The sequence below is a fragment of the Flavobacterium aerium genome (assembly GCF_030766725.1).
Lineage (GTDB): Bacteria > Bacteroidota > Bacteroidia > Flavobacteriales > Flavobacteriaceae > Flavobacterium > Flavobacterium aerium.
This window is the reverse complement of the sequence record NZ_JARQWR010000001.1, coordinates 288,358-346,028: the sequence shown is the minus strand read 5'-3', so window position 1 is coordinate 346,028 and position 57,671 is coordinate 288,358. Positions and strand designations below refer to the sequence as shown.

55 protein-coding genes (2 of these 55 only partly in view) are annotated in these 57,671 nt (G+C 33.4%); 30 read left to right on the top strand and 25 right to left on the bottom strand.

Translation table 11 applies throughout. From position 1 onward, the window contains the following. From P6733_RS01650 to P6733_RS01625, 6 genes are all read left to right on the top strand, one after another. Window positions 1-424 carry the 3' portion of a 30S ribosomal protein S16 gene (locus P6733_RS01650; RefSeq protein ID WP_306349839.1) on the top strand. It extends 110 nt beyond the left edge of the window, so 424 of the gene's 534 nt are visible here — the last part of the coding sequence; its start codon lies off the left edge, out of view; the stop codon is at window positions 422-424. A gap of 15 nt (window positions 425-439) precedes the next feature. Further along, window positions 440-964, top strand: coding sequence for a ribosome maturation factor RimM (rimM, locus tag P6733_RS01645; RefSeq protein ID WP_306349838.1), 525 nt, complete (start codon window positions 440-442; stop codon window positions 962-964). A 63-nt stretch (window positions 965-1,027) separates the two neighbouring features. Continuing rightward, window positions 1,028-1,738 carry a tRNA1(Val) (adenine(37)-N6)-methyltransferase gene (locus tag P6733_RS01640; RefSeq protein WP_306349837.1) on the top strand — a complete coding sequence of 237 codons (711 nt, stop codon included), beginning with the start codon at window positions 1,028-1,030 and terminating at the stop codon, window positions 1,736-1,738. Window positions 1,739-1,899: 161 nt separating this feature from the next. Next, window positions 1,900-2,664, top strand: coding sequence for a hypothetical protein (locus P6733_RS01635; RefSeq protein WP_306349836.1), 765 nt, complete (start codon window positions 1,900-1,902; stop codon window positions 2,662-2,664). 103 nt (window positions 2,665-2,767) lie between these two features. Beyond that, on the top strand, window positions 2,768-3,946 hold the full coding sequence (locus tag P6733_RS01630; RefSeq protein ID WP_306349835.1) for an acyl-CoA dehydrogenase family protein: 1,179 nt from the start codon (window positions 2,768-2,770) through the stop codon (window positions 3,944-3,946). A gap of 94 nt (window positions 3,947-4,040) precedes the next feature. Next, a complete protein-coding gene (locus P6733_RS01625; RefSeq protein WP_306349833.1) occupies window positions 4,041-4,823 on the top strand; it encodes a DUF3050 domain-containing protein in 783 nt (260 codons plus the stop codon). 36 nt (window positions 4,824-4,859) lie between these two features. On the opposite strand, the gene P6733_RS01620 is transcribed toward P6733_RS01625, so the two are convergent. The 9 genes from P6733_RS01620 to trmB form a co-directional block, all read right to left on the bottom strand. After that, entirely contained in the window at window positions 4,860-6,590 is a 1,731-nt protein-coding gene (locus P6733_RS01620) for a patatin-like phospholipase family protein (protein ID WP_306349832.1), read from the bottom strand. Continuing rightward, window positions 6,583-7,395: a hypothetical protein gene (locus P6733_RS01615; RefSeq protein ID WP_306349831.1), complete on the bottom strand. Its 813-nt coding sequence runs from the start codon at window positions 7,393-7,395 to the stop codon at window positions 6,583-6,585. The genes P6733_RS01620 and P6733_RS01615 overlap by 8 nt, the downstream gene beginning before the upstream one ends. Before the next feature lie 166 nt (window positions 7,396-7,561). After that, on the bottom strand, window positions 7,562-7,888 hold the full coding sequence (locus P6733_RS01610) for a 2Fe-2S iron-sulfur cluster-binding protein (RefSeq protein ID WP_306349830.1): 327 nt from the start codon (window positions 7,886-7,888) through the stop codon (window positions 7,562-7,564). Between the two features lie 2 nt (window positions 7,889-7,890). Beyond that, window positions 7,891-8,943, bottom strand: a complete 1,053-nt coding sequence (locus P6733_RS01605) for an NAD(P)/FAD-dependent oxidoreductase (protein WP_306349829.1) — start codon at window positions 8,941-8,943, stop codon at window positions 7,891-7,893. A 219-nt stretch (window positions 8,944-9,162) separates the two neighbouring features. Next, on the bottom strand, window positions 9,163-9,402 hold the full coding sequence (locus P6733_RS01600; protein WP_306349828.1) for a NifU family protein: 240 nt from the start codon (window positions 9,400-9,402) through the stop codon (window positions 9,163-9,165). Window positions 9,403-9,404: 2 nt separating this feature from the next. Then, window positions 9,405-10,535, bottom strand: coding sequence for an Mrp/NBP35 family ATP-binding protein (locus tag P6733_RS01595; protein WP_306349827.1), 1,131 nt, complete (start codon window positions 10,533-10,535; stop codon window positions 9,405-9,407). A gap of 152 nt (window positions 10,536-10,687) precedes the next feature. Next, a complete protein-coding gene (locus P6733_RS01590) occupies window positions 10,688-11,029 on the bottom strand; it encodes an MGMT family protein (protein ID WP_306349826.1) in 342 nt (113 codons plus the stop codon). A 9-nt stretch (window positions 11,030-11,038) separates the two neighbouring features. Next, the gene (locus tag P6733_RS01585; protein WP_306349825.1) at window positions 11,039-11,674 is read right to left on the bottom strand and encodes a LysE family transporter; all 636 of its coding nucleotides are present in this window, start codon (window positions 11,672-11,674) and stop codon (window positions 11,039-11,041) included. Next, complete coding sequence (gene trmB, locus P6733_RS01580) at window positions 11,675-12,349, bottom strand: tRNA (guanosine(46)-N7)-methyltransferase TrmB (protein WP_306349824.1); 675 nt, start codon at window positions 12,347-12,349, stop codon at window positions 11,675-11,677. Between the two features lie 108 nt (window positions 12,350-12,457). On the opposite strand from trmB, the gene P6733_RS01575 reads away from it, so the two are divergent. After that, on the top strand, window positions 12,458-13,504 hold the full coding sequence (locus P6733_RS01575) for a glycosyltransferase (RefSeq protein WP_306350031.1): 1,047 nt from the start codon (window positions 12,458-12,460) through the stop codon (window positions 13,502-13,504). Here the strand turns inward: P6733_RS01575 and P6733_RS01570 are convergent. Together P6733_RS01570 and P6733_RS01565 are read right to left on the bottom strand one after the other, a co-directional pair. Beyond that, a complete protein-coding gene (locus P6733_RS01570; RefSeq protein WP_306349823.1) occupies window positions 13,487-14,530 on the bottom strand; it encodes a sensor histidine kinase in 1,044 nt (347 codons plus the stop codon). The two genes, P6733_RS01575 and P6733_RS01570, sit on opposite strands and share 18 nt — an antisense overlap. Window positions 14,531-14,532: 2 nt before the next feature. Next, the gene (locus tag P6733_RS01565) at window positions 14,533-15,216 is read right to left on the bottom strand and encodes a response regulator transcription factor (protein ID WP_306349822.1); all 684 of its coding nucleotides are present in this window, start codon (window positions 15,214-15,216) and stop codon (window positions 14,533-14,535) included. A 189-nt stretch (window positions 15,217-15,405) separates the two neighbouring features. On the opposite strand from P6733_RS01565, the gene P6733_RS01560 reads away from it, so the two are divergent. The 5 genes from P6733_RS01560 (at window position 15,406) to P6733_RS01540 (ending at window position 22,109) form a co-directional block, all read left to right on the top strand. After that, window positions 15,406-18,162 (top strand): TonB-dependent receptor, encoded by a 2,757-nt coding sequence (locus tag P6733_RS01560; protein ID WP_306349821.1) that lies wholly within the window; start codon window positions 15,406-15,408, stop codon window positions 18,160-18,162. Between the two features lie 201 nt (window positions 18,163-18,363). Beyond that, window positions 18,364-19,497: a hypothetical protein gene (locus P6733_RS01555; RefSeq protein WP_306349820.1), complete on the top strand. Its 1,134-nt coding sequence runs from the start codon at window positions 18,364-18,366 to the stop codon at window positions 19,495-19,497. Window positions 19,498-19,611: 114 nt separating this feature from the next. Further along, window positions 19,612-19,944: a T9SS type A sorting domain-containing protein gene (locus tag P6733_RS01550; protein ID WP_306349819.1), complete on the top strand. Its 333-nt coding sequence runs from the start codon at window positions 19,612-19,614 to the stop codon at window positions 19,942-19,944. Between the two features lie 103 nt (window positions 19,945-20,047). Beyond that, complete coding sequence (locus P6733_RS01545) at window positions 20,048-21,043, top strand: T9SS type A sorting domain-containing protein (RefSeq protein ID WP_306349818.1); 996 nt, start codon at window positions 20,048-20,050, stop codon at window positions 21,041-21,043. Between the two features lie 43 nt (window positions 21,044-21,086). Continuing rightward, window positions 21,087-22,109 (top strand): LuxE/PaaK family acyltransferase, encoded by a 1,023-nt coding sequence (locus tag P6733_RS01540; RefSeq protein ID WP_306349817.1) that lies wholly within the window; start codon window positions 21,087-21,089, stop codon window positions 22,107-22,109. Window positions 22,110-22,155: 46 nt separating this feature from the next. Here the strand turns inward: P6733_RS01540 and sph are convergent, their stop codons facing one another. Then, entirely contained in the window at window positions 22,156-23,739 is a 1,584-nt protein-coding gene (sph, locus tag P6733_RS01535; RefSeq protein ID WP_306349816.1) for a sphingomyelin phosphodiesterase, read from the bottom strand. A gap of 260 nt (window positions 23,740-23,999) precedes the next feature. Continuing rightward, window positions 24,000-25,298: a tyrosine--tRNA ligase gene (gene tyrS, locus P6733_RS01530; RefSeq protein ID WP_306349815.1), complete on the bottom strand. Its 1,299-nt coding sequence runs from the start codon at window positions 25,296-25,298 to the stop codon at window positions 24,000-24,002. Between the two features lie 180 nt (window positions 25,299-25,478). Between tyrS and P6733_RS01525 the strand changes: the two genes are divergently transcribed. Beyond that, window positions 25,479-26,480 (top strand): NAD-dependent epimerase/dehydratase family protein, encoded by a 1,002-nt coding sequence (locus P6733_RS01525; protein WP_306349814.1) that lies wholly within the window; start codon window positions 25,479-25,481, stop codon window positions 26,478-26,480. Between the two features lie 10 nt (window positions 26,481-26,490). On the opposite strand, the gene P6733_RS01520 is transcribed toward P6733_RS01525, so the two are convergent. The 3 genes from P6733_RS01520 to P6733_RS01510 are packed head-to-tail and all read right to left on the bottom strand — an operon-like array spanning window position 26,491 to window position 28,947. Beyond that, the gene (locus P6733_RS01520) at window positions 26,491-26,856 is read right to left on the bottom strand and encodes a DUF4296 domain-containing protein (RefSeq protein ID WP_306349813.1); all 366 of its coding nucleotides are present in this window, start codon (window positions 26,854-26,856) and stop codon (window positions 26,491-26,493) included. Between the two features lie 12 nt (window positions 26,857-26,868). Beyond that, window positions 26,869-28,209: a dihydroorotase gene (locus tag P6733_RS01515; protein ID WP_306349812.1), complete on the bottom strand. Its 1,341-nt coding sequence runs from the start codon at window positions 28,207-28,209 to the stop codon at window positions 26,869-26,871. 12 nt (window positions 28,210-28,221) lie between these two features. Next, entirely contained in the window at window positions 28,222-28,947 is a 726-nt protein-coding gene (locus tag P6733_RS01510; RefSeq protein WP_306349811.1) for a polyprenol monophosphomannose synthase, read from the bottom strand. A gap of 104 nt (window positions 28,948-29,051) precedes the next feature. On the opposite strand from P6733_RS01510, the gene P6733_RS01505 reads away from it, so the two are divergent. Then, window positions 29,052-29,717: a DUF4271 domain-containing protein gene (locus tag P6733_RS01505; protein ID WP_306349810.1), complete on the top strand. Its 666-nt coding sequence runs from the start codon at window positions 29,052-29,054 to the stop codon at window positions 29,715-29,717. 20 nt (window positions 29,718-29,737) lie between these two features. Continuing rightward, window positions 29,738-30,487 (top strand): uroporphyrinogen-III synthase, encoded by a 750-nt coding sequence (locus P6733_RS01500; protein ID WP_306349809.1) that lies wholly within the window; start codon window positions 29,738-29,740, stop codon window positions 30,485-30,487. 154 nt (window positions 30,488-30,641) lie between these two features. Here the strand turns inward: P6733_RS01500 and pckA are convergent, their stop codons facing one another. Together pckA and P6733_RS01490 are read right to left on the bottom strand one after the other, a co-directional pair. Then, the gene (gene pckA / locus P6733_RS01495) at window positions 30,642-32,273 is read right to left on the bottom strand and encodes a phosphoenolpyruvate carboxykinase (ATP) (protein ID WP_306349808.1); all 1,632 of its coding nucleotides are present in this window, start codon (window positions 32,271-32,273) and stop codon (window positions 30,642-30,644) included. Window positions 32,274-32,351: 78 nt separating this feature from the next. Continuing rightward, window positions 32,352-32,738 (bottom strand): DUF423 domain-containing protein, encoded by a 387-nt coding sequence (locus P6733_RS01490; RefSeq protein ID WP_306349807.1) that lies wholly within the window; start codon window positions 32,736-32,738, stop codon window positions 32,352-32,354. Window positions 32,739-32,857: 119 nt separating this feature from the next. Here P6733_RS01490 and P6733_RS01485 point away from each other — a divergent pair, with 119 nt between their 5' ends. The 3 genes from P6733_RS01485 to P6733_RS01475 all read left to right on the top strand — a co-directional run bounded on the left by P6733_RS01485 (window position 32,858) and on the right by P6733_RS01475 (window position 35,588). Then, window positions 32,858-34,228: a saccharopine dehydrogenase family protein gene (locus P6733_RS01485; RefSeq protein ID WP_306349806.1), complete on the top strand. Its 1,371-nt coding sequence runs from the start codon at window positions 32,858-32,860 to the stop codon at window positions 34,226-34,228. 166 nt (window positions 34,229-34,394) lie between these two features. Continuing rightward, window positions 34,395-34,865 (top strand): Lrp/AsnC ligand binding domain-containing protein, encoded by a 471-nt coding sequence (locus P6733_RS01480; protein ID WP_306349805.1) that lies wholly within the window; start codon window positions 34,395-34,397, stop codon window positions 34,863-34,865. Window positions 34,866-35,033: 168 nt separating this feature from the next. Further along, complete coding sequence (locus P6733_RS01475) at window positions 35,034-35,588, top strand: hypothetical protein (RefSeq protein ID WP_306349804.1); 555 nt, start codon at window positions 35,034-35,036, stop codon at window positions 35,586-35,588. A 104-nt stretch (window positions 35,589-35,692) separates the two neighbouring features. Here P6733_RS01475 and P6733_RS01470 read toward each other — a convergent pair whose 3' ends face one another. Next, complete coding sequence (locus P6733_RS01470; RefSeq protein ID WP_306349803.1) at window positions 35,693-36,385, bottom strand: zinc metallopeptidase; 693 nt, start codon at window positions 36,383-36,385, stop codon at window positions 35,693-35,695. Window positions 36,386-36,554: 169 nt separating this feature from the next. Next, entirely contained in the window at window positions 36,555-39,371 is a 2,817-nt protein-coding gene (leuS, locus tag P6733_RS01465; RefSeq protein WP_306349802.1) for a leucine--tRNA ligase, read from the bottom strand. A gap of 183 nt (window positions 39,372-39,554) precedes the next feature. Here leuS and P6733_RS01460 point away from each other — a divergent pair, with 183 nt between their 5' ends. The 5 genes from P6733_RS01460 to P6733_RS01440 are packed head-to-tail and all read left to right on the top strand — an operon-like array spanning window position 39,555 to window position 42,855. After that, complete coding sequence (locus tag P6733_RS01460; RefSeq protein WP_306349801.1) at window positions 39,555-40,430, top strand: cell division protein FtsX; 876 nt, start codon at window positions 39,555-39,557, stop codon at window positions 40,428-40,430. Window positions 40,431-40,484: 54 nt separating this feature from the next. Further along, complete coding sequence (locus tag P6733_RS01455; RefSeq protein ID WP_306349800.1) at window positions 40,485-40,724, top strand: DUF3098 domain-containing protein; 240 nt, start codon at window positions 40,485-40,487, stop codon at window positions 40,722-40,724. A gap of 3 nt (window positions 40,725-40,727) precedes the next feature. Next, a complete protein-coding gene (locus tag P6733_RS01450) occupies window positions 40,728-41,513 on the top strand; it encodes an undecaprenyl-diphosphate phosphatase (RefSeq protein ID WP_306349799.1) in 786 nt (261 codons plus the stop codon). After that, window positions 41,513-42,202: a tRNA pseudouridine(55) synthase TruB gene (truB, locus tag P6733_RS01445; protein WP_306349798.1), complete on the top strand. Its 690-nt coding sequence runs from the start codon at window positions 41,513-41,515 to the stop codon at window positions 42,200-42,202. The genes P6733_RS01450 and truB overlap by 1 nt, the downstream gene beginning before the upstream one ends. An 11-nt stretch (window positions 42,203-42,213) precedes the next feature. Next, window positions 42,214-42,855: a YiiX/YebB-like N1pC/P60 family cysteine hydrolase gene (locus P6733_RS01440; protein ID WP_306349797.1), complete on the top strand. Its 642-nt coding sequence runs from the start codon at window positions 42,214-42,216 to the stop codon at window positions 42,853-42,855. A gap of 17 nt (window positions 42,856-42,872) precedes the next feature. Here the strand turns inward: P6733_RS01440 and P6733_RS01435 are convergent, their stop codons facing one another. Further along, window positions 42,873-43,472, bottom strand: a complete 600-nt coding sequence (locus tag P6733_RS01435) for a thioredoxin family protein (protein ID WP_306349796.1) — start codon at window positions 43,470-43,472, stop codon at window positions 42,873-42,875. Between the two features lie 156 nt (window positions 43,473-43,628). Here P6733_RS01435 and P6733_RS01430 point away from each other — a divergent pair, with 156 nt between their 5' ends. The 4 genes from P6733_RS01430 to P6733_RS01415 all read left to right on the top strand — a co-directional run bounded on the left by P6733_RS01430 (window position 43,629) and on the right by P6733_RS01415 (window position 48,496). Then, window positions 43,629-44,411 carry a patatin-like phospholipase family protein gene (locus P6733_RS01430; RefSeq protein WP_306349795.1) on the top strand — a complete coding sequence of 261 codons (783 nt, stop codon included), beginning with the start codon at window positions 43,629-43,631 and terminating at the stop codon, window positions 44,409-44,411. Between the two features lie 98 nt (window positions 44,412-44,509). After that, the gene (gene pyrH / locus P6733_RS01425) at window positions 44,510-45,217 is read left to right on the top strand and encodes a UMP kinase (RefSeq protein ID WP_306349794.1); all 708 of its coding nucleotides are present in this window, start codon (window positions 44,510-44,512) and stop codon (window positions 45,215-45,217) included. 100 nt (window positions 45,218-45,317) lie between these two features. Next, window positions 45,318-45,881, top strand: a complete 564-nt coding sequence (frr, locus tag P6733_RS01420; protein WP_306349793.1) for a ribosome recycling factor — start codon at window positions 45,318-45,320, stop codon at window positions 45,879-45,881. Window positions 45,882-45,997: 116 nt separating this feature from the next. Next, window positions 45,998-48,496 (top strand): DUF5686 family protein, encoded by a 2,499-nt coding sequence (locus tag P6733_RS01415; RefSeq protein WP_306349792.1) that lies wholly within the window; start codon window positions 45,998-46,000, stop codon window positions 48,494-48,496. Between the two features lie 2 nt (window positions 48,497-48,498). Here P6733_RS01415 and P6733_RS01410 read toward each other — a convergent pair whose 3' ends face one another. Continuing rightward, entirely contained in the window at window positions 48,499-49,980 is a 1,482-nt protein-coding gene (locus P6733_RS01410) for a helix-turn-helix domain-containing protein (protein ID WP_306350030.1), read from the bottom strand. Between the two features lie 120 nt (window positions 49,981-50,100). Here P6733_RS01410 and aceB point away from each other — a divergent pair, with 120 nt between their 5' ends. Together aceB and aceA are read left to right on the top strand one after the other, a co-directional pair. Beyond that, window positions 50,101-51,702, top strand: a complete 1,602-nt coding sequence (aceB, locus tag P6733_RS01405) for a malate synthase A (protein WP_306349791.1) — start codon at window positions 50,101-50,103, stop codon at window positions 51,700-51,702. A 34-nt stretch (window positions 51,703-51,736) separates the two neighbouring features. Beyond that, window positions 51,737-53,014 (top strand): isocitrate lyase, encoded by a 1,278-nt coding sequence (gene aceA, locus P6733_RS01400; protein WP_306349790.1) that lies wholly within the window; start codon window positions 51,737-51,739, stop codon window positions 53,012-53,014. A gap of 143 nt (window positions 53,015-53,157) precedes the next feature. Here the strand turns inward: aceA and P6733_RS01395 are convergent, their stop codons facing one another. From P6733_RS01395 to P6733_RS01385, 3 genes are all read right to left on the bottom strand, one after another. Further along, entirely contained in the window at window positions 53,158-55,428 is a 2,271-nt protein-coding gene (locus P6733_RS01395; RefSeq protein WP_306349789.1) for a cation:proton antiporter, read from the bottom strand. A 120-nt stretch (window positions 55,429-55,548) separates the two neighbouring features. Continuing rightward, the gene (locus P6733_RS01390; RefSeq protein ID WP_306349788.1) at window positions 55,549-56,268 is read right to left on the bottom strand and encodes a LytR/AlgR family response regulator transcription factor; all 720 of its coding nucleotides are present in this window, start codon (window positions 56,266-56,268) and stop codon (window positions 55,549-55,551) included. Then, entirely contained in the window at window positions 56,234-57,004 is a 771-nt protein-coding gene (locus tag P6733_RS01385; RefSeq protein WP_306349787.1) for a sensor histidine kinase, read from the bottom strand. Before P6733_RS01385 ends, P6733_RS01390 begins: the two co-directional genes overlap by 35 nt. 336 nt (window positions 57,005-57,340) lie before the next feature. Here P6733_RS01385 and asnS point away from each other — a divergent pair, with 336 nt between their 5' ends. Beyond that, window positions 57,341-57,671, top strand: the start of a protein-coding gene (gene asnS / locus P6733_RS01380) for an asparagine--tRNA ligase (RefSeq protein ID WP_306349786.1). 1,103 nt of this gene lie beyond the right edge of the window; 331 of the gene's 1,434 nt are visible here — the first part of the coding sequence; its start codon is at window positions 57,341-57,343; the stop codon falls past the right edge of the window.

Sequence of the window (57,671 nt, the reverse complement as noted above, 5' to 3'; positions counted from 1 at the left end):
CGGAACTTACAATCCAAACACTAACCCTGCAACTATTGATTTAAACTTGGACAATGCTGTTCAATGGTTACACAATGGAGCTCAACCAACTGATACTGCTAGAGCAATTCTTTCTTACAAAGGTGCTTTATTGAAACATCACTTGGATGGTGGAGTTAGAAAAGGCGCTTTAACTCAAGAGCAAGCTGATGCTAAATTGGCTACTTGGTTAGACGAAAAAACGGGTAAAGTTGATTCTAAAAAAGATGGTTTAACAAAAGCGCAAGCTGATGCTAGAGCAAAAGCACTTGCTGCTGAAAAAGAAGTAAACGAAAAACGTATCGCTGCTGCTAAACAAGCGGAAGTTGAAGCTACTCAAGAAGAAGCTCCAGCTGCTGAAGAAGTTGAAACAACAGAAGAAAACAACGAGGAAACTCAAGCTTAATTATTGAGGTGATTTATGCGTAAAGAAGATTGTTTCTACCTAGGCAAGATCGCCAAAAAATTTAGTTTTAAAGGAGAAGTTCTGGCTTATTTAGACACGGACGAACCTGAATTGTATCAAAATTTGGAATCAGTATTTGTTGAATTCAACAATAACCTGGTTCCATTTTTTATTGAAAGTAGTTCTATCCATAAAAACGACTTCCTTCGAATTCGTTTTGAAGATACTAATACTGAAGAGGACGCAGACAAGCTACTTGGTTGTGGCATTTACCTTCCTCTAAAAATGTTACCAAAACTTACCGGTAACAAATTTTACTTTCACGAAGTAATTGGTTTTGAAATTGAAGATCAAAGATTAGGTGTATTCGGGAAAATTGTTTCAATAAATGACTCTACTGCTCAACCTCTTTTTGAAGTTGAAAATGGTGAAGTCGAAATCCTTGTTCCGATGATTGATCATTTCTTAGTTAAAATTGATCGTGAAAATAAAAAGGTAATCATGAACTTACCTGAAGGTTTAGTCGAGATGTACTTATAGTATTCCCTTTCTCCTTCAAGCATTCCATAGATTACAAACAATAATCCAATTTCCGTTTCATTCATGAAATTCCAATTCAAGCAATTTTCTGTAGAACAAGATCGATGTGCCATGAAAATTGGAACTGACGGTGTGCTATTAGGTGCTTGGTCTCCACTAGATCATAATCCATCTACCGTATTAGATATTGGTGCAGGAACAGGGATCATTGCTTTAATGATTGCACAGCGTTGTGCTGCCGATCAAATTGACGCTTTGGAAATTGACGAAGAAGCCTATGAACAGGCTGTAGATAATTTTGAAAATAGTCCTTGGAGTGATCGATTATTTTGCTTTCATGCAGAATTAGACGAATTCATGGAAGAACCAGAAGATGAATATGATTTAATCGTGTCCAATCCTCCTTTCTATACTGAAGATTACACCTCGAAGGATGAACAACGAAATTTAGCTCGTTTTACCGACTCACTACCTTTTGAAGATTTAATCGAAGCGGCTTCCTTTTTACTTTCTGAACAAGGTGTATTCACCGTTATCATCCCACACAAAGAAGAGGAACAATTTATTCTTTGGGCGAATGAATGTGAATTATATCCGTTTAAGATCACTAGAGTAAAAGGAAATCTAACTTCTAAAATCAAGAGAAGTCTTATTGCATTCTGCAGAACAAAAACTAATAATCTTATTATTGACGAGTTGATTATTGAAATTGGACGTCATGAATACACTCCAGAATACATTAATCTTACAAAGGATTTTTATTTAAAAATGTAGTACTTGTTCGTTTACTCATTAAATTCCTTTTCAATTACACTCAACCACTACCCTACACCTCACGAATAAACCTACTATTATAGTTAAAATTAAAATAATTTAACTTCTAAAAAAGCCATTTTGATATACATTTGACAATAAAATAAGAGATCATTTTACACTTGGCAAAAACATTACTCCTCATACCATTAATACTTTTTTATTGTTTTAACCTGGTCGCAAATGCTCAGGAAAGAAAACCAATACATGTTTCAGTCCAATCTGATAACGAGCTAATCAACTCTGTTCAAATCATTAACATTACATCCCGAGAAGAGGCTACAAAAAATAATGTTGAATTTTCCACGATTGCTGTAAAACTGAAAGACACCTTATATATCTCTGCTCCAAAATTTATTGCCCAACGTATTATCATCAATAAAGAGCAACTAGATTCAGAATCTCTTCAAATCACCTTGAACCCGAGTTTCATCCAACTCGATGAAGTCAACATCAACAAAAACACACAGATTAATGCCGTTAACCTCGGCATCATCAAATCAAATAGAAAAACCCCTACTCCTGCAGAAAGAGCTCTCCAAACTGCTGGAGAATTCAAACCCATCCATTTACTCGGACTAATAGGCGGAAGTGTAAAAATAGATCCTATCATCAATGCTATATCGGGTCGCACAGATAAATTAAGAAAATTAGTTTTATTAGAGAAAAAAGAATTGAATTTAATTTTCCTAGAAGATTACTTGGAAAACTACATCACCAACACCATCAAATATCCGAAAGAAAATATAAAACAACTTTTCTATCTTGCTGTAGAAGACCCGGCTCTTCAAAAATTAATCGATACAAACAATATTGAAGAAATCAAATTTTTACTCTGTGACCTTATTGTAAAACAACAAAAAGAAAATAAAAAATCAAATGAATAAGATTTTATCATAAAATACTTTTCATTAAATAAAAATATAACTTTTTTGAATTGTTTTGTTAGATTTCATTATTTACATTTGTTACCTATTTAAAACATAAAAAATGAGACCAGATCTTTTCCAAGCACCAGATTACTACTTAGTTGACGATTTATTGTCAGACGAACATAAAATGGTACGTGACGCTGCCCGCGAATGGGTTAAACGTGAAGTATCCCCAATTATTGAAGACTACGCACAAAAAGCTGAATTTCCTAAACAAATCATTAATGGTTTAGCAGAAATCGGAGCTTTTGGTCCATACATTCCAGTAGAATATGGTGGAGCTGGATTAGACCAAATTTCTTATGGTTTAATCATGCAGGAAATTGAAAGAGGAGATTCTGGTGTTCGTTCTACGGCTTCAGTTCAATCTTCTTTAGTAATGTATCCAATATGGAAATACGGAAATGAAGAACAAAGAAAAAAATACCTTCCTAAATTAGCTTCTGGTGAATTCATTGGATGTTTTGGCTTAACTGAGCCAGATCACGGATCTAATCCAAGTGGAATGGTAACGAACTTTAAAGATAAAGGAGATCATTATTTATTGAATGGTGCCAAAATGTGGATTTCTAATGCTCCTTTTGCAGATATTGCTGTAGTTTGGGCAAAAGATGAATCTGGAAGAATTCACGGTCTTATTGTAGAAAGAGGAATGGAAGGATTCACAACTCCAGAAACACACAACAAATGGTCACTAAGAGCTTCTGCTACTGGTGAGTTAATATTTGACAATGTAAAAGTTCCTAAAGAAAATTTATTACCAAACAAAAGCGGATTGGGTGCTCCACTAGGATGTCTTGATTCTGCTCGTTATGGTATTGCTTGGGGTGCTATTGGTGCTGCAATGGATTGTTACGACACTGCTTTGCGTTATGCAAAAGAAAGAATTCAATTTGACAAACCTATTGCTGGAACACAATTGCAACAAAAAAAATTGGCTGAAATGATTACTGAAATCACAAAAGCACAATTACTAACTTGGCGTTTGGGTGTTCTACGTAATGAGAACAAAGCAACTTCTGCTCAAATTTCTATGGCCAAAAGAAACAATGTAGATATGGCAATCAATATTGCTCGTGAAGCTAGACAAATACTAGGTGGAATGGGGATTACAGGAGAATATTCAATCATGAGACACATGATGAACTTAGAATCTGTAATTACTTATGAAGGAACACATGATATCCATTTACTAATTACTGGATTGGATATTACTGGAATTCCAGCCTTCAAATAATAAAGAAAATAGTTAAATCTATTCTATTATATATAAAATCAATAAAAAAAGCTTCATGGTAACGTGAAGCTTTTTTACATTTGCAAAAAAAATTATGACAATTGAAACTATTAACAACAGTATTCAACCGCTCAAAAAAAGGCTACTAGAACATTCCCTGTATAAAAAAGTACAGAACATTGACGATTTGCATCGCTTTCTTGAGAGTCATGTATTTGCTGTTTGGGATTTCATGTCACTTTTAAAAGCGCTACAGTCTAAACTTACTTGTACTGTTACACCTTGGTTACCTACTGGAAATCCAGAAATTCGTTATTTAATTAATGAAATTGTACTGGCTGAAGAGACTGATCTTACACTGGATGGCAAAAGGCAGAGTCATTATGAAATGTATCTTGATGCCATGGTTTCTTGTGGTGCTGATACTCAAACTATAGAAAATTTTATTACTGAAGTGGTTTCACTACAAAACATATTTGTAGCGATTAAACAAAGTGATCTTCATATTAATATTAAAACGTTCCTTGATTTTACTTTCAGAGTAATTGAAGAAGGTAAACCTCATGAAATTGCTGCTGCCTTTACTTTTGGAAGGGAGGATTTAATTCCATCTATGTTTACCGAAATCTTAAAAAACTTTCAGGAAAATTTTCCAGAAAAGGATTTAAGCAAATTAATTTATTACTTTGAAAGACACATTGAACTTGATGCTGATGAGCATGGTCCAATGGCGTTACAGATGGTTTCTGAATTATGTGGTGAAGATGCTCATAAATGGAAGGAAGTGGAAGAAGTTTCTACACAAGCTCTTGAAGTTCGAATAGGATTATGGAATGCTATCGAAGAAAAAATAGTGGATCAAGCCACTATGGCTTAATCACAAAAAAACCGGTTTTTACAAACCGGTTTTTTTTTATTTCAATAAGTCTGCATCGTTAAGTTCTGATTGGATCACTTCTTGAATCGACTCATAGGCTTTTCTTCTAATAATTAATCGATTCACAATTCCAAACCAAAAATTATTCACTAATCGGTTTGTTATTACCTCAGCTCTTCGTTTGATTTTTGTTTTATAATTTTTCTCAAAAACTTTCATGTCAAAACTTGGATATTCAGGGTATTCTAATTTTGCATCTGTTCCATGACCTTCAGTGTCGACTATATTCTCAAAGGCATTAAGCATTCTCACATCCGGAATAATAGGGAAAAACATTGCTCCACCTACCGTTTTTTTAGGTTCAGAAAAACTAAATCGTTCTTTCGCTTTTGAGTGCGGAATACTATTTAATCGATCGGCAATAGTTTCGTCTGTAACTGCAAAATAATAGCGTAAAAAGGATTGACAATTCTGCCTTCCTAAATGATAATCATGGTGTCGGAAGGATTTATCTAAAAACCCTGCAAATCCACTTAATGGCGCAGAGGCTAAATCACTTTTTGCTCGAACATATTCTCCTCCAAACATTATTTTACGCACTGGAGCTACTAGAAACTTTGTACGATCACTTAATTCTAAGGCATCTAAAACACCGTCTTGACTAAAAAGAACTTGATTTCGCAAAGCTTTAAACATTCCTTTTCCAATTGAAAAGATATCGCGTCCAGGATTTTTTTTATCGGTCGAATGATCCTGATTTGGAAATGGATCAATCATGATGACCGCATATCGATCCGCCTTAACATCTGTTTTGTTCTTTTCTTTCAGAATCTTCACACCAATACCAAAAGGCTCATTATTAATTAACCCTCCATCAATTGAGTTGAATAAATAGTTTGCATCTTCTTCAATAATCGCTGTAATCCCTTTTTTCTTACCAAAAAGATATTTGGGATAGCGTCTAACATATTCTTGTGAAATTGAGATTTCTCTTGATTTTAATCCGATCGGAAATGCAGCTGTACTTAAAGTAGCATCTTTAAGATATTTTACATCTCTGGGATTATATAAATCCAACACAAAATACAATGAATCTTCTCCAACAGGAATTCCCGGCACATATTCATCGTTCGTTAGTTTATATCTGAAAAAACCGCCATGATGTGTAATAATTGTACTGGAATTATCATTTCCATGAAAATCGATTTTAAAGTTGATTCCGCGCAAATTTGTAGTGGTAAGTACTAAGTCTAGACTTTTCGATATATAGGGCGGATAGGGCTTCATATCCTTAATTTGCATTACTTTATCTGCTATCAGATCTATTGCTCGTGTATTGAGTAATGATTCGGGCTTTTTATCGGGTTCGATATCTCCCGTTTCCAATAGTTTATCTAATGTACCACCTTCTTCATCATCTGCCATTTCGACCCAACTTTGATAAAACCGATTGTTTTTCCCAAAATGATTATCACGATTTACAAAAGTATGTTCTTTATCTACTGCATTTAGCAATACTAAAGAACCTGTAATACCACCTGCAGAAGATCCACTGATTACATCAATTTCGACTTCATGCATTGGTATTGAAAAATCATAATCAGGGTGTTCAGTTCCTAATTTTTTATTTTTTTCTTTAGCTTCTTGCCAAAGGTGCAAAGTTTCTAGCATGTAGTCCATTACACCCGCAGTATATGCTCCGGCTGAAACGGCTCCCGCCATTGTTAAACAGATTTTGAATACTTCTTTATTTTCGTTATCAGACATTTAAATAGGATTCTGCTTGGTTTTTATGTTCTCTCGTTGGCTTCAAATTTTGGTCTAAAATTCCCATTTTAGCATAAAACATTTTTATGATATCAATATCGTATCTTCCTTTAGCTTCAATGATTGCTTCTCCAATTGTTTTTCGATCACGCAATTGATTGGCTGCAAAAATTACAGCTTGTGAGTCTTTCAATACATCGGATTCCAATTCATCAGAAATAAAAACCTGAAAAGGTTCTGCCCGAAGCTGTCCTGGATTTTTGGCCATGTACTTACGGATTTCATCCGCTGCATTTAATATTTTAGTATAGTTATCAAAATTGAATTGTCCTGGCCCAGGCAATACTTCCAAAATAGCAGGATTATTTATACCAATACCATTGATTTCATATTCCACATTTGCTAAACCTAATTCAGAAGCCGCAGCTATCATTCCAAAATTAAAACTAGCATTGGCTTGTACATCACTAATTTTCAAAATCACTCTTAAACCAGCCCCCCATCGTGTTCCGTAGATTTTCCCTCCTATGGGCTGTGTGGAAATTTTTTCTGTAAAAAGCATGGCTTCATAACTCAGGAAAAAAGATTTATACGCTCCTTTTCCTGATCCTAAAGCAACTCCTAAACTGGCTGCTGTTTGTAAATTTATGCTGCTTTGTAATACTCTGAATTGAGCAAACGGATTATCATTTCCTGTTAAAGCGACAGGCTTTAACTCTTCGGCATTATCATCAAATGACAAAGCGTAAAATGACCCATCCTCTTTTAATAGCGGATTAATTGGATACCATTGTAAATTGGCCATACAAAAAAGATTATGAAAGGTTAGACTTGAGGCATTCTATTATATGATATAAACTTAGCCTTTTATTTCCTTGAATGAAAATAAAATTTAAAATTAATCCTATTCTTAGTACTCGCTTAACTTCAATTTAATCCATAAAAAAAGCGAGAATAAATCTCGCTTTTCATTAATATTCTGGGGCTAATTCTAGCTCTAATCCATCCATATCTTCGGTTATTGGAAGTTGACATCCTAACCTACTATTTTCTTTAACATAAAAGGCTTCGGAAAGCATCGCTTCTTCTTCATCTCCCATTTCAGGTAGAATAATATCGGTTGACAGTACATAACATTGACATGATGCACACATTGCCATACCTCCGCAAGTTCCTTCTACAGGTAAATCATATGCTTTACATAACTCCATTAGATTCATCGCCATATCTGTAGGCGCTAGGAGTTCATGAATAATTCCTTCTCGATCTTTTATTTTTATGGTAACATCTGTAGCCATAGTTATTCAATCGATTTTACAACTTGTTTTTCTGCTTCTTTTCTAGTTCCATCAAAACCATCTACTCCACTAACGGTTGTATATTTCAAGACATATTTTTTACCTGGGTTGATGCGTTGATATACACTTTGACACATTAAAGTTGCCTCATGGAATCCGCATAAAATTAATTTTAATTTCCCTGGATAAGTATTCACATCTCCAATAGCGTATATTCCTGGTATATTCGTTTGATAATCTAATGAATTATCTACTTTAATAGCATTTTTTTCAATCTCCAATCCCCAGTTCGCTATTGCACCTAATTTTGGAGATAGTCCGAATAATGGAATGAAGAAGTCTGTTTTAATTGTTCGGTGTGCGCCATTTTCTTCGATATCAATTGCTTCTAAATGCTCCGCTCCTTGTAGACCTACTACTTCTGCAGGTGTAATAAGATGGATTTTACCTTCCTTCTTAAGCTCTTGTACTTTTTCTACAGAATCTAAAGCTCCTCTAAATTCATTTCTTCTGTGAATCAATGTTACATGGGAAGCAATATTTGATAAGAAAATACTCCAATCTAATGCAGAATCTCCTCCTCCAGCAATAACAATTCTTTTATCGCGGAATTGTTCTGGATTTTTCACAAAGTACTCTACTCCTTTTTCTTCGTAGAATTCAATATCTTCAATCAACGGTTTACGAGGCTCAAAGCTCCCTAATCCTCCTGCAATTGCAATTGCTTTTGCATGATGTTGTGTTCCTTTATGTGTAGTAACGATGAATGTTCCGTCTTCTAATTTTTCAATAGTTTCAGCACGTTCTCCCAGTGTAAATCCTGGTTGAAACTGCTTAATTTGTTCCATTAAATTATCAACTAAATCTCCTGCTAAAACTTCTGGATAACCTGGAATATCGTAAATTGGTTTTTTAGGATATAATTCAGATAATTGCCCTCCTGGTTGTGGCAAAGCGTCAATTAAATGGCATTTTAATTTTAGTAATCCTGCTTCAAAAACAGCGAATAGCCCTGTGGGACCTGCGCCAATAATAAGTATATCTGTTTCAATCATTGTATATATATTTAATTTTTGCTCAAAGTTATTTATACTTTTTCGCCTTAACTATGATATATGTCAGCTACTATTTGTTTTCTATCCATACAATAAAATAGTTTTTCTTCACTGACAAATTTTAACTTTCTTATAAGGTATGCAATAGCTATTACTTTCATTTTTCAACGAAAATAATAGCTGCATTTTTTGATCTAAAAAGATCTTTTCTTTTAAAGATTAAGCTACGTTTACTACAGTCTCGATTTGAGGAGCAAACTTTTTAATCGTAGTTTCTACTCCGGCCTTTAAGGTCATTTGATTCACACTACATCCTACACACGCACCTTCAAGGCGTACCTTTACATGCTTGTCTTCTACGATTTCAACCAAAGTAATATCACCTCCATCTGAATTCAAAAATGGACGAATTTCTTCTAATGCTTTCTCTACGCTAACGATTAATTCTTCTGATGTCATAACTATTTTTTCTTTACGGCTGAACAACCAGCCATGGTAGTAATTTTAACGGCTTCTGAAGGCGGTAAGCTTTCATTACGACTTACTACTTCTTGAACTACTGAACGCGCCAGTTCTTCAAATGAAGCTTCTAATGTAGTCGCAGTTTGTAAAGCCGCTGGTCGTCCATAGTCTCCTGCTTCGCGGATACTTTGAACTAATGGTATTTCGCCTAAAAACGGAACACCTAAATCTTCTGCTAAATTTCTTGCACCTTCTTTTCCAAAGATATAATATTTATTTTCTGGAAGCTCTTCTGGTGTGAAGTAAGCCATATTTTCTATAATTCCCAATACTGGAACATTGATACTTTCCTGCATGAACATTGCTACTCCTTTTTTAGCATCTGCTAACGCAACATTTTGCGGAGTACTCACTACTACTGCTCCAGTAATAGGCAATGATTGCATGATTGATAAGTGAATATCTCCTGTTCCCGGAGGTAAATCGATTAACATAAAATCTAATTCTCCCCAATCTGCATCAAAAATCATTTGATTTAATGCTTTTGAAGCCATTGGACCTCTCCAAATAATTGCTTGATCTGGTTGTGTAAAGAAACCGATAGACAGCATTTTAACGCCATAATTTTCAATTGGTTTCATTTTAGATTTTCCGTCTAATGTAATTGAGATTGGTTTTTCTCTTTCTACATCAAACATGATTGGCATAGATGGTCCATAAATATCAGCATCTAAAACCCCAACATTGAATCCCATTTTTGCTAATGTAACCGCTAAGTTTGCTGTAACGGTAGATTTACCGACTCCTCCTTTTCCAGAGGCAACAGCAATAATATTTTTGATTCCAGGAATAGCCTTACCTTTAATTTCAGGTTTCTCTGGAGCTTCTACTTTTATATTTACTTTTACTTTCGCTTTTTCGTAAACCAAATCATGAATCGTCTTCATAATATCCACTTCTGCACGCTTACGAATGTGTAATGCAGGATTAGTCAAAACCAAATCAACCATTACTTCATCAGCAAAAGTCATTACGTTTTGTACTGCTCCACTTTCAACCATATTTTTACCTTCACCAGCTATAGATATAGTTTCTAGCGCTTTGAGGATTTCTTTTCTATCTAATTTCATATGCTTATATCTTCTTTTCCAATGCCTTAACTAAGAATTATTCTAAATTACAAAGATAGTATGAAAACTTCATAAACTAAAGTTAATGAATTGAATTTATTGATGAAATAATAAAAAAGAGTTATAGTCTTTACAAGAAGCTGTAATTACTTTTATGAATCGCTATTAGTATTAGTGGGTTTCCACAAATGCTTTTCAAAATCAATAATTTGATTATCCACTACAACTAATCCTTCACTTTCTAGTAATTGTTGCATGAGATTGGTTCCTTCAAAGTGGTGTTTCCCACTGAGCATCCCAAATCGGTTTACTACGCGATGTGCTGGAACATCTTCTCTGCCATGGCATGCATTCATCGCCCAACCAACCATTCTTGCAGATCGGGCAGTTCCTAAATGTTTTGCAATCACTCCATAGGAAGTAACTTTGCCGTATGGTATTTGTCTAACAACAGCGTAAACTCTTTCGAAAAAATTATCGTTATTGTCAGACATAGAAATTCTTTATTGGATATAGTTATTAATTAACTTAATAATAGTAATCACTGAAATAAGTCCTGTGACAGATCCAATCATATAGTTCATATTGGACATAAAAAAGGAGGACTTGGCTTGTATTTTTTTGAAGAAAATAATATATAAATAAAACACTGTGAAGGAGCCTAAAACTACTCCTAAAACAAATGTTATTATAAATGATTTTTCAAAATAAAAGTAATTATAAGTAGATAGTGTTATGCTTATAAAAACATAATAGGGAATTGGAAAGAAATTCAGTGCCGAGAGCAACATTCCTAAAAAGAATCGTCCCATTTTACTTCTTTCCTTCAAATCCTGTTCCTTTACCTTTGTTTCTTTTGCAATGAAAAAAAAATAAATCGTTAGGATTAAAAATATGGTTAACCCGACTTCTTGTAATAGGTTTACAATATCGGGTCTTTTATTGATGAATCGAGCAAAAAGTATAGCAATATACGTTTGTATAAAAACAACTATTATTGCACCCAAAGCAAATGTAATTGCTCTAGACCGACCGTCATTAAGACTAACTTTGGCCGCAGTCATATTAATCAACCCTGGCGGAGTGACCCCCACTGAAGCTGTAATAAAACCTAAAACTAACGGTAAAGCGTAACCCATTTATTTAATTTTGAATTTGATATAGGTAATTGATTTCTTTAGCTCTAAATATTGTTTTTCATAGAAAGTCTGAATATTTGTTACTTCCTCAGGACTTCCTTCATTATGATAAACGTTATGGTTTGCATATAAAACTTCATGTCCTTCACCATGCAATAATCCTAAAGTATATCCATGCATAAATTCGCTATCCGTTTTTAAATTCACCACACCGTCTTTATTCAATATTTTTTTATACAATTGAAGAAACTCAGTATTCGTTAAACGATGTTTTGTACGTTTATACTTAATTTGAGGATCTGGAAAAGTAATCCAAATTTCATCTACTTCACCTTGATCAAAAAGACAATCAATCAATTCAATTTGTGTTCGAATAAAAGCGACATTATTCAAATTATCTTCGTGAGCAGTCTTAGCACCTCTCCAAAAACGAGCTCCTTTGATATCAATACCGATAAAGTTTTTATTCGGATATCGTTCTGCTAATCCAACAGAATACTCTCCTTTTCCACAGCCTAATTCAAGTACTAATGGATTATCATTTTTGAAAAAGTCTTTATTCCATTTTCCTTTTAAAGGAAATGATAAACTTACTACTTCTTCTCTTGTTGGCTGAAAGACATTAGAAAAGGTTTCGTTCTCTCTAAATCTCTTTAATTTATTTTTGCTTCCCACGATTAAAATTAAATTTTTGGTAAAATTAAGGAAATATATAAGAACTCTAATCATTTTATATTGCAGTAACCAAATTGATCTACCTTTAAAAGAAAGCTTTTGAAAAATATTCCTAAAAAAATATTAGTCGCTCCACTAAATTGGGGCCTAGGACATGCTACACGCTGTATTCCAATTATCAACGCATTAGAAGAACATGGTTATATTCCGATTCTGGCTTCAGACGGAGTGGCTTTGCAAATGTTAAAAAAAGAATTTCCGCATTTGCAACACTTAACATTACCTTCTTATGAGATTGTTTATGCCAAAAATGAACATTTTTTTAAATGGAAAATTATTTGGAACAGTCCAAAAATGATTAAGGCTATTATTCGTGAACGAAAAATCATCAATAATTGGATTGAAGAATATCATATTGACGGTGTCATTTCCGACAACCGACTGGGTGTTTTCAGTAAAAAGATTCCTTGTGCCTTTATTACACATCAATTGAATGTACTTACAGGAAATACTACTTGGATTACAAGTAAAATGCATCAGTTTTTTATTAAAAAATTCAATGAGTGCTGGATTCCGGACTTGGAAGGGAAACCTAATTTAACAGGGAAACTAGGCCATTTAAGCAATCCTTTCATGCATTTAAAATACATTGGCCCACTTAGTCGTCTTCATAAAAAAGCAATCGATAAAAAATATAAGCTTATGGTTATTCTTTCTGGTCCAGAGCCACAAAGAGGAATGCTTGAAGACATATTAAGCGAAGAATTAAAGTCTTATGATAATCCTGTAGTTTTCATCAAAGGCAAAGTTGAGGCAGAACAGAGTATGTTGCAATCTGGCAATATTACGTATTACAACTTCATGAATACTAGTGAGCTAGAAACTACATTTAATCAAAGTGAAATAGTATTATGCCGTTCTGGATACACCACAATCATGGATTTAGCACAATTGGGCAAAAAGGCTTTTTTCATCCCAACACCAGGTCAGTATGAACAGGAATATCTAGCTAAAAAATTAAAAAAAGAAGGGTTATTTCCGTATGCAAAACAGGCTAATTTCAAGGTAAGTGATTTATTGGAGCTTGACTCTTACAAATGCTTGAAGAGTTTCAATACTGAAATTACATGGACCGAATTATTTCGACTTTTCTAAGGTAAAAGAAAATTCGGAACCTACTCCAAACTGACTTTCTACATAGATTTTCTCGTCGTGGGCTTCCATAATATGTTTCACTATCGCCAAGCCTAAGCCTGAACCTCCTTCGGTTCGGGCACCGCTTTTATCAATACGATAAAAACGTTCGAAAAGACGTGGGATATTTTGTTTTTCAATCCCTTCTCCATTGTCTGTTACACGGATGATGACTTTATTATTCACTAAATCTTCTATACCAACTTCGGTTGTTCCATCTTGCTTACCGTACTTAATCGAATTCACAATTAAATTGGTAATCACTTGTTGGATTTTTTCTTGGTCACCATATACCATGATTGGTTTTATATAGCGTACATCAAACGTCAATGTAATATTCATTTTTGATGCTTTCATTTCTAAAAGATCAAATACTCCTTGAATTACTTCTATAATATTGAATTCGCTATATACTAAATTTAAATCGCCTACCTCAAGTTTGGTAATCATATCTAAATCTTTTACGATAAAAATGAGTCGTTCCACTCCTTTTTCCGCTCTTTGAAGGTATTTTTTTCTGATGTTTTTATCATCCATTGCTCCATCGAGTAATGTCAATAAATAACCCTGAACAGTAAACAAAGGAGTTTTTAGTTCGTGTGATACATTCCCTAAAAATTCTCTTCGGTATTCTTCTCTAATTTTAAGTGTTTCAATCTCTATCTTTTTGTCTCTAGCAAACTTTTGCACTTCTCTGGTAAGCGTAGCCATATCGGTCATGATTGGCTGTTTTCTAAAGCTACTAGATTCTAATAATGATACATCATCGTAGATTTTTTTTACTCTTTTGTAAATGAATTTTTCAACTCTATATTGGAGTACAAAAAAAGAAAAGATGAATACTGAAACTGTAAAGATTAAACAGAATATGAGTGAAAACTCAAAAAATGCCGTAATAAGTCCCGCTACAAATAAGCTTGAAAAAAGCGTTATATATAGCGAAGACTTTATGGCAAAACGGTACGTTTTTTTAAAACTAGCCGACATTCTTATATTTCAAATTTGTAACCTACTCCTTTGATGGTTTTGAACAATTCTTCTCCAATTTTTTCTCTTAATTTTCGAATATGTACATCAATAGTACGGCCACCTACGATTACTTCATTACCCCAAACCTTATCTAAAATTTCTTCTCTTTTGAATACTTTTCCTGGTTTTGAAGCTAATAAATAAAATAACTCAAACTCTTTTCTTGGTAGAACAATCTCTTGATCACTCATGATAATCTTATATTCTTCTCTATTGATCTCGATTCCACCAACATTTAGAATATCTGCATTTTGTTCGTCTTCCTTAAGTCTTCTTAACAATGCCTTTACTTTACTAACTAATACTTTTGGCTTAATTGGCTTCGTAATATAGTCATCCGCACCAGCATCGAAACCTGCAACTTGAGAATAATCTTCACTTCTTGCTGTCAAAAAGGTAATAATTACATTACTCAACTCTGGAATTTTACGGATATTTTCACAAGCTTCCATCCCATCCATTTCTGGCATCATCACATCCATGATAATTAGGTTAGGCACTTCTTTTTTAGCCTTTTGTACCGCTTCTTTACCATTACTTGCAGTGACAATTTGATAACCTTCTTGCGAAAGATTATAACCTACAATCTCTAAGATATCCGGTTCATCATCTACTAATAAAATCTTAATTTCTTTTTTTTTCATAATCGGGAAAATTGCTTCTAATGCGGTTGTAAATGTAAATATAAAACAAAACGATTATATGTGTTAACTGTAATTTAATATGTTAACGATTTGGTAATAATCTCAATACTTAAAAGTAACAGGCGAATAACACGAACTTTACAATATGACTGTTTCTTTGCCCAAAATTAACAACACAACACACACAAAATGAAATTCAAATTATTATTTATCACCCTATTTATCTTTACGATAGGTTTTGCGCAGGACAAAGGTACAATTTCAGGAATCGTAACAGATAAAGAAATGAACAATGAAAGCTTACCTTTTGCAAATATCCAAGTTAAAGGTAGTAAAATATCTACTAATACAGATATTGATGGAAAATATGCTATTCAAGTTACTCCTGGAAACCACATTCTTGTATTTAGCTTCTTAGGCTATGAAAACGTAGAAGTTTCTTTTTCAGTTAAAGCAGGAGAAAAGAAAACAATTAATCAAGCGCTAGGAGCTGACAGTGTAAAACTAGAGGATGTAGTTATTAAAGCTACCGTTAATAGAGAAAAAGAATCGGCTTTATTATTAGAACAACAAAAAGCAGTTACAATAACACAAAGTATCGGAGCACAAGAATTATCTAGAAAAGGTGTAGGTGATGCTGCTGCTGCTGTTACGAAAGTTACTGGTATTTCAAAACAAGAAGGAAATAGCGGAATTTTTGTTCGTGGATTAGGAGATCGTTATAATAGTACTACTTTAAACGGATTGCCTCTTCCTTCAAATGAACCTGAAAACAAAAACGTTGCTTTGGATATTTTCTCTACAGATGTAATCCAATCTATTGGCGTAAACAAAACATACAGTACTCAGCAATTTGGAGATGTAGGTGGTGCAAACATCAACATTATCTCTAAAGAACAATCTGGAAAAGGAAAACTTCGAATTGAAATTGGAAGTGGCTTAAACAATAATGCATTTGGAACAGATTTCAAAGTAGCAGATGGTGTTAAAACAACTGGTTTTTACAACACAAAAGCACCAAAAACGGTTGATGATTATAGATTCAAAACACGTTGGTCTCCAAATAGCGAAGGAAAACCAGTAAACAACAATTTTGGAATTTCTGGTGGTACTAGTTTTGATGTTGGAGAAAATGGGAAAATTAGTGCATTTGCTACCGCATCTTATGAAAATGGATATAAGTATAAAAATGGATTCCAAAGAATCGTTGGAACAACAAATAATAATATTCCAGTAGATTATTACAATGTAGACAAATATGAATTTTCTACAAAAACTACTTTATTAGCCAACGTTGCTTATAAAATCAATTCAAATAACACTATTAAAGTAAATAGCATATTTGTAAATACATCAAAAAGTACTGTCGGTGAGTATGACAGATTCCTTGGGAATGGTGATGATCGTTACGAATACACAAGACAAACACTTACTGAACAAAACAAATTATTTGTAAATCAGTTATTAGGTGATCACAACATCAGCGAAAGATTAAACTTCAATTGGGGTACTTCATTCGGAATTGTAAAAGCTGACTTACCAGACCGTATTACCAATAATTTATTATTAAATAATGGTTCTTATTTCTTTGATACTCAATCACCATCTTCTAACAATCGTTATTTCCAATTTATAGATGAAAATGAATTTTCTGCAAAAGCACTTTTCACTTATAAAATACTAAAGAATGCTAATGATGAGTATACGGGTAAATTAAGTTTTGGATACAACGGAAGAATTAAATCTAGAGATTTTAAAGCAACACAATTCAATTTCAGATTTGGAAGTAGTTCAATTCCAACAACACCAGGAACAATTGATGATTTCTTAAATCCAGATAATTTAGCTTCTGCACCAAATATCGCTAATACTTATTATATGACTACAGGTCGTGTAAGAAGCTTAACGCCTTTTACCTATAATGGTGATTTAAGCATCCATGCAGGGAATGTAAATTTCGAACAAAATATTTCAGAAAAACTGACTTATACGATTGGTGTTAGAGCAGAAAAAGTTTTACAAGAATTAAAATGGGATACAAATATCTCTCTTCCAAATGTTACATTCAGTAATGCAAAAATCGATAAGACTTTCATCTTACCTACTGCTTCCTTAAAATACAGTTTGAATGACACTCAAAACTTAAGAGCAGCTTTAAGCAAAACATATACATTACCAGAATTTAAAGAAAAAGCACCTTTCAGATATGAAGGAATTGGAGAAAACTCTGTGGGTAACCCATTCTTAAAACCATCTGACAATTACAATCTTGATTTAAAATGGGAAATGTTCCCTAGCCAAGATGAATTAATTTCGATTACAGGTTTTGGTAAATACATTAAAAATCCAATCAGTAAAGTATTATTAAACTCTGCATTAAACGACAATACTTTTGTTAATGCTGGTGACTATGCTTACGTTGTTGGAGCTGAATTTGAAGTGAGAAAAGATCTTTGGAAATTAGATGAAACTAATAACAAACAAGCTTTATCAGGTGGTGTGAATCTTACTTACATGTATTCTGAACAAAAATTAGATTCACAAAAAGTAGCCGACGATACAAACAATACTTTGAGTGTAAATTTCAATGACACCAAAGATGGTTTACAAGGAGCATCTCCATTATTAGTAAATGCGGATCTTACGTATAGAATTGAAAGCGGAACTTTCAGACCAACAATTTCTATTGTAGGTAATTATTTCCACGATCGCATCTACTCTTTAGGATCTTTCAATAGAGGTAACATTGTAGAAAAAGGTATTGCAACATTAAACTTTATCTCAAGTGCTAAAATTGGAGAACGTTTAAGCATGAGTTTTAATGTTAAAAATCTTTTGAACAGTAAAATCAGAAGAGTTCAAGAAAATCAAGAAGGTGATATTGACACCTACAACTTCAAGGCTGGACTAGACTTCAGCGTTGGAATAAAATACGACATATTCTAAGTTAGTTATAATGAATATTTTATTTAAAAGAGCAGCCTTAAAAAGCTGCTCTTTTTAGTTATACAACACTGAAAAACAGCTTAATAATTACTTAACAATAGCGCTACCTTATAACGATAAGATAATACGCTGTTAACTCTATAAAAAAGAACATCGATCATATTTGCACTATAAACATAACAACAAAAATTACATTAAAAAATGAAAAAATTATTATTGATTTTAGCTATTACAGGTTCAGTTTTAACAAGTTGTTCAAGCAGTGACGATAGCGATAATGGAGGAAATACAACCCCAGTTGCTGGAGAAATCAGAGGAACAATTACACAAAACCTAACACTTGATGCTAATACAGTGTATACATTAAAAGGAGAAGTTTTCGTTAACAGTGGTGTTACGTTAACTATTCCTGCAGGAACACTTATTAAAGCTGAAGCAGACGGAAGTAAAGTTGCTTTCTTAGCAGTTAAACAAGGCGGAAAAATAAACGCACAAGGTACTGCAGCAAAACCAATCCGTTTTACATCTAACAAAACTACACCAGCTCCTGGAGACTGGGGAGGAATTGTTATCTGTGGAAATGCAGTAACTAACTTAGGGACAAATGTTCAAGCTGAAGTTACAGGTTTAACGTATGGAGGAACTAATCCAGCAGATAATTCTGGAGTTTACTCTTACATCATTGCTGAGTACACAGGAGCATTAATCAATCCTGATGCTGAATTCAATGGTTTCACATTCTACGCTGTAGGTTCTGGAACAGTTGTAAACAATTTATTAGTAAAACAAGGTTCTGATGATGGTTTCGAGTGGTTCGGTGGATCAGTAGGTGGTACAAACTTAGCTGCGATCGGATGTCAAGATGATTCATTTGACTGGACAGAAGGATGGAATGGAACAGTAAGTAACTTATACTCTGACCAAGCTCCTGCTACAACATATTCTGCTGACAGTAGAGGTATGGAAGCTGACAACAATACAGCTAACCCATTATTAGCTCCAATTTCTAACCCAACAATTTCTAACGTTACACTTTTAGGTAGAAATAATGCTGCTGTAACAAGTGAAGCTGGAATCATGTTGAGAAGAGGAACAAAAGGAACTATTAAAAATGTTTACATTGCTAACTTTAAAGGATCAACTGGAAGTTACGGAATCAACTTCAATGGTGCTGAATCTCAAGCTGCTTTTACAGCTAACAAAGTATTAAATGTAAAAATATTAAATGTAACTGCTGATTCTAATTTAGCAGCAGGTTTTACAGCTGATGCAAATGCTACAGGTGCTGGAAACGGTGCTTTAAAACCAACTTGGATGGATTGGATGGGGCAATAATCTCAGAAAATTTTATATCATAAAGCCTCCCTATAATAATTATTATAGGGAGGCTTATTTTTTGGTATAATATTTGACAATTATTCTATACCTTTACATATCAAATAGATTCGGATGGCAAAAAAATACTTTTATATTATTACTTTCATTTTGTGTTTTATAAGTTTGAGCGGATATGCTCAGGAAAACAGACCTAATCCAACACAAGAAAACATCATAGAAGGACTGAACTTCTATCCAAATCCTGTGAGTAATGGTAAAATTTATATTACTTCAAAATCCGCTGCCAATAAAGAAATTCAAATCTTTGATGTCCTTGGAAAAAAGATTCTCCAAACGACTATAAACAACAAAGAATTAAATATATCTAATATTTCTCCCGGAGTTTACATTATCAAAATAAAAGAAGGAGAAGCTACTGCAACAAGAAAACTGATAGTCAAATAGTTGACCAATTCTGTCATATTTACGATTTAATGATTTTTTTACATTGATTATTACAAACAATTCATTTTGTTATTATCTTTGTACCAAATATAAACTCAAAAATATGAAAAAACTTTACACATTATCATTACTAATGGTTGGTGCTTTGTCTTTTGGACAAGTATCGGATTCATTTACTGGAACTGGAGCTTTAAACGCTAATGGTTGGGGTTCTCATAGTGGTACAGCTGGTCAATTAATGATTGTATCTGGATCATTAACGTATACTGGAATGCCATCTACAGGAAACAAAATTGCACTTGTACAAGGTAACTCTGAAGATTTAAACAAACCTTCAGCTGCTCCTATTACTGGTAATGCATATTATTCTGCAATCGTTAATGTACCTAATATAACTGGACTAACTGCAAATAACACTACTGGTGATTATTTCTTAACTATGGCTGCTACTGCAGGAACTACACCAAACTCTGTTACTGCATTTTCTGGAAGACTTTATGTAAAGTTAGGAAGCGCTGCTAATACAGTTAATTTTGGTGTTTTAAACAATAGTGGTGGTACAGCTACTCCTTCTTTTGTTGCAACAGATTACCCAATCAATACTCCTGTATTTATCGTTGTAAAATATAACTTAACTACAAATTCTGCAAGTTTATTCGTTAACCCTGCATTAGCTACTGAAGGAACTGCTAACGCAACTAACGCTACAGGTACTACAGCTGCTCCAACTCAAATTGCTTCAATCGCTGTAAGACAATCTGGAACTGCTACTATTGCTGGTACTGGAAACATCGAAATTGATGAAGTTAAATTAGGTGGAACTTGGGCTTACGTTACTACTAGTACATTAGCAGTAAAAGAAAATGCAATCACTGGATTAAAAGTTTATCCAAACCCAGTTTCTAACGGAACTTTATACATCACTTCTGACAACAATGAATCTAAAGAAGTATCTATTTTTGATATCTTAGGAAAACAAGTTGTTAAAACTACAGTTTCAAATGATGCAGTAAATGTATCTAACTTGAAAGGTGGAGTTTACATCGTGAAAATCACTGAAGACGGAAAAACAGCTACAAGAAAATTAGTAGTTAAGTAATCTTTCTTTAAAATTATATCTAAAAGCATCTTGACCTTTCAAGATGCTTTTTTTATTTTATGTATTTTTGCTAAAATTTATTCCCTTGAATTTAGCTACAGAAATATTCAATATAAAAAACCAAAAGGAGTTTGAGAAAATAGCACTTAAAGTGTTTCGTTTTCAACATGCAAACAACAAGGTATATCGTGCTTTTTGTGATCATCTAAATGTTGATTCTACAAGTATCAAATCGATTTATCAAATTCCTTTCCTACCCATACAATTTTTTAAAAGCCACGATGTATTATCTTCAGATAATGCTATTGAGGAAACTTTTACCAGCAGCGGAACAACTGGAATGATTACCAGTAGACATCTTATTACCGACCGCACCTTATACGAAGACAGCTATAGAAAAGCTTTTACTCAATTCTACGGAAACATTGAGGATTATACTATCCTTGCTTTACTTCCTTCTTATTTAGAAAGACAAGGATCTTCTTTAATCTATATGGTTGAAGATTTAATCCATCTTACGAATAATTCTGACAGCGGATTTTATCTTTTTAATCATGATGAGTTAATCGATAAACTAAAGATATTAGAAGAATCTGGACAGAGTACTATATTAATTGGAGTTACTTATGCTTTATTAGATTTAATTGAAAAACAAAAATTCAATTTAAATCATACTTTCATCATGGAAACTGGTGGAATGAAAGGCAAAAGAAAAGAAATGATTCGAGAAGAATTACATGATATCTTATGCGAAGGATTTGGCGTTAATGCTATTCATTCAGAATATGGAATGACCGAATTGTTATCTCAAGCGTATTCTCTAGGCAATGGGATTTTTGAATGTCCTGCTTGGATGCAAGTTTTAATTCGGGATACGGAAGACGCTTTAACTTATGTGGATGAAGGCAAAACTGGTGGAATAAATGTAATCGATTTAGCGAATATCAATTCCTGCTCTTTTATTGCCACACAAGATTTAGGCAAAAAATACCCCAATAATTCTTTTGAAGTTTTAGGTCGTTTTGACAATTCAGACATTCGAGGCTGTAATCTAATGGTTTTGTAAAATCATAAAAAAGCTCCAATTACATTGGAGCTTTTTCTTTATTAGTTTAATACAATGGTTGTCCTCTCTCCCAATTTTTAGGAACATTATTCAAATGAACTTCAAATTGCACCGCTGGATCTGTAAGTTGACCATTAAGATAAATATAGTCTACCCCGCTGTAGTTGACTACTTTCAAATAATATGCTTTAGAAGCATAATCCTTAAAAGCAATTATATCTCCATCCTCTACTTGCTCACTTGTACTATTATTATTTTTCTTTACAATGACTAACTCTAATCTATCTAATGATTTTCCAAAATTAGAATAATACCAATATGGGTTTGCACTGACAAGATTCCAATACCAAAAATTGTTTATTCGTTCACTACTTTCAACTCTGATTTTACCACTTTTCAGTTTATAATAATCCGTTTGATCAATATTTATTACATTAAACATTGTAGAAAGATTACTATTATCATTCGTAACTTTCAGCCAATCTGTAGGATTTGACAAATCTGTACTGATATATTTTTTCGTTAATACTGATTTAAAAGACATGTAATCATATTTTCTATATTTCATACTGCTTTTTGGAGTGGTTGTATTAGCTTGTACAAACCCCGCAACTGGATAATGGTCTGAATAGTCTACCCAATAGTATTTTGTGTTTACCATATTCGCATTACTCTGCAACTCCGAACTTACAGGATCTAGTACCATATTTTGCCATAATGATGGCTTTAAATGATCATTTGAAACAAATATATAATCAAGATATTCTCTTGCATTTGCAGGATAAGGATAATGGTAATTGGCCATTGTATTAGCTTTTGTATCCCAAGTATAGGATGCACCAGAATAATGAGGTTCTGATACATGCAGCAAATCAAACATTTCGTTGTATTCTGACGTACCTTTTATTACATTAAAATCACCACCGTATACTACCATTTCATCAGATGGAATATCTAAGTCATCAATATATTGCTTAATCAAATTTAGTTGATTTTTACGAATATTAACTTCATTTCCATTACAACCAGGTTGAGTCGATTGCAGGTGCGTTGATACAAAATGAAATCGTTTACCATTTTTAAGAATTCTTGCATAAGCAAAACCTTTTAACGAAAGTGCATCGAAATCGCATCCCGTTGGAAAAATATACTGACTCATATATTCAATAGGATATTTGCTAGCAATCATCACCCCTCCGTCTTCAATTCCTCCAGAGGTAACTTCTCTCCAATTTCCATCTGTTTTGTCCCATGTTGACTTAGAACGACCAATTACCGGGGTTTGATAAGGAAACGTTGTGCTTAGTTTTTCTTTCAATGCATTGCTTGCATTATTATCAAAGCATTCCTGCAATAACAATACATCATAATCTTTTAAATAATTAGCATTCCCAATCAAATTTGCTCTATCAAATTGTGACCATTGTGTAGTCGAAGCCAATAAATTTTCTGTCAATAAAAATACGTTATGAGACAACACTCTTATATTCGTGTTTTCCTTTGGGCTTAGACTTGATGTATTGCCTTGAACTTCATTCAAAAAGGAATCATCAGCACAAGAATTTAAACTGATAGCGCATGCCATTAAAGCAATTAGTAAAGCACTTCGTTTTAAGTAATTTTTTTTCATATTTGTAACTATATTTTGGTTAAAAACCTCAAAATAAGTGATACAAATATGAAATCACAATAAATACCAAAAGACTTAACTCAATCTTAATCTTTAAATAATAAGCTATTTTACAGCATTATAAGCTGTATTATTGATATAAAAAGCGCTGAGCACCCTAGAACACTCATAACCTATAGAATTCAAAAAAGTGACAAATAGTAAACTATATATTAATATCTGATCAAAAAAAAAGCCCCGATAAAATATCGGGGCTTTTTTTAAACTATTCTCAGAACAAAGTAATTCTTTTTACCTCTCTGCAGCAAAACAAATTGGTTATTGATTAAATCTTTTGTAGACAATATCGTTTCCTCTGTTACTTTTTCTCTATTTACCGAGATCGAGTTTTCTGCCAAAGCTCTTCTTGCTTCACCATTCGATTTTAAAAATCCAGATTTCTCATTTAACACCGTCACAATATCCAAACCAGCTTCCATATCACTCATCGCAATTTCAGCTTGTGGTACCCCTTCAAATACATCTAAAAAGGTTGCTTCATCCAATTCCTTTAAATCTTCAGCAGTTGCTGTATTTCCAAAAAGTATTGCCGATGCTTTTACAGCTGTTTCAAAAGCTTCTTGTCCATGTACAAACACTGTGATTTCTTCTGCTAATTTTTTCTGCAAAATTCTCAAATGTGGCGCTTCCAAATGTTGTTTCGTCAAATCTTCAATCACATCTTTATCCAAAAAGGTGAAAATCTTAATATATTTTTCTGCATCAACATCTGTTGTATTCAACCAAAATTGGTAGAATTTATATACTGATGTTTTATCTGCATCTAACCAAATATTACCTCCTTCAGATTTCCCAAATTTAGATCCATCTGCTTTCGTAATTAAAGGTGTTGTCATTGCATAAGCCTTTGCACCTTCCTCGCCCATTCTACGAACTAATTCTGTCCCTGTAGTAATATTACCCCATTGATCAGAACCACCCATTTGCAATAAGCAATTCTCTGTTTTATATAAATGATAGAAATCATACCCTTGTATCAATTGATAGGTAAACTCTGTAAATGACATTCCTGGTCCATCACCAGAAAAACGTTTTTTCACAGAATCTTTCGCCATCATATAATTCACCGTGATTCTTTTTCCTACTTCACGAGCAAAATCAATAAACGAAAATTCTTTCATCCAATCATAGTTATTTACCATGATAGGAGCATTTTCTTCTTTCGAATTAAAATCTAAGAAACGAGATAAAACACTTTTAATTCCGGCTACATTTTTAGCCAATGTCTCTTCATTCAAAAGATTTCTCTCATCAGATTTACCTGATGGATCACCAATCATCCCTGTAGCACCACCCACTAATGCGACTGGCCTGTGTCCAAAATTTTTCAAGTGAACCAAAAGAATAATCTGCACCATACTTCCGATATGGAGTGAATCCGCAGTTGGGTCAAAACCAATATAAGCACTTGTTGACTCTTTAAGCAGCTGCTCTTCTGTGCCCGGCATACTATCATGGTACAAACCTCTCCAACGTAATTCTTCTACTAAATTCTTCATTTTTTTACTAAAATAATTTTGCGCAAAGATAACAATTCAATACAAATATTCCTGAACGAAAAGACAGTCATTTGTATTCTACTTTAATTTAAACTACCTTACTTATGCTATTTTGCAAACTTTGGGTAATTCTCAAAATCAAACCTTCTTAAAATTCAGTAATCTGATTATATTTGTCTTATGGTTTTAGTCACAGGAGCAACAGGATTAGCAGGTTCGCATTTAATTATTCATTTATTAGAAAATGGGGAAAGCGTACGTGCTATTTACCGAAATTCAGAGAAACAGAAAAAGGTTGAGTCTTTGTTTCAACTTTACGGAAAGAATCATCTTTTTCAGAAAATTGAATGGTTTAAAGCTGATATCACCGATATTCCTTCCCTAGAAGACGCTTTTCACACTATTGATTATGTATACCATTGTGCTGCTTTAATATCATTTGATCCTAAAGATGAAGATGCTTTACGAAAAACTAATATTGAGGGTACAGCAAATGTGGTTAATCTTGCAATTGATTTTAAAATAAAGAAATTCTGTTTTGTTAGTTCAATTGCTGCATTAGGTGATTTATTAGACAATGAAAAGATAATTACCGAAAAAACAGAATGGTATCCAGACAAACCTCATGGGGATTATGCGATTACAAAGCATGGAGCCGAAATAGAAGTTTGGAGAGCACAGCAGGAAGGATTAGACTGTGTTATTATAAACCCTGGTGTTATTTTAGGCCCTGGTTTTTGGGAACAAGGCAGTGGTGAAATTTTCTCAACAGTAGCCAAAGGTCTTTCATTTTACACCTTAGGCAGCACAGGATTTATCACTGTTAATGATGTTGTAAAAATCATGTATCTTCTAATGAAGAGCGATCTTAAAAATGAAAAATATACTCTTATTGCAGAAAATATTATTTTTAAAGAGTTTATTGAAACAGTAGCTACCGCAATGCATTTGAAAAAACCAACTATTTATGCTAAACCATGGATGACTGGAATTGCTTGGCGTGCGGATTGGTTAATTTCTAAATTATTATTCAGAAAGAGAAAGATGTCAAAGTCTACTTCTAAATCTTCTCACACAAAAGATCTTTTTTCCAATGAGAAGATAAAAAATACACTATCCTACGAATTCCAAAATGTAAAAAATTACATTCACGAAATCGCTGCCTATTATCCGAAAAAATAGTTTTGGGAATTTATTTTGGTGGCTCTGGGGACTTTTTATTGAGTGAGTCTAGTTTTGCTTTTTGTTCTAATAAACGCTCATTCACCTTTTGATACATCTTTTGATATAATTCAACTTGCACAGCATAATATTTATTATTCTGTGCAAACTGCAAACTATCAATTTTATATTTTTTATAAATATAATTTGTCGGTTCGATCTTCTTATCTGTTAGTGATTGAGGATTCACATTTTTAATCGCCTGTAGTAAAGACAAATCATAAATGATATTTTCCATTGTCTTTTCATCGATTACTTTTGCTGGCTTTTCCACTTCCGTTCTGCCGCTACAGGAAAGAAACAAAACCATCATTATAAAAATTGATAATCCTTTCATACACTTCACAAATTAACGATCGAATACTAATCTTTCTCCACAGTGAATTTCTTTCACTTTAAAGTTTTGATATACTAACTGTCCATTTACAAAGGTATGCGTGATTCTTGATTTAAAATTCACTCCTTCGAAAGGTGACCAACCCGATTTATATAAAATATTTTCTTTTTTCACATTCCATGGTAAACCTGCATTTACCAATACTAAATCCGCATAATATCCTTCTCTAATAAATCCTCTTTTGTGAATCTTGAATATTTTAGCAGGATTATGTGCCATTTTTTCTACAATTTTCTCAATTGAGATTTTACCTTGATGGTATGCTTCAAACATTGCTACCACTGCGTGTTGTACTAAAGGCCCTCCAGATGGTGCTTTTGTGTAAACACCTTTCTTTTCTTCTAATGTATGAGGCGCATGATCTGTAGCAATAACATCAATACGATCATCTAATAGTGCTTCCCACAATGCTTTTCTATCATCGGCAGTCTTCACAGCAGGATTCCATTTGATTAAAGATCCTTTTTTCGCATAATCTTCATCAGAAAACCAAAGGTGATGAATACAAACCTCGGCTGTGATTTGTTTCTTCTCCAAAGGAATTTTGTTCGTGAACAAGTTTGTTTCTTTTCCTGTAGAAATATGAAACACGTGTAATCTTGCTCCCGTTTTCTTTGCTAATTCTATCGCTCTTGAAGATGAAACATAACATGCTTCTTCGCTTCGAATTAATGGATGATATTTGATCGGTATATCCTCACCAAATTCTTCCATGTATTTTGCCAAATTGTTTTTTATAGTAGTTTCATCCTCACAGTGCACTGCAATTAACATGGGTGTACTTGAAAAAATCTTTTCCAAAACCTCTTCATTGTCTACCAACATATTTCCTGTAGAAGAACCTAAAAACAATTTTATTCCAGCAACCGTTTTAGGATCCGTTTTTAAAATTTCATCCAAGTTATCATTCGTTCCACCTAACATAAATGAATAATTTGCATACGAAGTTTCTGCAGCAATCTGAAACTTTGCTTCTAGTAATTCTTGCGTAACTGCTTGTGGACTTGTATTAGGCATCTCAATAAAGGATGTAATCCCTCCTGCTACTGCAGCTTTGGATTCAGTACTAATATTCCCTTTGTGTGTTAAGCCTGGTTCTCTAAAATGCACCTGATCATCTATCGCCCCCGGAATCAAATAACTTCCTTCTGCATCAATGATTTTACAATCTGATGATTTTGGACTAATGCTCGAAGCAATTTCAACAATGTATTCATTTTCAATCAATACATCTCCTTCGAAAATCACTCCTTCGTTAACAATCTTTGCGTCTTTAATTAAAACCCTATTCATTTATCGTTTCCTTTATAACTTGTTTAGCAATTTTTTTATTCGCAATGCAATTACACCAAAAATCGCTTCTTTTATAATTGCGTTACTCATTTTTGATTGGCCTTTTGTTCTATCTGTAAAGATAATTGGCACTTCAATAATTTTAAAATTCTTTGCAAAAGCACGGTATTTCATTTCAATCTGAAAAGCATATCCTATAAAATGGATTTTCTCCAAATTTATAGTTTCAAGTACTTCTCTTTTATAACAAATGAAACCTGCTGTTGCATCATGGATTTGCATTCCGGTAATCATTCTCACGTAAACTGACGCAAAATAGGACATCAACACTCTATTCAGAGGCCAATTGACCACATTTACACCCGTTACATATCGTGAACCTATTGCAACATATCCTCCATCTGTATGGCATGCATTATATAATTTCTCTAAATCCATTGGGTTATGAGAAAAATCGGCATCCATTTCAAATATATATTCGTAGTTCTGTGCTAATGCCCATTTAAAACCATGAACATAAGCAGTACCTAAACCTGATTTTTTTTCTCTATTTTCAATAAATAATCGCCCCTCAAATTCTTTTTGAAGTTCCATTACTTTATCAGCCGTTTTATCGGGCGAATTATCGTCTACAACCAACACATGAAACGGTTTTGGCAAAGAAAATACCGCTCTTACTATGCTTTCAATATTTTCAATTTCGTTATAGGTAGGAATTATAACTATACCGTCACTCATGTTTATCAAATTTCAGCACAAAAGTAAACTTTTTATCACTGTTGTTTCATAATAAATTTATAATAAAATGAACACATTGATAAAATTAGTAATTTTGCCGCGTTATGGAAACATTAGAATTAAAACAAAGAATAATTGAAAACAAGGATTGGGCTACCATTCTCTTTGTCGTTGCCCTGGTATTGGTTGCTTTGACAAGATCATTATTTGAAAATAGATTCAATGAATTTATCAAATTAATGGTTACGAATAAGTATCTGAAAATATACCGTGATGGCGGGAATACACAAAGCTGGTTTACCATTGCTCTTTTTACTGTTCAGATAATTTCTTTTGCTTTTTTCATACAATTGCTCTTTAGTTATTTTGGCTACACCACAAAAACCAATGGGATTTCTTATATCCAAATCATAACCCTTCTGGGTTCGTTTGTCCTTTCAAAGTATCTTGTAGAAAAGATTATTGCAACCTCATTTAACATTGAAGAGTTTAACGAACAATTAAATCTTCAAAAAGTTAGTTACCGAACTTATATCGGATTATTACTCTTACCCGTCAATATTGTATTATTTTATAACGACAAACCACCAATAGTTGTAATATATGTGTTAATATTTATTGTTATCGCAACAAATATGTTAACATACATAGTTTCATTAAAGAATTATCAAAATTTAATAAAAAGCAAGTTCTTCTATTTTATTTTGTATCTTTGCGCACTTGAAATAGCCCCGTATTATTTCATGTATTATTGGTTTACGAAAAGATAGAGCATTACAAAATTTCAAATATGAAAGTGAAAACAATTTTGGTATCGCAACCAGAGCCTAAAGTAGAAAATTCACCATACTTTGAGCTGCAACAAAAGCATAAAGTTAAAGTTGATTTCAGATCTTTTATACATGTTGAAGGCGTTAGCGCCAAAGACATCAGACAGCAAAAAATTGACCTTAACAACTACACTGCAATCATTTTAACGAGTAAAAATTCTGTGGATCACTTTTTTAGAGTAGCAGAAGAAATGCGTTACAAAGTTCCCGAAACTTTAAAATATTTTTGTCAATCTGAAGCTATTGCTTTTTATCTTCAAAAATATGTAGTGTACAGAAAAAGAAAGATTTATGTTGGACAAAAAGAGTTCGCTGATTTATCTCCTTTAATCAAGAAGTATAAAGACGAGAAATTCTTACTTCCCGCATCTGATCAATTGAATGCTGATGCTCCTCAAACATTAAACAGCTTAAAAGTTTCTTGGTCACAAGCTACTTTCTATAAAACGGTAATGAGTGATCTTTCCGATTTAAAAGATGTTTACTATGATGTATTGGCTTTCTTTAGCCCAACAGGAATTAAGTCTCTATTTATGAACTTCCCTGACTTCGAACAAAACAACACTAGAATTGCTGTTTTTGGAAGTACAACGCAAAAAGAAGCTCTTGAAGCAGGTTTAAGAATCGATATTCTTGCACCAACACCTGAGACTCCATCCATGACGATGGCCTTAGAAAAGTACATTGCTGAAGCAAATAAGAATAAATAAGATATTCTCAACAAAATATAAAAAGCCGCAAACAAGAAATTGTTTTGCGGCTTTTCTTTTTATATACACTTCTTACACAAGGCACTTCACATTACACCATAAAAAAAGAGCTGCAAATTGATTTGCAGCTCTTTTAGATATTATAGACTTGATCTTAGTTTTCCAATTGTGGACCAGCTTTAACCAAGTTTTTACCTTCTTCATTATCAGTATACTGAACAAAATTCTTAACAAATAAAGCTCCTAAATCATTTGCTTTATTATACCATTCTTTTGCATCAGAATAAGTATTTCTTGGATCAAGAATTCCTGTATGAACGCCTTCTAAAGCTGTAGGAACATTCAAATTAAAGATTGGCACAACCGTAGTTTCTGCTTTCTCAATCGATCCATCTAAAATTCTATCGATAATCGCTCTTGTATCTTTAATTGAAATACGTTTTCCTGTTCCATTCCAACCTGTATTCACCATATAAGCAGTTGCTTCATGCTGTTCCATTTTCTTCACTAATTCCTCACCGTATTTTGTTGGGTGAAGTGATAAAAATGCTTTACCAAAACAAGCTGAGAACGTTGGTTCTGGTTTTGTAACTCCGCGTTCTGTTCCTGCTAATTTTGCAGTAAAACCTGAAAGGAAGAAATATTTAGTTTGTTCTGGTGTTAATTTAGAAACTGGAGGCATAACTCCAAATGCATCAGCTGTAAGGAAAATAACTTTTGTCGCATGACCTGCTTTAGATACTGGCTTAACAATATTTACAATATGGTCAATTGGGTAAGAAACACGTGTATTTTGCGTAACAGAACCATCTTTAAAATCGATTTTTCCATTTGCATCAACTGTTACATTTTCTAATAATGCATTCTTTTTGATTGCCCCAAAGATATCTGGCTCATTTTCTTGACTTAAATCGATTGTTTTAGCATAACATCCACCTTCAAAATTGAAAACTCCGTCATTATCCCAACCGTGCTCATCATCTCCAATAAGTTCTCTTTTCGGATCTGTAGATAAAGTTGTTTTTCCTGTTCCTGATAATCCGAAGAAAACAGCAACATCTCCATCTTTTCCTTTATTTGCAGAACAATGCATAGAGGCAATTCCTTTTAATGGAAGATAGTAGTTCATCATTGAGAACAAACCTTTTTTCATCTCTCCACCGTACCATGTTCCACCAATTAACTGAATTTTTTCTGTTAAGTTGAATGCAACGTATACTTCCGAATTTAATCCGTGTTTTGCGTAATCTTTAAACTCCGTTTTTGAACCGTTCATTACAACGAAATCCGGTTCACCGTAGTTCTCTAGTTCTTCTTCTGTAGGACGAATAAACATATTTTTTACAAAATGTGCCTGCCATGCCACTTCCATTATAAAACGCACTTTTAATCTTGTGTCTTCGTTAGCACCACAAAATGCATCTACTACGTATAATTTTTTCCCAGATAATTGCTTTACTGTAGTTTCTTTTAAAGCATTCCATGTGTCTGGAGAAATTGGCTTATTGTCATTTACTGCTTTGTCTGAAGTCCACCAGATTGTATCTTTTGTAACATCGTCTTTTACAATATATTTATCCTTAGGAGAACGACCAGTAAAATCTCCAGTCATTACGTTTACAGCGCCAAGCTCTGTCAAAAACCCCTTCTCATAACCTTGAAGATTTGGGTTAAGCTCGTCATTGTATAATAAATCAAATGAAGGGTTATAAATGATTTCCTTCACATCATTAATACCGTACTTTTCTAGCGAAATCGTTTTCGTAAATAGGCTATTATTATCCATAACTTAATGTTGAGTTGTGTTATTAATTGCCTGCAAAAGTAAAAATTAAATTTTAGATAAATTTTATTTAAAAAAATATTATGATTTTTTCTTCAAAATAGACACGAATAAAACCAACCAAGCTAGTATTAACAGTAGCCCACCGATAGGTGTAATTGGTCCAATAATAGAAAAATCGAATTGTGTTAGGCTATTTATTGCCAATAAATAGATAGAACCAGAGAAGAAAAACACTCCAACAATCACTAAATAAAAAATTATTTTTTTAGTTTTCTCAATCAATAAAGGAGTCATTCCAACAAATAATAAAAATAATGCATGATACATTTGATATTTTACTCCTGTTTCAAAAGTACTTAGTGCTTCAAAATTTAATACGTTCTTTAATCCATGCGCTCCAAAAGCTCCTAAGATTATCGCTACCATCCCTAGTATTGCTGCTGTTGATATGATTTTTCTATCCATAATTTATTTTTTATACAAAGCTATATCTAAAATTTTAACTGATTTGTTTCAGATTAAATTTTTTATAAATATAACAAATTACTACTTTCGTGTTATATATCTAAAAAAAAATAGATTTCATGAGACATATTTTAATCATTGGTGCTGGACGTTCTGCTTCCTCATTAATCCAATATCTACTCAATAAATCCGAACAAGAGCAGCTTCATCTTACCATTGGTGATCTTTCTCTTGAGTTGGCTCAAAAGAAAACATACAATCATCCGAATGCAACTGCTATTAAGCTTGATATATTCGACACCAACCAAAGGAATGAGGTAATTAAGAATGCTGATATTGTTATTTCAATGTTGCCTGCTTTCTTACACATTGAAGTCGCAAAAGATTGTATTACCCATAAAAAACATTTGGTAACTGCATCTTACATTAGTGATGCAATGCAGGAACTGGATGAACAAGTGAAAGAAAATAATTTAATTTTCATGAATGAAATTGGTCTTGATCCTGGTATCGACCACATGAGTGCCATGAAAGTTATTGATGAGATTCGTGAAAAAGGAGGAAAAGTCATTTTATTTGAATCTTTCTGTGGTGGCCTTGTTGCCCCAGAATCGGATACTAATCTTTGGAATTACAAATTCACATGGAATCCTCGTAATGTTGTATTAGCGGGACAAGGTGGCGCAGCAAAGTTTATTCAAGAGGGAACTTACAAATATATTCCGTATCAAAAATTATTCAGAAGAACAGAATTTTTGGAAGTAGAGGGTTATGGTAAATTTGAAGCGTATGCAAATCGTGATTCTTTAAAATACAAAACTATTTACGGATTGAATCATGCTTTAACTTTGTATAGAGGAACCATCCGTAGGGTAGGCTATTCTAAAGCCTGGAATATGTTTGTTCAATTGGGAATGACTGATGATAGTTATCCAATGGAAAATTCTGAAAACATGAGCTATCGTGAATTTACAAATTCATTCTTACCTTATCACCCTACTGATTCTGTTGAATTAAAATTACGTCATAATTTAAAAATTGATCAGGATGACATCATGTGGGATAAATTGGTTGAATTAGACCTTTTCAATCCAAACAAGATAGTTGGTATACAACATGCTACACCTGCACAAATTCTTGAAAAAATACTAAACGATAGCTGGACATTAGAAGAGCATGACAAAGACATGATTGTGATGTACCATAAGTTTGGTTATGAAATCGATGGTCACAAAAAGCAAATCGATTCTAAAATGGTTGTTTTAGGAGACGATCAAACCTATACCGCTATGGCAAAAACAGTGGGCTTACCCGTTGCTATAGCTACCTTACAAATCCTGAACGGAAACATTAAAACTCCTGGTGTTCAACTACCACTTAATAAAGAAGTATACCTTCCTATTCTAACCGAATTAGAACAATATGGCGTTATTTTTAATGAAAAGGAAGTTCCATATATGGGATACAATCCTAATAATGTCATTAGTTAAGTTACAACTCTTTAGCATAATACTATAAAAAAGAGTCTAATATCTATATTAGGCTCTTTTAAACAATACCACACTAGAAAACATCTTTTTAAAACCCAGAAAAGATATTTTCATAACATTTATTAAACTAATCATTAAATTTGGTTACAATTCGTAACTTAGTAACATGAAGATAAATTCACAAGTCATCGAAATTGACGGTATTGATAAAGAAATTCTAAGGGATCTAATGGAAGATGCCCGAAAGCCTATCCTTCAAATAGCAAATAAAATTGGTATTTCTGGAGCAGCTATTCATCAACGTTTAAAGAAACTGGAACAATCTGGGGTTATTGCAGGATCTAAATTCGTAATCAACAATAAAGTTTTAGGTTACAATACGCTTTCTTTCGTAGGGATTTATCTCGATAAGGCTTCTCGTAATCCAGAAGCTGTTAAGGCTTTAAAAAAAATACCCGAAGTTTTGGAATGTCATTATACAACAGGAAACTGGTCGATATTGATTAAAATTATTTGCCGAGATAACGAACATTTAATGCAATTACTCAATACTAAAATTCAAGCTATTGAAGGTGTATCCAGAACTGAAACATTTATTTCTCTGGATCAACAGATAGAACGCCAGATTCAATTGTAATGAAAGTACTGTAAACAAAAACAAATATTCATCAATACATAATTTACTTAATAAAAATCACGGTTAAACCGTAATTCGCTGTTTAAAAGCACATTACACTAAAAAATCCATCGGATTTCAAATGTTTTTATTTATATTGTATTAATAAAACTATTAAAATTTGAAATCATGGGAAATTTGAAATTATTTACATGCCTATCAGTTTTATTCTTTTTTATGAGCATATTGTTCATTGCTTGTGATTCTAACGAAGTTCAAGCTGATGAAAAATCAGATGGTTTAAATTTATCCGAACTAAAAGTTTTCTATAATAAGGAAATAAAAGACTCCAAAGAGGAATTAGACAATTTTCGTGAACAAAAGTTATCTGATTTATTTTCATTAATAAACTCTAAATTATCAGAACTTGAATCTATTAATAAATATGAAGGATATTTTTTACTTGAGGAAGACAAAATAAATAAGGTATTCTCAATTAAAAAAATGGACTTAATACCTATTCAAAATGAAAGCACTGATAATGAACGAAGATTTCAGATAGATTGTGAAGGTGGAACTCATAGTGGTCAGTCTATTTATTGCGAAGGATTAAAATGTGCTGCTTTTACAATCAAATGTTTGGATGGTAGCGGTTGTACTACAACTTGTAATGCTCGAATTAAAATTAAAAACACCAAAAAATCTACTGATGATTTTAATTGGTTAAATGAAGTCTTCAAATAAAAATATTGAAGATGAAAATCAATAATAATAAACTGTAATCTTATTTTTCTACATAAAAAAATCCGCTATAAAAGCGGATTTTTTATTTATCATACAACCTATAATTAATTTCTTGAACTTCCTAGTATTCGCATTGCGAAATATAGTAGTGTTGCCAATGATCCGACAGCTGCAACGACATAAGTTCTAGCTGCCCATTTCAATGAATCTTCCGCTCCAGCATATTCTTCTGGAGTCAACATGTTTTTATTTTTCAACCAAGCTAAAGCACGATTACTTGCATCGTATTCTACAGGTAATGTTACAAAACTAAATACAGTTCCTACAGCAAAAAGAATCAATCCAACTATCGCCACTGTTTGTCCAATAGCAGTACTAGCCATTAGGATTAAACCTCCTAGGATAACCCACTGCGATAAACTAGAAGCAACATTTACAATCGGCACCATTTTGGAACGCATTTGCAACCATTCATATCCTTTAGCATGTTGTACAGCATGTCCACATTCGTGAGCTGCTACAGCTGCTGCCGCTGCATTACGTTGATTATACACTCCTTCACTTAAGTTTACCGTTTTATTCGCTGGATTATAGTGATCGGATAGCATTCCTGGTGTTGAGACAACTTTTACATCATAGATACCATTGTCTGCTAGCATTTTTTCTGCAATTTCTGCACCACTCATTCCATTACGCAAGTGAACTTTTGAGTAATACTCAAACTTATTTTTCAGTTGCGAACTCACTAACCAGCTTACTAAAGCTATTGCTCCAATAATAATATAATACCCTATCATCTTTCTTTTTTGTTTTTAAATATATAGCTCTAATATACAAAAATCTGGCCAATTACTGGGTATTGAAATTTTGTCAGTTTATGTACATGCTACATTGATGATGTACTGCAATAAAAAACGCCAACAAAGTTAAATCCTTGTTGGCGTGTATTTTAATGGTAGATTACGTTTATCCTACTAAGTTGATAATTTTACCCGGTACTATAATCACTTTATTTGGTGTTTTTCCTGCTAATTGTTGAATTGTTCTTTCATCTGCCATAATGATTTTTTCTATTTCAGCAGCTGTCAAATCAACAGGTAATTCTATTTTGAAACGCATTTTTCCATTAAAGGAAACTGGATATTCTTTACTGCTTTCCACTAAATGTTGTGCATCGAATTTTGGAAATGGAGCTATCGAAACTGATGTTGTATTTCCTAATTGATTCCATAATTCTTCCGCAATATGTGGTGCATAAGGAGCAACCAAAATAGACAATGGTTCTAAGATTGCTCTTTCATGGCAGTTTTGCGCTGTCAATTCATTCACTGCAATCATAAATGAACTCACTGAAGTATTGAATGAAAAATTCTCAATATCTTCTTGGGTTTTCTTAATCGTTTTATGTAATGTTTTTAGCGCTTCTTTCGTTGGCTCATTATCCGTCACAATTAATCCATTATCTCCAAAGTATAATTTCCATAGTTTTTTCAAGAATCCAGAAACTCCTGTAATTCCTGCTGTATTCCATGGTTTTGCTTGCTCTAAGGGACCTAAGAACATTTCATACAAACGTAATGTATCTGCTCCGTGTTGATCACAAATATCATCTGGTGTAACTACATTGTATTTAGACTTAGACATTTTCTCTACTTCGCGTCCTACAAAATATTTTCCTTGATCGTCCAAAATAAATTCGGCAGTTCTGTATTCTTCTCTCCAATTTTTGAAAGCTTCAATGTCTAATTCATCTGATGCATTTACAAAAGATACATCAGCGTGAATAGGTTGAACGCTTTGTCCATTTATTTTATTTTTAGAAATAAAAGTATTCGTTCCTTCTAATCGGTATACGAAAGCACTTGTTCCTAAAATCATTCCTTGATTAATCAATTTCTTAAATGGCTCATCTTCGATTACAAATCCTACATCTTTCAAGAATTTATTCCAAAAACGACTGTACAACAGGTGTCCCGTTGCATGCTCACTTCCTCCGATATATAAATCTACATTTTTCCAATAATTCTGCGCTGTAGACGAAACAAATTCTGAAGTATTATGTACATCCATATAACGCAACCAATACCATGAGCTTCCTGCCCATCCTGGCATAGTGTTTAATTCTAATGGAAAAATAGTTACATCATCAATTAGCGTATTGCTTACTACAGCATTTTTAGCCGTATCCCATGCCCATACTGTTGCATTTCCTAGAGGTGGTTGCCCATCTTCTGTTGGCAAATACTTCTCTACTTCTGGCAAACGTATTGGTAAGTGAATGGTGTCAATCATTTGTGGCAGTCCATTCACGTAATATACAGGAAATGGTTCTCCCCAATATCTTTGACGACTGAATACTGCATCACGCAAACGGTAATTTGTTTTACCTTTTCCTTGTCCTAATTTCTCTAAGGCTTCAATTGCTTTGTGCGTCGCTTCTTTATAAGTCAAACCGTTTAGGAAATCAGAATTTGCGATTTTCACATTATCTTTTTCTCCGTAAGCTGCCTCAGTGATATCTACATTATCAAATATATTTTTAATCTCTATATCAAAATGCTTTGCAAAATCATAATCACGTTGATCTCCACAAGGCACTGCCATCACAGCTCCTGTACCATATCCTGCTAACACATAATCACCAATCCATACTGGAATCGATTCTTTTGTAAAAGGATGTTCTGCATACGCTCCTGTGAATACACCTGAAATATTTTTAACATCGGCCATGCGTTCACGTTCACTTCGTTTTGCTGTAGCTTCAATATAGGCATCAACTGCAGATTTTTGCGCAGCAGTTGTAATTTGTGCTACTAACTCATGTTCTGGCGCTAGCGTCATAAACGTTACTCCGTAAATTGTATCAGGTCTTGTTGTAAAAACTGAAATGTCAGCAGCTGAGTTTTTTACTTTGAACTGTACTTCTGCCCCAACTGATTTTCCAATCCAATTACGTTGGCTTTCTTTCAATGATTCTGTCCAATCAATCGTATCTAAACCTTGCAATAAGCGTTCTGCATAAGCAGAAATACGCATACTCCATTGGGTCATTTTTTTACGAATTACAGGATGACCTCCACGCTCAGAAACTCCATTGATAATTTCATCATTTGCCAAAACTGTACCTAATGCTGGGCACCAGTTAACTTCAGTCTCTGCCAAGAAAGTCATACGATATTGTAGCAATATTCTTTGTTGTTGCTCATTTGAAAAAGCATGCCATTCTGCTGCCGTGAAAGGAACAATCGCATCATCACACACTGCATTTACTGCCGTATTTCCTTCTGCTTTGAATTTCTCAATCAAGGTGCTAATTTCTTCTGCTTTGTCTGTATCCAAATTGTACCATGAATTGAACAATTGAATATAAATCCATTGTGTCCATTTGTAATATTCTGGTTCTGATGTGCGTACTTCTCTACTCCAATCGAATGAAAAACCTATTTTATCCAATTGTTCTCTGTAGCGCGCAATATTGGCTTCAGTTGTAACTGCCGGATGTTGTCCTGTTTGAATTGCATATTGTTCTGCTGGCAATCCAAAGCTATCGTATCCTTGTGGGTGTAATACATTGAATCCCGTATGACGTTTGTAACGTGCATAAATATCACTAGCAATATATCCGAGCGGATGCCCAACGTGTAGTCCTGCTCCTGATGGATAGGGAAACATGTCTAACACATAATATTTCGGTTTTTCAGAATGGTTTTCAGCTTTAAAAGTCTGATTTTCTGCCCAATATTTTTGCCATTTGGCTTCGATTTCGTTCGGATTGTATTTCATTGTTGAACTTGAATGTTTTTAAAAATTGAAAAAATGAGGAAAAATTTTCGTATTCTTACTCGTTTTTCATTATTAATGAAGTAGCAAATTTACGTTTATTGTACGAAAGTCAAAACTTTACACGTTATAAACTATGTATAAAGAATTTCTTTATTATTTTTACCAAATAATTACAGCCATAATATGAGTTCTTCTTTTGAAAAATACCAAAAGCGCCGATTAATTTCGTCCTATTTCTCCGTAGTATTGAGTATCTTTTTAGTACTATTTTTACTAGGAATATTAGGTTTATTTGTAATCAATTCTAAAAAATTATCTGATGATTTTAAAGAAGAAATTGCGATGTCAGTCTATTTTAAAGACGAGGCAAGTGATAGTCTTATAAAATCATTTGGTGCTAATCTGGACAAAGCTGCTTTTGTAAATCAGAGTAAATTTGTTTCAAAAGAGAGTGCTGCTAAGCAACATAAAGATATTATTGGCGAAGACTTTATGTCTTTCTTAGGTTTCAATCCGCTTCAAAACTCTTACGATATTTATTTAAAAGCTGATTATGTTGTTGCCGACAGCATCCGCCATATTGAAAAAGAATTCCGAAAAAATACTGCTATTTCTGATATTGTTTACGATAAACAATTGGTGAATTTAGTTAATGACAATATTCAAAAAATTAGTTTCTGGATTTTAATCGCCAGTGGCTTCCTAGCTTTTATTGCTGTTTTACTGATTAATAGCTCGATGAGATTATCTATTTACTCTAACCGTTTTATTATCAAAACCATGCAAATGGTGGGAGCTACTAAATCTTTTATTAGAAAACCATTCATTTGGAGAAGTATAAAATTAGGAATCATCGGTTCACTATTAGCCATCATCGCTTTAGTGGCTGTATTGTATTACGTAAATGATAAGTTCCCTAATCTGGGAATTCTAAATGATAAGCTTTTAGTGGGTGTTATTTTACTAGGTGTACTTTTAGTGGGTATATTAATTACTTGGATTAGTACATTCTTTGCCACACAACGATTCTTGAATTTAAGAACAGACGATCTTTATTAATCAATATACTCACAGTACTATTGAATTACTATAAAACCTTATAATTTTTAAAAAATGAAAGATAACCAACCGAAACCAGACTTTTTATTTGAAAAAGTAAACTATAAAATTCTATTGATTGGAATTGCTGTAATTGCATTAGGTTTTATTTTAATGGCTGGTGGTAGTGCAAATGACCCTGCCGTTTTCAGCGAAGACATTTTCAATTTTAGAAGAATCAGACTTGCTCCAACAACGGTATTAATCGGTTTTGGAATTACTATCTATTCTATTTTAAAGAACCCGAAAAAATAAAGAATGACACTTATTGAAGCCGTTATCCTTGCAATCATTGAAGGATTAACCGAATACCTACCTGTATCTTCTACAGGCCACATGATTATTGCCTCTTCCTTTTTTGGAATTGCTCATGATGATTTCACAAAACTTTTTACAATCGTAATTCAACTGGGTGCTATTCTATCGGTACTAGTCCTTTATTTTAAGCGATTTTTTCAATCTATTGATTTTTACTTAAAACTATTGGTTGCTTTTATTCCAGCTGTTGTATTAGGTTTATTACTTAGTGATTTTATTGATAGTTTATTAGAAAGTCCATTAACTGTTGCTATTTCATTGGTTATTGGTGGTGTTATATTACTAAAAGTTGATGATTGGTTTAAAGGATCTCAGGAAACTAAAATCACTTATTTAACTGCTCTAAAAATTGGTTTCTTTCAGTGTATCGCTATGATACCGGGAGTTTCTCGAAGTGGTGCTAGTATTGTAGGAGGTATGTCACAAAAATTATCACGAACTTCTGCTGCAGAATTCTCCTTTTTCTTAGCTGTACCAACAATGTTTGGTGCAACTGCAAAAAAAGGATATGATTATTATAAAGCAGGATTGGAATTATCATCCGATCAAATTAACTTATTAGTTATTGGAAACATCGTGGCTTTCATTGTCGCTTTATTAGCCATCAAAACTTTCATAGGATATCTAAGCAAGTATGGTTTTAAAGTATTTGGATACTATAGAATCATTGCTGGTCTAGCTCTTATAATCATCCATTATTTCATTCACCCATTGACAATTATATAATGACTGCGGAATCATTTCAAAACGGGAAAGTTTTATTAATAGACAAACCTTTGCATTGGTCTTCTTTTCAAGCAGTCAATAAAATAAAATGGAGTTTAAAAAAACACTTAGGTCTTAAAAAAATCAAAGTAGGTCATGCTGGAACTTTAGATCCATTGGCTACAGGATTACTTATTGTGTGCACTGGTAAATTCACCAAAAACATTCAGGAATTACAAGGTATGGTTAAAGAGTACACGGGAACATTTCACCTTGGCGCTACTACTCCGTCCTATGATTTGGAAACAGAAGTTGATCACCATTATCCAATAGATCATATTAATGATGAATTAATCAATCAGACGACCTTTCAATTTATTGGTGAAATTGATCAAAGACCGCCTATTTTCTCTGCCATAAAAAAAGATGGTGTTCGCTTATACGAACATGCTCGCAAGGGAGAAGAAATTGCTATTCCAACACGTAAAGTAGAAATTCACGAATTTGAAATTACGCGTATTGCCTTACCGGAGGTTGATTTTAGAGTGGTATGTAGCAAAGGAACTTACATTCGTTCGCTAGCTTACGACTTTGGTCAAGCCTTAAATTCAGGAGCGCACTTAACAGCTTTACGACGCACAAAAATTGGTGAATACTCTGTTGAAGACGCGATTAGCGCAACAGAATTTGAGGATACTGTTACCCCATAATTTACCATACCATGATTACAAAAATTTTCCTTCCGCTTTGTCTACTAATTTCATTTGCCTTTCAGGCGCAAACTAAAAAGGCAAGTGACTTAAAAACGGGTGATTTAATTTTCATCGACATGGAGTGTGGTCCATTATGTGATGCAATCAATGCTGTAACAGAAGGGTACAAAGGAAATGATTTCAATCATATGGGATTGGTTTACATCCAAAAGGATACTACTTATATCATTGAAGCCGCAGGAAAAGCCGTTCGTCTTTCTACCTTACAAGCTTTTTCAAAAAACACAGTAAAACCGATTTACATTGGTAGACTAAAGAAAGAATACACTCCATTAATTCAACCCGCCATAACCTTTTCATTATCCCAATTAGGCGTACCTTATGATGATGAATATGTGTACGACAATGGAAAATACTATTGTTCTGAATTAATTTATGATGCTTTTAAAGCGGCAAATCACAATAAAGCTTTCTTCCAATTGTACCCAATGACGTACAAACAACCAAATTCGCAAGTATTCTTTCCTGCTTGGGTAGACTATTACAAAACAATTGGCGCAGAAATCCCAGAAGGTTTACCCGGCTGTAACCCAGGAGGCATGTCTACTTCTTCTAAAATAAAAATTATAGGAACGCTTCAATTGAATTAAGAATCCCTATAATTCATTTACAATTGCTGCATCAATGTTATTAATTCATTTTGGGTACTGATTCCTTTATCCGCCAAGTACCATTTTTGCAAATTAATTTTTGCCGTTTCGTCAATAACACCAAATTCTGCTTTGTAGTTTTTAATTAAATCGGTCGCACCTTGTGGTCTTGGGCCCCAATCTGCTAATACTTTTAAACTTTCTCGCTCTACAATTATCAACTTTGGAATCGACTTTCCTCCATTAGTCAAAAACTGATTCATCAACAATTCATTATCGTCTCGTAGAACAATCTTTAGCTCGATAGCCTCTGAATATTCTACCATTTTATGAAAAATTGGAAGTAGTTGTGCCGCATCACCACACCAGCCTTCAGAAATAACCAACCAAATATAATCTCCTTTCAACGCTTGAAGCTTTTGTTGATTTTCTGGTGTAATAACCATTGTTTTTTCCAAACGATTCATTCTGGTTTCGTTTAAAAGACTATACTGCGTAAGATCTTCCGATTGTTGATGTCCTGTAGATTTACCCTCTACCAACAATGCTGCAACTACACTTCTATATTCTTTATAACTATAACTTTGCGCTAAACTATTCGTAATTATATTTTTCATAAGTGATTAAAATTATTATCACAAAAATACCATAATGCTGCTAATAAGCAATGCCATTACGACATAGGTCAACAATATATATCGTTTCTATATAAACCGTTAATATTAATTATGGATTGCTGAAAAAGTGTACTTTTATAGTCCAAATTAGTAACAATGGGATTCAATTCGCAGTCCATCGGATTGATTTTATCTGGTGGCGGTTCAAAAGGTCTTGCACACGCAGGAGCTTTAAAATTTTTAGATGAAAAAAAGATAAAACCTACTCATATTGCAGGAACGAGTGCAGGCTCGATTGTAGGTGCTTTATATTCTTGGGGGAAAAGTCCAGAGGAAATTCTCGACTTCTTCAAATCTATTTATTTTTTCCATTGGAAACATTTCACATTCCGAAAAGCAGGATTAATTGATTCTGATTCATTCAAAAGTTATTTTACCAAAATATTTCAAGAGGCTACCCTAGGGGATTTAGCCATAGTAAATCATATTACGGCGACCGATATGGTAAAAGGAAAATTGAAAATTTTCCCTCCTGACACTAAAATTGTAGACGCCATCTTAGCTTCTTCTGCTTTTCCTGGTGTATTATCTCCTTATATGGTGGGTGGTAATCTCTACAGTGATGGTGGAATTCTAAATCACTTCCCAACGGATATATTACAAGGAAGATGTGAAACTTTAATTGGTGTATATGTAAGTCCTATTCAGAATATTGATGCCAAAGATTTAACCTCTATAAAAGCGGTAACAACTAGAGCTTTTGATTTACTTTCTGCCAATAGTAACATTCAAAAATTTAATATTTGTGATTGGATTATCGAACCGCAAGAATTATCTATCTACAGTACCTTTGAAACTAATAAATTAAAAATGGATAGTATTTTCAAAATTGGTTATGAGGCAGCAAAGCAGTCCTATGAAGACTTACAAATTCAATAGAAATTGAATTCCGTACTTCTTTTTTATTTATTTTTAGTGAACTTATTTTAAAAAATCATATTATCCGTATATTTGCACAACTCAACTAAAAATCAAGTATGAAGTACAAAAGAATCCTTCTGAAATTAAGCGGTGAAGCCTTGATGGGCGAAAAACAATATGGTATCGATCCACAAAGATTAGCAGAATATGCCGTTGAAATAAAAAAAATTCACGATAAAGGTGTAGAAATTGCAATCGTTATTGGAGGAGGAAATATTTTTAGAGGAGTTGCTGGAGCAAGTAATGGTATGGACCGTGTGCAAGGTGATTACATGGGAATGTTGGCAACTGTAATTAATGGAATGGCTTTACAAGGCGCATTAGAAGAAATGGGAATGCTAACCCGCTTACAAACAGCATTAAAAATTGAAGCAATTGCTGAACCTTACATTAAACGTAGAGCGGTAAGACACCTTGAAAAAGGTAGAATCGTAATCTTTGGTGCTGGAACAGGAAATCCATATTTCACAACCGATACTGCTGCAGTATTAAGAGGTGTTGAAATAAATGCAGATGTAATTATGAAAGGAACGCGTGTAGATGGTATTTATTCTGCCGATCCTGAAAAAGATAAAGATGCCGTAAAATTTGATTATATCTCTTTTGAAGATGTATTGAAAAAAGGATTAAACGTAATGGATACAACAGCTTTCACATTAAGCCAGGAAAACGAATTGCCAATTATTGTTTTCGATATGAACAAAGAAGGTAATCTATTAAAAATTTGCGAAGGAGAAAATGTAGGAACAGTAGTTAATGTTTAAACATATTCTTTTACAATAAAAACTATTTTGAGCTAGCATTCATGACTCAATATTAAGTTATGATGCTAAAAAAAAATCGAATTAATTAAAGATAATTACAATGACTGAAGAAATTAATTTCATATTAGACAGTACAAAAGAATCAATGGAAGGATCTTTGGCGCACTTGGAGAAAGAATTTTTAAATATCCGTGCCGGAAAAGCTAGTCCTGCGATGTTAGGTGGTGTTAAAGTTGATTATTATGGAGCGCAAACTCCTCTTTCTCAAGTAGCGAATATCAGTATTCCTGATGCTCTTACCATTACAATTCAACCTTGGGAGAAAAACATGCTTCACCCAATTGAAAAAGCAATTATGATTGCTAATCTTGGCTTTAATCCAATGAATAATGGAGATAACATTATTATTAGTGTTCCACCATTGACTGAGGAAAGACGTCGTGATTTAGCAAAACAAGCTAAAGTAGAAGCTGAGGATGCTAAAATTGGAATTAGAAATTCCAGAAAAGAAGCAAACAACGAAATTAAAAAATTAGAAAAAGAAGGTACTTCTGAAGACATTTGTAAAAGTGCTGAAGAAGATGTTCAAAATCTAACCAATAGTTATATCAAAAAAATTGATGATTTATTGAGCGTTAAAGATGCTGAAATCATGAAGGTATAATCAAATTTACTGATTATTGAAATCCGCCGATGGCGGATTTTTTTTGTTATCCAATATTAACTGCCAAAATCCTGTAATAATTTAAGCTTCAAATCGTCCATATATAAATTCCACACATGAGACTATTCACAATCTTATTGTTGCTTTCAAGTTTTATTTCCTTTTCACAAGGGCAAATTAGCGGTATTGTAAAAAATAATGATACTGATAAGGCACTTCCTTTTGCGAATGTTGTCGGGGACAATGGGACTTCAACGATTACGGATATTACCGGAAAGTTTATATTGGATTACAATACGAGTCTTACTAAGATTACCATTTCTTATGTGGGATACAAAAACCAAACTATAGCGGTAGAGCATACAAAAAGTCATTTCATCATTAAAATGACAGCCAATACAGAGGAATTAAATGCTGTTACGGTAGGAGAAAATCCCGCCATAACCATTATTCGGAATGTTATTCAAAACAAAAGAAATAATAATCCTGAAAAAAAATTAAAAAGCTTCGAGTTTAAATCTTATAATAAACTTGTCGTTACTGCTAATCCTGACTCTATTAACGGTAGTTTAGACAGCATTTATGTTGAAAAAAACAACCATAAGAATTTTGTGAAGATTGACTCTACGGATTACAAATTCAAAAAGATAATTGATAAACAGCATCTTTATCAAACAGAAAAAGTATCGCTCTTTCAATTTAATAATCAAGGTTTCAAAGAAACTGTTTTGGCGACCAAAATGGCCGGTTTCAAACAACCCATATACGAATTGATTGCTGTCAAATTACAATCTTTTTCGATCTACAATAATAGCTATGAGCTTTTGGAAACGGATTATGATAGTCCTATTGCCGATTATGCACTAAACACATACCGCTATAAGCTTTTAGACACGGTTAATATCGATGGTCGTAAAACTTACATGATCTACTTCCAACATCAGAAGAAGTCGAAAAAAGCAGCTTTACAGGGTGTTGTTTATATTGATGTAGAAAATTCTGCTGTAGCAAAAGCTATTATTCGTACAAAAGGTGTCCTAGATGTAAGTGCTACGCATGAATATGAATATGTAGAAAATGAGAAGGTTTGGTTTCCGACTAAAAAAATATTTAAAATAGCCAAAGGAAACAACGATGATGATATCAAAATTTTTGGCGGAAACATTAAGTTTGAAGCATCAGATGAAGAGTCGGATGATGTAACGAGCAAAAAAGTCACTTCCGATTTCGTGTATCTTTTATCCGAATCTACTTATTTTGAAACTAAATTCAACATTCCTTTAAAAATTAAAAAAGCAGCAATTGCCATTGAAATCAAGGATGATGCTATTAATAAACCCGATGATTACTGGAATACCTATCGCAAGGATAGTTTAGATGCTCGAAGTGTTCGTACATATGTTGCATTAGATAGCCTTGTGGCAAAAGAAGGCATTGAGCAGAAATTAAAATTCGGACGAAAATTAATCAATGGGTATGTGCCTATAGGATTTATCGATTTAGACTTGCGTTACTTATTCCGATATAACAATTATGAAGGATTCCGTGTTGGGCTAGGAGGAATCACAAATGATCGTTTTTCTCAACGTTTCCGAATTGAGGGATATACCGTTTATGGTACTAAAGATGATGCCTTCAAATATAGTTTTGGAGGAGCAGTACGTTTAGGTAAATTCTCCAATTCATGGGTTGGAGGTTCCTATACCGATGATGTACGAGAAATTGCAAGTACCACTTTTGCTATTGATAAAAGAGTATTTCGTCTATACGACCCACGTCCTATCAACGTAAGTACCTTTTACAATCATCGTACTTGGAATGCCTTTATCGAAACGAAAATCCTTCCAAAAACAGAAAGTATTTGGCAACTTACCCATAGTGTTGTTGAGCCAAAATTTGACTATTTATATTATGTCAACAATAAATTGTTTGAAAAATACACGATGACCACTGCCGTTGTATCCATACAATGGAATCCTTTTAGTGATTTTATGCAAACCCCAAATGGTCGTATAGAAACTGAAAAACGATTCCCAAAATTCACCTTTCAATACACCCAATCTTTACCAAAGGTAATTGATAATGATTTTGAGTTCAGCAAATTCGATCTTCGAATGGAATATGAACAAAAATACCTAAATGGTCAAAAAACCGCTTTATTATTTGAAGGTGGATATGCATTAGGTGATGTTCCATTAACACACTTATACAATACCTCTCCAAACAACTTAGATCGTAGTGGAATATTGAAAAGAATTACCATTGCAGGAAAGAACAGTTTTGAAACAATGTATTTCAATGAGTTTTTCTCTAGTAAATATGCTTTTTTCCAATTAAAACATGGATTTAAAAGAGTTACCATTACTAAAAAAATAAGACCTTCTCTTGTTTTAGTAACGCGTGCCGGTTGGGGTAATCTTGCCAAACAAGAGCAACATGTAGGGATTGATTACAAAACCATGAATAATGGATATTATGAGTCGGGTGTAGAATTAAATCAAATCTTTAAAGGATTTGGTCTTTCTGGATTTTTCCGTTATGGCCCATATGAGTTAGCTCATTTTGATCAAAACTTATCCATTAAACTAACGTATATTTTCACATTAGGACTGTAATCCTAACTGAATTTAGACATTAAATTCTGTACTAGATTTTCTGTTTTCAAATTCTTATTTTTGCGTTCCAATTGTAGTGGTGGTGTAACTCTTTCCAAACAATCCTTTACCGCACAAGTTTCACAGGTAACTCCTACAATTTGTTTTTTTATAATAGGATCATCAATAAATTTGAATTTATTTTTCAATGCCGGAGTGATCAATATCCCTACCGAAATACTTCTCAAGTAGTTATTCCTAAAAGGATCTGGCGTTGCCGAAGAGAGTACTAAATATTCATTTTTACTATTCTCATATTGGGAAATTTGGGCATCAAAAACATGTTGCTTTGCCGAACGTTCCATTTCATTAATCGTATGAATAGCCACCCATCTTCTGCAATAATGCTCATTCATTTCATTTGCATGAGGTTCTTGCTGATGTGTAATATGCAGCTCTTTTTTCAATTGATATTTATCACTTCCTATACGATGCGTTAATCGCAAAAAGAACAAATTTTTCAATTGGAAATCTTTCGGTAAAATATTAGTTAACCGCTGATAAAATGATTCTGGTGAGGCATTAAATTTTTGCATCATCTCTACAAATAAAGCGGCATTATATTTTTTATTTGCTAAAAAACCATTCAATTCTTCCACCAGTTTTGCTCTTGGAATTGTTAAGGCTCCAGCAAAATATGAAGCATAAAAATTATTCAGCACTTGATCAAAGTTTTCAAATTTAATCCAACTGAATGTGAATAAACGGTCGGTTATTTTTAAATAATTATATGCAATTTCTTTCGCGAAAATAAATGCTTTCTGGGCTTCATCAATATCACGAGTAATCAATAATGTCTTTGTTTTTGCAACATAAATAGACCTTAGATTTTCTAATTCCTGTTGTTCAGATAATTCATCATCATTAATCGTATAACCATATTCCTCGATCAAAATTTCTTTCAGCTCTTCCGAATCAATCATTTTATTGAGATTCACTTGATAGGCTTTTGCAAACTGAACTACTTTGTCTTCTAAATCATCAAAATAATTATTTTGTGCTTCCTGATACGAACGTAACGAGGCCAAAAAGAAACTTTCCCTACTCAGGTTATAATGTTGTGATATTTCCACCAGTGTACTGATAAAGGCATTCACTTTTGCAGGAGCATTAGCAATAATATCAATTAAATCTCCTTCATGAATCCCAAAAAGATCCAAAGGAATTTCTTTTAATATCCCCGATTGTAAAATCTCTCCAATTGGGGCTAGATTTTTATCCAGTTTCAAGGAAACCAAATGATCATACGAAACTTCCAGATGTTCTGCTAACAAAACAATCTTATCCGTTTTGGGATATTTCTTTCCTTTTTCTATTTCATTCAAATAGGACTTTGACAAATCTGTAAGTTTTGCCAAACCGAAAAGTGACAGGTTTCTTTCTGTACGAACCTGTCTTAGTTTTAACCCAAATATGAGCTTTATATATTCTCCCTCTATAACCATTTTCCAAAGATACATTTTTTTATAAAATAACAATTTTGACGAATTTTGTATTTTTAGCGAACGTTCGCTTGTTTTGTAATATTCTTTTTTCTAATATTGTCATAACCAAACAATTCGATTATGGAAAATTTAGTTCATCACAATTTAAAAGCACTGGATTTTAATCCGAAAGTGACCAATTATTATCCAAATATTTTAACGGATGAGGCAATTGCATTTTTAATAGCACTACATAAAAAATTCAACACAAACCGAATCGGCTTATTATCACAACGAGCAGAGCTTCAAAAAGAATTTGATCAAGGTGCTGTTCCAAAATTTCATCCTGAAACGGAAGACATCCGAAAAGGGAACTGGGTAGCTGCATCAATTCCAGCGGATTTACTTGATCGTCGTGTTGAAATTACGGGCCCTGTAGATCGAAAAATGATTATCAATGCCCTAAATTCTGGCGCAAAAACATTCATGGCAGATTTTGAAGACAGTACTGCTCCTACTTGGAATAACATAATGACTGGTCAGCAGAATTTAAAAGATGCTGTTTCTAAAAAAATCAAATTGGTTGACACCAAAAAGGACAAAACATATCAGCTACTACCCGAAACAGCAGTTCTGATTGTGAGACCTAGAGGACTTCATCTTCATGAAAAAAATCTATTGATTAACCAAGAAGAAGCCTCCGCATCTCTAGTTGATTTTGGTTTATATGCTTTCCACAATTATAAAAACTTATTAAAAAACAATACCGCTCCTTACTTCTATCTTCCAAAACTTGAGCATTATCTGGAAGCAAGATGGTGGGATGAAGTATTTGAGTTTACCGAAGAATATCTTGGTGTAACAAAAGGCACTTTTAAAGCGACTGTATTAATTGAAACAATAACGGCTAGTTTCCAATTGGATGAAATAATCTATGAATTAAGAAATCATATCGTTGGGTTGAACTGTGGCCGATGGGATTATATTTTCTCTTACATCAAAAAACTAAAAACGCATCGTAATCTAATTGTCCCAAACCGAGACCAGGTGACTATGAAATCTCCATTTATGAGCGCTTATTCCAAATTAGTGATTCAAAAATGTCACAAAAGAGGCATTTTGGCAATTGGTGGAATGGCAGCACAGATTCCCATCAATAATAATCCGGAAGCCAATGCCCTGGCTTTTCAAAAGGTAACCAATGACAAAGAACTGGAAGCGAAAAACGGACACGATGGCACATGGGTCGCACATCCTGCATTAGTGCCTGTTGCCTTGAAAGTATTCAATCAAATCATGCCTACTAAAAATCAGATCCATATAAAAAGAGCTGATTTGGTCATTACTGAACAAGATTTAATTGAAAAACCAGAAGGAACCGTTACCCAAGAAGGAATCCATAAAAACATCAATATAGCCATATTATATATTGCTTCATGGTTAAATGGTCAAGGTGCAGCGGCATTATACCACCTGATGGAAGATGCGGCAACTGCCGAAATATCGAGAACACAATTATGGCAATGGTTACACAATGCTGTTCCTCTAGAAAATGGGAGCCCATTCACCATTCAGGATTACAATACTTTCTCACAAATTGAAATGGCTAAAATTGAAAAAATGGTTGGCACAGACGTTTTTGAAAAAGGAAAATTCAAACTGGCAAAAGAATTATTGGACCAGCTTGTATTGAATGAAGATTTTGAAGAATTCCTAACCCTGCCTGCATACGAATACATCTAAACCCACTCTATAAACAACACAAAAAAATAGCATTATGAAAACAGAAGACAGAATTCAGCAATTAGTAAGCGATTGGACAACAAATCCAAGATGGAAAGGTATTGAACGTCCTTATACAGCCGAAAAAGTAGTACAGTTACAAGGATCATACAAAATAGAACACAGCATTGCTCGTATTGGGGCAGAAAAATTTTGGAATCGATTAACAACACAAGATTTCGTTGCAGGACTGGGTGCGCTTACGGGAAACCAAGCTGTACAAGAAGTCGAAGCGGGTCTAGAAGCTATTTATTTAAGTGGATGGCAAGTTGCTGCAGATGCTAATCTTTCTGGAGAAATGTATCCTGATCAATCGCTATATCCTGTAAACAGTGTACCTACTGTGGTAAAAAGAATCAACAATGCTCTATTACGTGCCGATCAAATTCAGGTTGTGAATGGAATAGCGAATCAAAAAGATTATTTAGTTCCTATTATTGCAGATGCAGAAGCTGGTTTTGGTGGAAATCTGAATGCTTTTGAATTAATGAAATCCATGATTGAAGCAGGTGCTTCGGCTGTTCATTTTGAAGATCAGCTAAGTTCCGCTAAAAAATGTGGTCACTTAGGAGGTAAAGTATTAGTTCCAACACAAGAAGCAATCAACAAACTTGTTGCCGCTCGTTTAGCTGCCGATGTTATGGGAACTCCTACCCTTATTATTGCCAGAACGGATGCTGATGCTGCTAATTTAATAACTAGTGATATTGACCCACGTGATCGTAAATTCATCACTGGCGAACGCACGCCGGAAGGATTCTATTATGTAAATGCAGGAATAGATCAAGGTATTGACCGTGGATTAAGTTATGCTCCTTATGCTGATCTAATCTGGATGGAAACCAGTAATCCCGATTTAGAATTTGCCCGTCAGTTTGCCGAAGCAATTCATGCGCAATACCCAGATAAAATGTTAGCTTACAATTGTTCTCCTTCTTTCAACTGGGCTGCAAAACTATCTGTTGCTGAAATGGAAACTTTCCGTGAAGATTTAGCTGCGCTGGGCTATAAATTTCAATTCATCACTTTAGCAGGATTCCATGCTTTAAATACCAGTATGTTTGAGCTATCTAAAGCGTATAAAGAAAGAGGCATGGCAGGTTATTCTGAATTACAAGAAAGAGAATTTGCTTTACAACAACATGGTTTTAAAGCGGTAAAACATCAAAATTTTGTTGGAACCAGTTACTTTGATGCCGTACAAAACACAGTTACAACAGGCAATAGCTCTACAATGGCAATGAAAGATTCTACAGAGATTGCACAATTCTAATCTTTCATTTATTTATATAAAAAAACAAATCCCGATGATTATCGGGATTTGTTTTTTTATTAGAGGATACCTTTCTGTTTCAAAATGTATGATCTAATCCAATTGAATTAATGCAACCTTTTATTGTAAACGTATTTGCTTTATTATGGTTTAATAATCAATACAGATGGTGTGTTATTCAACCAAGTACTTTGAGAATCAATTAGTTTTTTCCAACTACTCAAACTGATAATCATCAAGTGTTGTTTTCCTAAAAATTCTTTCTTCATCACACGTTCATTCATCATCATAATATGATTGGGAGCAGTTTGTTCAATGGAGCGGATACTCTCTCTTATTTCATGGTTATTTTTAATATGACCCGCAGCATCCAATACCGTAACTTGGGATCCATTATTATTAATCAACTTTTGTGCGTATTCAATCAGGAAGGCATCTTCTGCACTAAATATTGGCATAAACACCTGATTAACTTCTTGTAAATCTTTATCCACTAGAATCCCAACTGGCATTTTACTTTTGGTAATAATCTGTCTTGTTCTATCATCAAAAGGAGAATTTTCAAACAGTCCTTCTTTACCAATAAACTTATCGATTAAACGATCTGGATTAATAATTCGAGTGGTGTAACCTAATACTTTCCCTAATAATGTTCCTTCAAATATCGATTGTCCTAAACCAATCATCAAGAGGTCGTAATCTCCTTGATTAGCAATATCCGCAATATCAGAATCAATATCATTGGACACTTTAAAGATGGTGTATACCTTTTGATCTAAATCTTGCGATTCTGAAATAATTGGTGCAAAACTGTCTTTTTCATTTTCTTCAACATTGAACGAATGGGTTTCGTTACTCAAGGACAAGTGCATCGCTGTAATTGTCGAACTACCACTTTGTTTTTTCACAAAACTATTCGCCAATCTCAATAATGTTTTTCCACGTTCTGGGTTACCAAATGAAATCAATACTCGGTATTTTGTTTTACTGCTAATTTCTTCTGGGATAATAGAATTCTTTTTCTTGAAAATCTTGTCAATTAAATCCAATGCTGGACCTGTCATAAATGTCGTTACTAATGCCATGATAACCATCATTGCAAAGATTTTCGGTGATAATACGCCTAAATCAAATCCAATATTTAAAACGATTAATTCCATTAATCCTCTAGTATTCATCAATGCTCCAATCGTCAAGCTGTCTCTCCAGTTTTGCCCAACAAATTTGGCTGCCAAGGCGCTTCCCAAAAACTTCCCAACAACGGCAACCAAAATTATCAATCCTGTGATTTTCCATAAATAAGGGTCGTTCAACAAACCTATTTCGGTGCGTAAACCGGTAAATACAAAGAATAAAGGCAATAATAAGATTACCGAAACGTCTTCTACTTTTTCAATAAATATATTTCTGAATTTAGCAATATCAGGCATAATTGCTCCTGCCATGAATGCTCCAAATAAAGCGTGGATTCCAATAATTTCGGTTACATAGGATGATATAACCATCGTTAAAAAGAAAATTGCCACTACTGGTTTACTTAAATTCTCGTGGGTTGAGTTCAAATCTCCTACTCTTTTCAAGAAAGGTCTTACCACTTTTAGCATCAACATAACATAGATAATTGCTAAACCAATAATGTAAAGTGAACTTACAAACGATCCTGCTTTTACAATCGCAATAACTGCTGCAAGAATACACCAGGCCGTGATATCATCGGCCGCAGCACAGGTAATTACCATAGTCCCTAAACGGGTCTTATGAATTCCTCGTTCCTGAACAATTCGTGCCAATACAGGAAATGCGGTAATACTCATTGCAATACCAATGAATAGTCCAAAGGATAAAAACTCTACTCCTTGTGGAGCAAACGAATAATAAATATAATAGGCTAAACCAATTCCTAGTGTAAATGGTATAATAATGCTGGCATGGCTCACTACTACCGCTTCATGTGCTTTATTTTTTAAAGCTTTTAAATCTAATTCCATCCCAATCACAAACATGAATAAGATTAAACCAATCTGGCTTAAAAACTGCAGGTTCCCTAAGGATTCTTTTGGAAATAATGCCGCAGAAAATTCCGGAAAATACATTCCTACAAGTGATGGCCCTAGAACAATACCGGCAACAATTTCACCAATTACTGAGGGCTGACCTATTTTACGAGATACCCACCCAAAGAAACGGGCAACTAATATAATAGTGATGATTTGAGCTAAAAGTATTGCTAAAGGATGTTGAATATTATGTAACATTGAAGACATAAAAGCCTCCCATTGTGTTTCCCCAGAAGTGCTATGAACAACATCTCGTCCTTGCTCTAAAACTTTCCCTTTTGTGATAATCCAGTACATGAATGCCGAAGCTGTTCCGATAACTCCTAAGTAGAAAAATGTGTTTTTAAACTTTTTCATAAGCGTGTATTTCTATTCTCTTAATTTCCCGCAAAGGTGAACAGAGAATAGCTAGTAAAAAAGCCTTACGTAATGTAATTCGTCGGAAATGTAATAAGATGGAAAAAAAATGTAATGAATTTACACTTTGACTTTCATTAGAAAATCAGAACGATAAATATCACTTAAAACTAAAGCAATTGCCTTTCCTGATTTGTCCAAAATGTTTGTTGTAATTTCATCATGTGCAAAGAACTTAACCGCAGTCATTGCAATTACTTCTTTTTTGTTAACCCTACAAAAATCACTTTGTGGCAGCTGTTTCAACAATTTATCGTAGGTAATATTTTTCAAGACAATCGTATCGCCATTTTCCAAAAGCACTTGTTTATCCCTGCTCTCTGTACTGGAAATTCTCATCATTAAAATCTGATCAAAAAAGAGCAATGCTTTTCCTTTGTCTGTGTTTACTTGAATGAATTTTTTAATCGCAGGCTTTTTATCCATACGTTCAATTGCTTTTGCAATTGCTTTTTGAAGACGTTCTTTTTTGACTGGTTTTGTAATATAATCTACCGCATCAATATCAAAAGCATCCGTAGCGTATTCTTTATAAGCTGTTGTAAAAATCACCATTTTATCTTTCAATAAATTGGCCACACTCAACCCATCGATTCCCGGCATTTCGATATCGAGTATACACAGGTCAAAATCTAACTGATCCATCTCCGCTAATAATTTTTCAGGATTGTCAAATGATTTTACAATTTCCAATTCCGGAATTTGTTCACATAACATTTTCAGATACGTTAACCCTGGTAATTCATCATCCAGCAGTAAACATTTGAGCTTTGTGTTCAAGTAAATTAATTTTTAAATGTGCAATATAAACTTCGTCTTCTATAAACTTTTTAAGTCTGAAATTATTTTTGTAAATAATTCTTAATCGTTGTTCCAATGTATCCGATCCTATTCCGCTATTCTCTTTGATTAAGGCCTTTTTATCTGATATTTTATTGGAAACAGTTAGATTAAAACAGTTTTCTTTAAACTCAAAAACAACCGAAATAAAAGCATCTGGGCTTTGCAAGTCGGCATGTTTGAACGCATTTTCAATAAAGTCAATTGAAATTAATGGTGCTAATAAACGTTGATCAAACAATAATTCATTTTCGTTAATTTTTGTTTTCACCTTTAATTCAAAAAGCGGACTCAACTTGATTTTATTAATTTCAATTAAGTTCAAAGCAAATTCAATTTCTTCTTTTGGTGAAACGAATTTTTTCCGGCTTTCATATAAAATGTAATCCAATACGTTCGCTAATTTATCTAATGCAAAATAGGTTTGATAAGCATGGGACTGAATAGAATTCAGGATATTTTTGAATAAATGTGGATTCAATTTTGACTCTAATGTTTCCAACTGAAGGTTATTCACTTTTAATTCCAAAGAATAAAACTTCTCTTCTACTTCTTTCTTTTTGTTTTCCGATTTGACTAACCTGCTGATGAGATACAACAGCATCACAATCAGAATAAATAACATTCCAAAAAGGATTATCGAAAATGACTCACTAATCTCCACTGCATATACCATAAGAATACTTCATTTTTAAAACCGTTTCAAAGATAGGAATAATAGTTATTTTAAATTTTACATCGTCTGTCCATTTAAAACGGACGTCTGTTTGTTTATTTTCTCCAAAAAACGAGATCATTTGCTTAAAAAGGCAATAAATCTCACGTATTAAATTCTACAATTTACTATCGTTTCGTTATCTTTGCAAGCTGTATACTTTTGTAAAAGTAATACTTTAAAGAACAAGCTTATGGGATCCTTTAACAATAGCCTATAAGTCCATTAATTTTGAAAAAAAATTATATTTGTTCTTCCAACATCGAATTAAATTATAATATAGAAATAAACAGTACAATGAAACACACGAAAGTTAAAGACTTATTGAATAGTAAGAATACACTTCATGAAGTATATGCCAAAGGTTGGGTAAGAACTTTTAGAAGTAATCGTTTTATCGCTTTAAATGATGGTTCGACCATTAATAATATTCAATGTGTAGTTGATTTTGAGAATACTCCAGAAGAAGTTCTAAAAAGAATTACTACTGGTGCAGCTGTTAGTATAAAAGGAACTTTGATTGAAAGTCAAGGTGCTGGACAAACTGTAGAAATCCAAGTAACGCATTTGGAAATTTTAGGTGATTCTGATCCTGAAAAATACCCAATGCAACCGAAGAAACACTCTT

Coding starts and splice junctions, on each gene's coding strand:
- rimM (WP_306349838.1), top strand. CDS start 440: ATGCGTAAAGAAGATTGTTTCTACCTAGGCAAGATCGCCAAAAAATTT.
- P6733_RS01640 (WP_306349837.1), top strand. CDS start 1,028: ATGAAATTCCAATTCAAGCAATTTTCTGTAGAACAAGATCGATGTGCC.
- P6733_RS01630 (WP_306349835.1), top strand. CDS start 2,768: ATGAGACCAGATCTTTTCCAAGCACCAGATTACTACTTAGTTGACGAT.
- P6733_RS01625 (WP_306349833.1), top strand. CDS start 4,041: ATGACAATTGAAACTATTAACAACAGTATTCAACCGCTCAAAAAAAGG.
- P6733_RS01620 (WP_306349832.1), bottom strand. CDS start 6,590: ATGTCTGATAACGAAAATAAAGAAGTATTCAAAATCTGTTTAACAATG.
- P6733_RS01615 (WP_306349831.1), bottom strand. CDS start 7,395: ATGGCCAATTTACAATGGTATCCAATTAATCCGCTATTAAAAGAGGAT.
- P6733_RS01610 (WP_306349830.1), bottom strand. CDS start 7,888: ATGGCTACAGATGTTACCATAAAAATAAAAGATCGAGAAGGAATTATT.
- P6733_RS01605 (WP_306349829.1), bottom strand. CDS start 8,943: ATGATTGAAACAGATATACTTATTATTGGCGCAGGTCCCACAGGGCTA.
- P6733_RS01600 (WP_306349828.1), bottom strand. CDS start 9,402: ATGACATCAGAAGAATTAATCGTTAGCGTAGAGAAAGCATTAGAAGAA.
- P6733_RS01595 (WP_306349827.1), bottom strand. CDS start 10,535: ATGAAATTAGATAGAAAAGAAATCCTCAAAGCGCTAGAAACTATATCT.
- P6733_RS01590 (WP_306349826.1), bottom strand. CDS start 11,029: ATGTCTGACAATAACGATAATTTTTTCGAAAGAGTTTACGCTGTTGTT.
- P6733_RS01585 (WP_306349825.1), bottom strand. CDS start 11,674: ATGGGTTACGCTTTACCGTTAGTTTTAGGTTTTATTACAGCTTCAGTG.
- P6733_RS01570 (WP_306349823.1), bottom strand. CDS start 14,530: ATGTCGGCTAGTTTTAAAAAAACGTACCGTTTTGCCATAAAGTCTTCG.
- P6733_RS01565 (WP_306349822.1), bottom strand. CDS start 15,216: ATGAAAAAAAAAGAAATTAAGATTTTATTAGTAGATGATGAACCGGAT.
- P6733_RS01560 (WP_306349821.1), top strand. CDS start 15,406: ATGAAATTCAAATTATTATTTATCACCCTATTTATCTTTACGATAGGT.
- P6733_RS01555 (WP_306349820.1), top strand. CDS start 18,364: ATGAAAAAATTATTATTGATTTTAGCTATTACAGGTTCAGTTTTAACA.
- P6733_RS01550 (WP_306349819.1), top strand. CDS start 19,612: ATGGCAAAAAAATACTTTTATATTATTACTTTCATTTTGTGTTTTATA.
- P6733_RS01545 (WP_306349818.1), top strand. CDS start 20,048: ATGAAAAAACTTTACACATTATCATTACTAATGGTTGGTGCTTTGTCT.
- P6733_RS01540 (WP_306349817.1), top strand. CDS start 21,087: ATGCTTTTTTTATTTTATGTATTTTTGCTAAAATTTATTCCCTTGAAT.
- sph (WP_306349816.1), bottom strand. CDS start 23,739: ATGAAAAAAAATTACTTAAAACGAAGTGCTTTACTAATTGCTTTAATG.
- tyrS (WP_306349815.1), bottom strand. CDS start 25,298: ATGAAGAATTTAGTAGAAGAATTACGTTGGAGAGGTTTGTACCATGAT.
- P6733_RS01525 (WP_306349814.1), top strand. CDS start 25,479: ATGGTTTTAGTCACAGGAGCAACAGGATTAGCAGGTTCGCATTTAATT.
- P6733_RS01520 (WP_306349813.1), bottom strand. CDS start 26,856: ATGAAAGGATTATCAATTTTTATAATGATGGTTTTGTTTCTTTCCTGT.
- P6733_RS01515 (WP_306349812.1), bottom strand. CDS start 28,209: ATGAATAGGGTTTTAATTAAAGACGCAAAGATTGTTAACGAAGGAGTG.
- P6733_RS01510 (WP_306349811.1), bottom strand. CDS start 28,947: ATGAGTGACGGTATAGTTATAATTCCTACCTATAACGAAATTGAAAAT.
- P6733_RS01505 (WP_306349810.1), top strand. CDS start 29,052: ATGGAAACATTAGAATTAAAACAAAGAATAATTGAAAACAAGGATTGG.
- P6733_RS01500 (WP_306349809.1), top strand. CDS start 29,738: ATGAAAGTGAAAACAATTTTGGTATCGCAACCAGAGCCTAAAGTAGAA.
- pckA (WP_306349808.1), bottom strand. CDS start 32,273: ATGGATAATAATAGCCTATTTACGAAAACGATTTCGCTAGAAAAGTAC.
- P6733_RS01490 (WP_306349807.1), bottom strand. CDS start 32,738: ATGGATAGAAAAATCATATCAACAGCAGCAATACTAGGGATGGTAGCG.
- P6733_RS01485 (WP_306349806.1), top strand. CDS start 32,858: ATGAGACATATTTTAATCATTGGTGCTGGACGTTCTGCTTCCTCATTA.
- P6733_RS01480 (WP_306349805.1), top strand. CDS start 34,395: ATGAAGATAAATTCACAAGTCATCGAAATTGACGGTATTGATAAAGAA.
- P6733_RS01475 (WP_306349804.1), top strand. CDS start 35,034: ATGGGAAATTTGAAATTATTTACATGCCTATCAGTTTTATTCTTTTTT.
- P6733_RS01470 (WP_306349803.1), bottom strand. CDS start 36,385: ATGATAGGGTATTATATTATTATTGGAGCAATAGCTTTAGTAAGCTGG.
- leuS (WP_306349802.1), bottom strand. CDS start 39,371: ATGAAATACAATCCGAACGAAATCGAAGCCAAATGGCAAAAATATTGG.
- P6733_RS01460 (WP_306349801.1), top strand. CDS start 39,555: ATGAGTTCTTCTTTTGAAAAATACCAAAAGCGCCGATTAATTTCGTCC.
- P6733_RS01455 (WP_306349800.1), top strand. CDS start 40,485: ATGAAAGATAACCAACCGAAACCAGACTTTTTATTTGAAAAAGTAAAC.
- P6733_RS01450 (WP_306349799.1), top strand. CDS start 40,728: ATGACACTTATTGAAGCCGTTATCCTTGCAATCATTGAAGGATTAACC.
- truB (WP_306349798.1), top strand. CDS start 41,513: ATGACTGCGGAATCATTTCAAAACGGGAAAGTTTTATTAATAGACAAA.
- P6733_RS01440 (WP_306349797.1), top strand. CDS start 42,214: ATGATTACAAAAATTTTCCTTCCGCTTTGTCTACTAATTTCATTTGCC.
- P6733_RS01435 (WP_306349796.1), bottom strand. CDS start 43,472: ATGAAAAATATAATTACGAATAGTTTAGCGCAAAGTTATAGTTATAAA.
- P6733_RS01430 (WP_306349795.1), top strand. CDS start 43,629: ATGGGATTCAATTCGCAGTCCATCGGATTGATTTTATCTGGTGGCGGT.
- pyrH (WP_306349794.1), top strand. CDS start 44,510: ATGAAGTACAAAAGAATCCTTCTGAAATTAAGCGGTGAAGCCTTGATG.
- frr (WP_306349793.1), top strand. CDS start 45,318: ATGACTGAAGAAATTAATTTCATATTAGACAGTACAAAAGAATCAATG.
- P6733_RS01415 (WP_306349792.1), top strand. CDS start 45,998: ATGAGACTATTCACAATCTTATTGTTGCTTTCAAGTTTTATTTCCTTT.
- P6733_RS01410 (WP_306350030.1), bottom strand. CDS start 49,980: ATGGTTATAGAGGGAGAATATATAAAGCTCATATTTGGGTTAAAACTA.
- aceB (WP_306349791.1), top strand. CDS start 50,101: ATGGAAAATTTAGTTCATCACAATTTAAAAGCACTGGATTTTAATCCG.
- aceA (WP_306349790.1), top strand. CDS start 51,737: ATGAAAACAGAAGACAGAATTCAGCAATTAGTAAGCGATTGGACAACA.
- P6733_RS01395 (WP_306349789.1), bottom strand. CDS start 55,428: ATGAAAAAGTTTAAAAACACATTTTTCTACTTAGGAGTTATCGGAACA.
- P6733_RS01385 (WP_306349787.1), bottom strand. CDS start 57,004: ATGGTATATGCAGTGGAGATTAGTGAGTCATTTTCGATAATCCTTTTT.